This is a genomic window from Actinokineospora lacus, from assembly GCF_053813445.1.
In genome coordinates, this window is sequence record NZ_JBQERA010000007.1 from 114,098 (window position 1) to 169,120 (window position 55,023).

The 55,023-nt window shown below is 72.9% G+C and carries 56 protein-coding genes and 1 pseudogene (2 of these 57 only partly in view); 37 read left to right on the top strand and 20 right to left on the bottom strand.

What is annotated here, in order from left to right; all coding sequences use genetic code 11:
• Positions 1-6 carry the end of a murein biosynthesis integral membrane protein MurJ gene (murJ, locus tag ACTG9Q_RS18960; protein WP_455574143.1) on the top strand. The gene continues 1,491 nt to the left of window position 1, outside the view, so only the last 6 of its 1,497 coding nucleotides appear in the window; its start codon lies beyond the left edge, outside the window; it ends in the stop codon at positions 4-6.
• Between the two features lie 141 nt (positions 7-147).
• The gene (locus ACTG9Q_RS18965) at positions 148-576 is read left to right on the top strand and encodes an uL11 family ribosomal protein (protein WP_455574144.1); all 429 of its coding nucleotides are present in this window, start codon (positions 148-150) and stop codon (positions 574-576) included.
• 100 nt (positions 577-676) lie between these two features.
• Here the strand turns inward: ACTG9Q_RS18965 and ACTG9Q_RS18970 are convergent, their stop codons facing one another.
• Positions 677-1,468 carry an MOSC domain-containing protein gene (locus ACTG9Q_RS18970; RefSeq protein ID WP_455574145.1) on the bottom strand — a complete coding sequence of 264 codons (792 nt, stop codon included), beginning with the start codon at positions 1,466-1,468 and terminating at the stop codon, positions 677-679.
• 18 nt (positions 1,469-1,486) lie between these two features.
• Between ACTG9Q_RS18970 and ACTG9Q_RS18975 the strand changes: the two genes are divergently transcribed.
• On the top strand, positions 1,487-2,287 hold the full coding sequence (locus ACTG9Q_RS18975; protein ID WP_455574146.1) for a class I SAM-dependent methyltransferase: 801 nt from the start codon (positions 1,487-1,489) through the stop codon (positions 2,285-2,287).
• Positions 2,288-2,331: 44 nt separating this feature from the next.
• Here the strand turns inward: ACTG9Q_RS18975 and ACTG9Q_RS18980 are convergent, their stop codons facing one another.
• Entirely contained in the window at positions 2,332-2,775 is a 444-nt protein-coding gene (locus ACTG9Q_RS18980) for a PaaI family thioesterase (protein ID WP_455574147.1), read from the bottom strand.
• A complete protein-coding gene (idi, locus tag ACTG9Q_RS18985; RefSeq protein WP_455574148.1) occupies positions 2,772-3,356 on the bottom strand; it encodes an isopentenyl-diphosphate Delta-isomerase in 585 nt (194 codons plus the stop codon). Before idi ends, ACTG9Q_RS18980 begins: the two co-directional genes overlap by 4 nt.
• 402 nt (positions 3,357-3,758) lie before the next feature.
• Between idi and ACTG9Q_RS18990 the strand changes: the two genes are divergently transcribed.
• The 9 genes from ACTG9Q_RS18990 (at position 3,759) to ACTG9Q_RS19030 (ending at position 12,759) form a co-directional block, all read left to right on the top strand.
• Positions 3,759-5,096 carry a glutamine synthetase family protein gene (locus ACTG9Q_RS18990; RefSeq protein WP_455574149.1) on the top strand — a complete coding sequence of 446 codons (1,338 nt, stop codon included), beginning with the start codon at positions 3,759-3,761 and terminating at the stop codon, positions 5,094-5,096.
• Positions 5,077-5,808, top strand: coding sequence for a gamma-glutamyl-gamma-aminobutyrate hydrolase family protein (locus tag ACTG9Q_RS18995; protein ID WP_455574150.1), 732 nt, complete (start codon positions 5,077-5,079; stop codon positions 5,806-5,808). Before ACTG9Q_RS18990 ends, ACTG9Q_RS18995 begins: the two co-directional genes overlap by 20 nt.
• A complete protein-coding gene (locus ACTG9Q_RS19000) occupies positions 5,805-7,166 on the top strand; it encodes an aldehyde dehydrogenase family protein (RefSeq protein ID WP_455574151.1) in 1,362 nt (453 codons plus the stop codon). Before ACTG9Q_RS18995 ends, ACTG9Q_RS19000 begins: the two co-directional genes overlap by 4 nt.
• Positions 7,167-7,934 carry a 3-oxoacyl-ACP reductase gene (locus ACTG9Q_RS19005; RefSeq protein ID WP_455574152.1) on the top strand — a complete coding sequence of 256 codons (768 nt, stop codon included), beginning with the start codon at positions 7,167-7,169 and terminating at the stop codon, positions 7,932-7,934. It abuts the gene before it with no gap.
• A complete protein-coding gene (locus ACTG9Q_RS19010; RefSeq protein ID WP_455574153.1) occupies positions 7,918-8,640 on the top strand; it encodes a FadR/GntR family transcriptional regulator in 723 nt (240 codons plus the stop codon). Before ACTG9Q_RS19005 ends, ACTG9Q_RS19010 begins: the two co-directional genes overlap by 17 nt.
• Before the next feature lie 82 nt (positions 8,641-8,722).
• Positions 8,723-10,423 (top strand): class E sortase, encoded by a 1,701-nt coding sequence (locus tag ACTG9Q_RS19015; protein WP_455574154.1) that lies wholly within the window; start codon positions 8,723-8,725, stop codon positions 10,421-10,423.
• 19 nt (positions 10,424-10,442) lie between these two features.
• Positions 10,443-11,126 carry an SDR family NAD(P)-dependent oxidoreductase gene (locus ACTG9Q_RS19020; protein ID WP_455574155.1) on the top strand — a complete coding sequence of 228 codons (684 nt, stop codon included), beginning with the start codon at positions 10,443-10,445 and terminating at the stop codon, positions 11,124-11,126.
• A gap of 151 nt (positions 11,127-11,277) precedes the next feature.
• Positions 11,278-11,994 carry a class I SAM-dependent methyltransferase gene (locus ACTG9Q_RS19025; protein ID WP_455574156.1) on the top strand — a complete coding sequence of 239 codons (717 nt, stop codon included), beginning with the start codon at positions 11,278-11,280 and terminating at the stop codon, positions 11,992-11,994.
• Positions 11,995-12,093: 99 nt separating this feature from the next.
• Positions 12,094-12,759: a 4'-phosphopantetheinyl transferase family protein gene (locus ACTG9Q_RS19030; RefSeq protein WP_455574157.1), complete on the top strand. Its 666-nt coding sequence runs from the start codon at positions 12,094-12,096 to the stop codon at positions 12,757-12,759.
• Positions 12,760-12,784: 25 nt separating this feature from the next.
• On the opposite strand, the gene ACTG9Q_RS19035 is transcribed toward ACTG9Q_RS19030, so the two are convergent.
• The 5 genes from ACTG9Q_RS19035 to ACTG9Q_RS19055 form a co-directional block, all read right to left on the bottom strand.
• Positions 12,785-13,315, bottom strand: a complete 531-nt coding sequence (locus ACTG9Q_RS19035) for a methylated-DNA--[protein]-cysteine S-methyltransferase (protein WP_455574158.1) — start codon at positions 13,313-13,315, stop codon at positions 12,785-12,787.
• Positions 13,316-13,319: 4 nt separating this feature from the next.
• Positions 13,320-13,913 (bottom strand): bifunctional 4-hydroxy-2-oxoglutarate aldolase/2-dehydro-3-deoxy-phosphogluconate aldolase, encoded by a 594-nt coding sequence (gene eda / locus ACTG9Q_RS19040; protein WP_455574159.1) that lies wholly within the window; start codon positions 13,911-13,913, stop codon positions 13,320-13,322.
• Positions 13,910-15,790 carry a phosphogluconate dehydratase gene (gene edd / locus ACTG9Q_RS19045; RefSeq protein WP_455574160.1) on the bottom strand — a complete coding sequence of 627 codons (1,881 nt, stop codon included), beginning with the start codon at positions 15,788-15,790 and terminating at the stop codon, positions 13,910-13,912. Before edd ends, eda begins: the two co-directional genes overlap by 4 nt.
• 175 nt (positions 15,791-15,965) lie before the next feature.
• Positions 15,966-17,267 carry a DUF6923 family protein gene (locus ACTG9Q_RS19050; protein WP_455574161.1) on the bottom strand — a complete coding sequence of 434 codons (1,302 nt, stop codon included), beginning with the start codon at positions 17,265-17,267 and terminating at the stop codon, positions 15,966-15,968.
• Positions 17,264-18,028: a bestrophin-like domain gene (locus tag ACTG9Q_RS19055; RefSeq protein ID WP_455574162.1), complete on the bottom strand. Its 765-nt coding sequence runs from the start codon at positions 18,026-18,028 to the stop codon at positions 17,264-17,266. Before ACTG9Q_RS19055 ends, ACTG9Q_RS19050 begins: the two co-directional genes overlap by 4 nt.
• 183 nt (positions 18,029-18,211) lie before the next feature.
• On the opposite strand from ACTG9Q_RS19055, the gene ACTG9Q_RS19060 reads away from it, so the two are divergent.
• The 11 genes from ACTG9Q_RS19060 to ACTG9Q_RS19110 all read left to right on the top strand — a co-directional run bounded on the left by ACTG9Q_RS19060 (position 18,212) and on the right by ACTG9Q_RS19110 (position 26,461).
• On the top strand, positions 18,212-19,261 hold the full coding sequence (locus tag ACTG9Q_RS19060; protein WP_455574163.1) for a hypothetical protein: 1,050 nt from the start codon (positions 18,212-18,214) through the stop codon (positions 19,259-19,261).
• 165 nt (positions 19,262-19,426) lie between these two features.
• A complete protein-coding gene (locus tag ACTG9Q_RS19065; protein ID WP_455574164.1) occupies positions 19,427-19,921 on the top strand; it encodes a winged helix-turn-helix domain-containing protein in 495 nt (164 codons plus the stop codon).
• Between the two features lie 77 nt (positions 19,922-19,998).
• On the top strand, positions 19,999-20,454 hold the full coding sequence (locus ACTG9Q_RS19070) for a rhodanese-like domain-containing protein (RefSeq protein WP_455574165.1): 456 nt from the start codon (positions 19,999-20,001) through the stop codon (positions 20,452-20,454).
• A 100-nt stretch (positions 20,455-20,554) separates the two neighbouring features.
• Complete coding sequence (locus ACTG9Q_RS19075; protein ID WP_455574166.1) at positions 20,555-21,436, top strand: SIS domain-containing protein; 882 nt, start codon at positions 20,555-20,557, stop codon at positions 21,434-21,436.
• Position 21,437: 1 nt separating this feature from the next.
• Positions 21,438-22,283, top strand: a complete 846-nt coding sequence (locus ACTG9Q_RS19080; RefSeq protein WP_455574167.1) for a class II fructose-bisphosphate aldolase — start codon at positions 21,438-21,440, stop codon at positions 22,281-22,283.
• Entirely contained in the window at positions 22,280-23,176 is an 897-nt protein-coding gene (locus ACTG9Q_RS19085; RefSeq protein WP_455574168.1) for a 1-phosphofructokinase family hexose kinase, read from the top strand. Before ACTG9Q_RS19080 ends, ACTG9Q_RS19085 begins: the two co-directional genes overlap by 4 nt.
• A gap of 157 nt (positions 23,177-23,333) precedes the next feature.
• Complete coding sequence (locus ACTG9Q_RS19090; RefSeq protein WP_455574169.1) at positions 23,334-23,666, top strand: YidH family protein; 333 nt, start codon at positions 23,334-23,336, stop codon at positions 23,664-23,666.
• Positions 23,663-23,941, top strand: a complete 279-nt coding sequence (locus ACTG9Q_RS19095; RefSeq protein WP_455574170.1) for a DUF202 domain-containing protein — start codon at positions 23,663-23,665, stop codon at positions 23,939-23,941. Before ACTG9Q_RS19090 ends, ACTG9Q_RS19095 begins: the two co-directional genes overlap by 4 nt.
• A gap of 387 nt (positions 23,942-24,328) precedes the next feature.
• Positions 24,329-24,784, top strand: coding sequence for a helix-turn-helix domain-containing protein (locus ACTG9Q_RS19100; RefSeq protein WP_455574171.1), 456 nt, complete (start codon positions 24,329-24,331; stop codon positions 24,782-24,784).
• A 117-nt stretch (positions 24,785-24,901) separates the two neighbouring features.
• On the top strand, positions 24,902-26,035 hold the full coding sequence (locus tag ACTG9Q_RS19105) for a Gfo/Idh/MocA family protein (RefSeq protein ID WP_455574172.1): 1,134 nt from the start codon (positions 24,902-24,904) through the stop codon (positions 26,033-26,035).
• Positions 26,036-26,110: 75 nt separating this feature from the next.
• A complete protein-coding gene (locus ACTG9Q_RS19110; protein ID WP_455574173.1) occupies positions 26,111-26,461 on the top strand; it encodes an STAS domain-containing protein in 351 nt (116 codons plus the stop codon).
• A 33-nt stretch (positions 26,462-26,494) separates the two neighbouring features.
• Here the strand turns inward: ACTG9Q_RS19110 and ACTG9Q_RS19115 are convergent, their stop codons facing one another.
• The 4 genes from ACTG9Q_RS19115 to ACTG9Q_RS19130 all read right to left on the bottom strand — a co-directional run bounded on the left by ACTG9Q_RS19115 (position 26,495) and on the right by ACTG9Q_RS19130 (position 31,625).
• On the bottom strand, positions 26,495-28,114 hold the full coding sequence (locus ACTG9Q_RS19115; protein WP_455574174.1) for an ABC-F family ATP-binding cassette domain-containing protein: 1,620 nt from the start codon (positions 28,112-28,114) through the stop codon (positions 26,495-26,497).
• 129 nt (positions 28,115-28,243) lie between these two features.
• Entirely contained in the window at positions 28,244-30,613 is a 2,370-nt protein-coding gene (locus ACTG9Q_RS19120; protein WP_455574175.1) for a Tex family protein, read from the bottom strand.
• A 90-nt stretch (positions 30,614-30,703) separates the two neighbouring features.
• On the bottom strand, positions 30,704-30,907 hold the full coding sequence (locus ACTG9Q_RS19125; protein ID WP_455574176.1) for a cold-shock protein: 204 nt from the start codon (positions 30,905-30,907) through the stop codon (positions 30,704-30,706).
• A gap of 145 nt (positions 30,908-31,052) precedes the next feature.
• Positions 31,053-31,625: a TetR/AcrR family transcriptional regulator gene (locus tag ACTG9Q_RS19130; protein ID WP_455574177.1), complete on the bottom strand. Its 573-nt coding sequence runs from the start codon at positions 31,623-31,625 to the stop codon at positions 31,053-31,055.
• 60 nt (positions 31,626-31,685) lie between these two features.
• Between ACTG9Q_RS19130 and ACTG9Q_RS19135 the strand changes: the two genes are divergently transcribed.
• The 6 genes from ACTG9Q_RS19135 to ACTG9Q_RS19160 all read left to right on the top strand — a co-directional run bounded on the left by ACTG9Q_RS19135 (position 31,686) and on the right by ACTG9Q_RS19160 (position 39,873).
• On the top strand, positions 31,686-32,855 hold the full coding sequence (locus ACTG9Q_RS19135; RefSeq protein ID WP_455574178.1) for an FAD-dependent monooxygenase: 1,170 nt from the start codon (positions 31,686-31,688) through the stop codon (positions 32,853-32,855).
• A 1,165-nt stretch (positions 32,856-34,020) separates the two neighbouring features.
• On the top strand, positions 34,021-34,665 hold the full coding sequence (locus tag ACTG9Q_RS19140; protein WP_455574421.1) for a M50 family metallopeptidase: 645 nt from the start codon (positions 34,021-34,023) through the stop codon (positions 34,663-34,665).
• A gap of 83 nt (positions 34,666-34,748) precedes the next feature.
• A complete protein-coding gene (locus ACTG9Q_RS19145) occupies positions 34,749-35,990 on the top strand; it encodes an aldehyde dehydrogenase family protein (protein WP_455574179.1) in 1,242 nt (413 codons plus the stop codon).
• A gap of 151 nt (positions 35,991-36,141) precedes the next feature.
• Positions 36,142-37,914, top strand: coding sequence for an aa3-type cytochrome oxidase subunit I (gene ctaD, locus ACTG9Q_RS19150; protein WP_455574180.1), 1,773 nt, complete (start codon positions 36,142-36,144; stop codon positions 37,912-37,914).
• Between the two features lie 19 nt (positions 37,915-37,933).
• The gene (serB, locus tag ACTG9Q_RS19155) at positions 37,934-39,160 is read left to right on the top strand and encodes a phosphoserine phosphatase SerB (protein WP_455574181.1); all 1,227 of its coding nucleotides are present in this window, start codon (positions 37,934-37,936) and stop codon (positions 39,158-39,160) included.
• A complete protein-coding gene (locus tag ACTG9Q_RS19160) occupies positions 39,157-39,873 on the top strand; it encodes a peptidyl-tRNA hydrolase (RefSeq protein ID WP_455574182.1) in 717 nt (238 codons plus the stop codon). The genes serB and ACTG9Q_RS19160 overlap by 4 nt, the downstream gene beginning before the upstream one ends.
• A gap of 62 nt (positions 39,874-39,935) precedes the next feature.
• On the opposite strand, the gene ACTG9Q_RS19165 is transcribed toward ACTG9Q_RS19160, so the two are convergent.
• From ACTG9Q_RS19165 to ACTG9Q_RS19190, 6 genes are all read right to left on the bottom strand, one after another.
• Entirely contained in the window at positions 39,936-41,156 is a 1,221-nt protein-coding gene (locus tag ACTG9Q_RS19165) for an MFS transporter (RefSeq protein WP_455574183.1), read from the bottom strand.
• Positions 41,157-41,226: 70 nt separating this feature from the next.
• Positions 41,227-42,696: a peptide ligase PGM1-related protein gene (locus ACTG9Q_RS19170; RefSeq protein ID WP_455574184.1), complete on the bottom strand. Its 1,470-nt coding sequence runs from the start codon at positions 42,694-42,696 to the stop codon at positions 41,227-41,229.
• A 96-nt stretch (positions 42,697-42,792) separates the two neighbouring features.
• The gene (locus tag ACTG9Q_RS19175) at positions 42,793-43,563 is read right to left on the bottom strand and encodes an iron-containing redox enzyme family protein (RefSeq protein WP_455574185.1); all 771 of its coding nucleotides are present in this window, start codon (positions 43,561-43,563) and stop codon (positions 42,793-42,795) included.
• Positions 43,560-44,501 carry a peptidase gene (locus ACTG9Q_RS19180; protein ID WP_455574186.1) on the bottom strand — a complete coding sequence of 314 codons (942 nt, stop codon included), beginning with the start codon at positions 44,499-44,501 and terminating at the stop codon, positions 43,560-43,562. Before ACTG9Q_RS19180 ends, ACTG9Q_RS19175 begins: the two co-directional genes overlap by 4 nt.
• A gap of 24 nt (positions 44,502-44,525) precedes the next feature.
• Positions 44,526-45,248 (bottom strand): hypothetical protein, encoded by a 723-nt coding sequence (locus ACTG9Q_RS19185; protein ID WP_455574187.1) that lies wholly within the window; start codon positions 45,246-45,248, stop codon positions 44,526-44,528.
• Positions 45,249-45,377: 129 nt separating this feature from the next.
• Entirely contained in the window at positions 45,378-47,417 is a 2,040-nt protein-coding gene (locus ACTG9Q_RS19190) for an ATP-dependent DNA helicase (RefSeq protein WP_455574188.1), read from the bottom strand.
• 427 nt (positions 47,418-47,844) lie between these two features.
• Between ACTG9Q_RS19190 and wecB the strand changes: the two are divergent.
• Positions 47,845-48,954, top strand: a pseudogene (gene wecB / locus ACTG9Q_RS19195) (non-hydrolyzing UDP-N-acetylglucosamine 2-epimerase); the annotation flags it as partial.
• A gap of 38 nt (positions 48,955-48,992) precedes the next feature.
• On the opposite strand, the gene ACTG9Q_RS19200 reads toward wecB, so the two are convergent.
• Positions 48,993-49,577, bottom strand: a complete 585-nt coding sequence (locus ACTG9Q_RS19200) for a nicotinamidase (RefSeq protein WP_455574189.1) — start codon at positions 49,575-49,577, stop codon at positions 48,993-48,995.
• Positions 49,577-50,866 (bottom strand): nicotinate phosphoribosyltransferase, encoded by a 1,290-nt coding sequence (locus ACTG9Q_RS19205; RefSeq protein ID WP_455574190.1) that lies wholly within the window; start codon positions 50,864-50,866, stop codon positions 49,577-49,579. The genes ACTG9Q_RS19200 and ACTG9Q_RS19205 overlap by 1 nt, the downstream gene beginning before the upstream one ends.
• A gap of 82 nt (positions 50,867-50,948) precedes the next feature.
• On the opposite strand from ACTG9Q_RS19205, the gene clpS reads away from it, so the two are divergent.
• From clpS to ACTG9Q_RS19240, 7 genes are all read left to right on the top strand, one after another.
• Complete coding sequence (gene clpS / locus ACTG9Q_RS19210) at positions 50,949-51,248, top strand: ATP-dependent Clp protease adapter ClpS (protein ID WP_455574191.1); 300 nt, start codon at positions 50,949-50,951, stop codon at positions 51,246-51,248.
• Positions 51,245-51,802: a DUF2017 domain-containing protein gene (locus ACTG9Q_RS19215; protein WP_455574192.1), complete on the top strand. Its 558-nt coding sequence runs from the start codon at positions 51,245-51,247 to the stop codon at positions 51,800-51,802. Before clpS ends, ACTG9Q_RS19215 begins: the two co-directional genes overlap by 4 nt.
• On the top strand, positions 51,799-52,737 hold the full coding sequence (locus ACTG9Q_RS19220) for a P1 family peptidase (RefSeq protein ID WP_455574193.1): 939 nt from the start codon (positions 51,799-51,801) through the stop codon (positions 52,735-52,737). The genes ACTG9Q_RS19215 and ACTG9Q_RS19220 overlap by 4 nt, the downstream gene beginning before the upstream one ends.
• Before the next feature lie 45 nt (positions 52,738-52,782).
• Positions 52,783-53,253, top strand: coding sequence for a Mov34/MPN/PAD-1 family protein (locus ACTG9Q_RS19225; RefSeq protein ID WP_455574194.1), 471 nt, complete (start codon positions 52,783-52,785; stop codon positions 53,251-53,253).
• A 69-nt stretch (positions 53,254-53,322) separates the two neighbouring features.
• On the top strand, positions 53,323-53,595 hold the full coding sequence (locus ACTG9Q_RS19230) for a MoaD/ThiS family protein (RefSeq protein ID WP_455574195.1): 273 nt from the start codon (positions 53,323-53,325) through the stop codon (positions 53,593-53,595).
• A 24-nt stretch (positions 53,596-53,619) separates the two neighbouring features.
• Positions 53,620-54,570 (top strand): PLP-dependent cysteine synthase family protein, encoded by a 951-nt coding sequence (locus ACTG9Q_RS19235; protein WP_455574196.1) that lies wholly within the window; start codon positions 53,620-53,622, stop codon positions 54,568-54,570.
• A 10-nt stretch (positions 54,571-54,580) separates the two neighbouring features.
• Positions 54,581-55,023 carry the 5' portion of an SRPBCC family protein gene (locus tag ACTG9Q_RS19240; RefSeq protein WP_455574197.1) on the top strand. Its footprint extends 22 nt past the window's final position, so the window shows 443 of its 465 coding nt (coding positions 1-443); its start codon is at positions 54,581-54,583; its stop codon lies beyond the right edge, outside the window.

Genomic DNA, 55,023 nt, shown 5'->3' on the forward strand with positions numbered 1-55,023 from the left:
AGGTAGCGGCTGGGGGAGTGGACGGGGCCGTGATCGGCGGGTCTGGCAGGCTCGGCCGGGTGCTCATGGGGCTCCGCCGCGGGCTTCGCCCCAGCGGCGTAGTACCCTTTGGCGGTTAGGTCCGTCGTAGAGAGAAGATAGCGGGAAATGCCACCGAAGCAGAAGAAGACGTTCGAGGCGACGCTCGAACTCGAAGCGGGCAACGCCGCCATGGTCGACCTGGGCAAGATGCTCGGCCCGACCGGCGCCAACACGCGCGCGATCAAGCTGGAGTACGACGAGGCCACCGCCGCCCAGCGCGGCGACATCGTGCCGGTCGTGGTGACCGTCTTCGAGGACCGCAGCCACAAGCTGCGGCTGAAGACCCCGCCCACCTCCTTCCTGATCCGCAAGGCACTCGGCGCCAAGTCCGGCTCGGCCACCCCCGGCCACAAGTCCGGCGGCACGCTGAGCGGCGCGCAGGCGCGCGAGATCGCCGAGCGCAAGATGCCCGACCTGAACGCCACCACCATCGAGGCCGCACTGAAGGTCGTCGCAGGCACCGCCCGCAGCATGGGCGTCACTGTCACCGACTGACCCGGTCTTCGACGGACTCCGCAGGCGCCCCTGGCACCACGCCAGGGGCGCCTGCGTCATGTCCAGGCGCCTGCCCTGCGGTCATGTCCGGATGCCTGTGTCATGTCCAGGTGACGGTGTCGCCGACGGAGACCTTGCCGGGGCGCGTCACGGACAGCTTGACGCCGAAGGTGATCCCGCCGTCCGGGTGGCGGCGGTACGTGGCCAGGGTGCGCAACGGCTCCTTGCCCGCCTTCTCCCCGCGCTCCTGGTCGACGACCGTGACGGCGCAGCGGATCGCCGCTTTGCAGTAGGCCAGCGCGGTGGTGCCGACCTCGGCCGCGCGCAGCCGGTCCTCCCCGTTCGGCTCGCCGCCGATGGCGTCCACGACGACGTTCGGGCGGAACCGCGACATGGGCAGCGCGACGTCGAGGCGCGCGTTGAGGTCGGCCAGCGACGCCTCGGCCAGCAGGTGCACGGCGGCGCTGTCGGCCCAGCCGGACGTGCCCGGGGTCGCGCCCGCCACCACCCTGGCGTGCTCCGGCGGCACCCGGACCAGCCTGCTCGGCGCGCCCAGCACCGCCGAGAGCCACTTCGCCGCCGCCGCGCCCTGGTCGATCCCGAGGAACGGCATCGCGAACAGCCGCACGCCCCGCCGGGCGGAGGTGGTGTCCACCGCGACGCTGACCGGCTCCACGCCGTCCGCGCGCAGGACCAGGGTGTCCTCGTGCACCTCGGGGCGGATCACCGCCAGGCGCGGGTCGCGGCGCTGGCTGCGGAACAGGCCCTCGGGGGTGGTGACCATGAAGGCGCGGTCGTGGCGCAGCCCGGCCGGGGTCACCTCGCTGTCGGAGAGCGCCACGCCCGCGCAGCCCTTGATCGGATAGGTGAACAGCCCCAGCACGGTCCCCATGCCGCTAGCGTAAGTGGGGTGACCGACGCGGTGGCCTTGCGGGCCAGGATGTACGGCGAGGACGACCTCAGCTCCCTGCCGGTGTTCGCGGGCGGGTTCATCAACTTCGGCTACTGGCGGGACATCCCGCTCGACCCGCCCATCGGCACGCGGCAGCGCGTCGACAGCCAGCTCGCCCTCTACCGGCTGGTCTACGCCGACCTCGCGGGCCTGCGCGTGCTGGAGGTGGGGCCGGGCACCGGCGTCGGCCCGGCCTGGGCGTTCGCCGAGTGCGCGCCCGCGGAACTGCATGGGGTCGACCTGCACCCCGAGCAGGTGCGGCGGGCCGCCGAGCGCAACGCCGACGCGGTCGCGGCGGCGGGCGGGCGGTTCACCTTCCGCCAGGGCGCGGCCGACGCCCTGCCGTTCCCCGACCGGTCCGTCGACGCCGTGGTGTCCCTGGAGGCGGCGCAGCACTTCGACGACCTCGCCGGGTTCGCCAGGCAGGCGCACCGGGTGCTGGCGCCGGGCGGGCGCCTGACCGTGACCACGTTCTTCGCCCCCGATCCCGCCACCCGCGGCGCGCTGCCGCGGTTGCTGGAGACCTTCGCCGACGGCGTCGACCGCGAGCACGACCTGCCCGGCTTCCGCGCCGACCTCGCCGCCGCGGACTTCACCGACGTCGCCGCCGAGTCCATCGGCGAGCACGTCTGGCCGGGGCTCGACGCCTGGATCGCCCAGCTCGGCGTCCCGGAGACCGAGTGGCCGCGCCGCTGGCTCCCGGCGTGGCGCGACGGGCTGGTCGACTACTACGTGATCACCGCGCTGGCCCGCGGCTGACACTGCCCGCGAATCGTCCACACTGGACCAGACAGCGGGTCCCGTCAGGTGTGGACGCGCAGTTGGTAGGTGCCCTCGGTGGTGGCCACGACCGTGCCGTCGTTGTCGGCGAGCGTCGTGGTGAGCACGAACTCCGCCTTGCCGTGCTCGTCGGCGGCGGCCTTGATCTCGGCGATCCGGGCCGCGCTCAGCGTCGCCTCGGCGAGCACGTCGGTCCGCGCGGGCTTGCGGAAGTCGATCCGGACGCTCTTGACCACCGGGTAGTACCGGGTGAGGTCGAAGGAGGGCAGGCAGATCCCGCCGCCGAGCACCTCGGCGACGGTGAACAGCACCCCGGCGTACATCGTGTCGAGGTGGTTCCCGTTGCCCGCCAGGGGAACCCAGCACACGATCCGGCCGGGCTCCAGCTCCACCGCGCGCACCCCCATCCGGTGCGCCTGCGGGACGAGGTGCTCCAGGACGGCGTTGAAGGTGTCCTCGTGGCTCACCGGCTCAGGGCCGCGGGCAGCGCGGACTCATCGCCCAGCGGCCACGCCAGCGGGTCGGGGCCGAGCGTGGCGAGTTCCCTGACCTGCAGCTCGCACCACGGCGAGACCGCCCGCGCGCCCGACAGCACCGCCTGGGCGAAGGGCGGCCAGTCGACCCACTCGACGGCGTCGACCTCCTCCGGGTTCGGCGCGGTCACCCCCTCGGTGACCACCCGGTACACCGGGCACATCTCGTTCTCCACGACGCCGTTGCCCATCGTGGCGCGGTAGCGGAAGCGCGGCAGCACCAGCTCGATGCGGGTGGTCCCGATCAGGCCGAGCTCGTCGGCCAGCCTGCGCGCCACGGCGGTGGCGGGCGGCTCGCCGGGGGCGGGGTGCCCGCAGCAGGAGTTCGTCCACACCGCGGGCCAGGTCTTCTTGTGCGCGGCCCGCTGCGTCAGCAGGAACTGCCCGTCGCGGTTGAAGACGTAACTGGAGAACGCCAGGTGCAGCGGCGTGTTCTCGTGGTGCACCTCGGCCTTGGGCGCGGTCCCGACGGCGGCCCCGGACTCGTCGAGCAACACGACTTCCTCGCTGATCACCAGCCCACCCTGCCGGACGGGTGCCCGCCGGGCAAGCGGCGTCGCACGATCGAGGGGGGCGGTGGCTGCCGAGGAGGCGGCCACCGCCGGTGAACCCCCGCGCGGGTCCGGTGCAGGGCACCCCGGGCCCTCGCCCTCGGTCAGGCCCGCCGGGTGGGTGGACCGCGCGAATGGTCGTCAGTATTTGTTAACGGCCGTGAACTTGACAAGACCGTCTGTCGGCGCGGTTTTGAACAGTTTGTTCCCACTTGGGTATCCGGCCTGGTCCCGCCCCGCAATGGACCCATGCCGCCCCATTCGAGCGCGGAAGTCGCGGTTGCCGTAACGGTGTGGTCACTGACACGATGCTCGGACGCGGTCTTCCAATGGGCTCATCGTGATCCTTTGGGGAGGGGTACACGTATGCGCGACGTTGGGGCGCCGTTGTCGGTGGATCGGCTCAGGGAGCTGGTGGCCGCGGGCGGGGTCGACACCGTCCTGGTGGCGCTCACCGACATGCAGGGCCGTCTGCAGGGCAAGCGCTGCGGGGCGCGGTACTTCCTGGAGGAGGTCCTGGCCCACGGCACCGAGGCGTGCGACTACCTGCTGGCCGTCGACGTCGAGATGAACACCGTCGCGGGCTACCGGACCTCCTCGTGGGACCGCGGCTACGGCGACTTCCTGCTCCAGCCCGACCTCGCCACGCTGCGGCTGCTGCCCTGGCACGAGGGCACCGCGATGGTCCAGGCCGACGTGCTCAACCTCGACGGCACCCCGGTCGCGCCGTCGCCGCGCCAGGTGCTCAAGCGCCAGCTCGACCGGCTCGCCGAGCACGGGCTGGCCGCCTACGTGGGCACCGAGCTGGAGTTCATCCTGTTCGACGACACCTACGAGGACGCCCACCGCGGCGGCTACCAGGACCTCACGCCCGCCAACCAGTACAACGTCGACTACTCCCTGCTCGGCACCGGCCGCGTCGAACCGGTCCTGCGCGACATCCGCAACGCGATGACCGGGGCGGGCCTGTACGTCGAGTCGGCCAAGGGGGAGTGCAACCCCGGCCAGCACGAGATCGTCTTCCGCTACGCCGGGGCGCTGGCGAGCTGCGACAACCACGCCGTCTACAAGACCGGCGCCAAGGAGATCGCGGCCAAGCACGGGCGCAGCCTGACCTTCATGGCCAAGTACAACGAGCGCGAGGGCAACTCCTGCCACATCCACATGAGCCTGCGCTCGAACGGGGAGACCCTCGGCGAGGAGGACTTCCGGGGCTTCCTCGCGGGCCAGCTGGCCTGCCTGCGCGAGTTCACCGCGCTCTACGCCCCGAACATCAATTCCTACAAGCGTTTCGCACCGGGCTCCTTCGCCCCGACCGCGGTCGCCTGGGGCGTGGACAACCGCACGTGCGCGCTGCGGGTGGTCGGCCACGGGGAGGCCCGGCGGGTGGAGAACCGGGTGCCCGGCGGCGACGTCAACCCCTACCTCGCGGTGGCCGCCATGGTCGCCGCGGGCCTGCACGGCATCGAGAACGGCCTTGAGCCGGAGGCGGAGTTCACCGGCAACGCCTACGCCTCGGACAAACCCCGGGTGCCCGCCACCCTGCGCGATGCGGCGCTGGTCCTCGACGACAGCGCCATCGCGCGCGCGGCCTTCGGCGACGACGTCGTCGAGCACTACCTCAACGCCGCGCGGGTCGAGCAGGCCGCCTTCGACGCCGCGGTGACGGACTGGGAGCTGGCGCGTGGCTTCGAACGGCTCTAGACGCCCGCCGGTCATCGGCGTCACCACCTACCTGGAGCACTCGACGTTCGGGATCTGGGAGACCGAGGCGGCGGTGCTGCACCGCGAGTACGTGGAGTCCGTGCGCGCCGCGGGCGGCAACGCCGTGCTGCTGCCGCCGATCGGCGACTGGCGCCCCGGGACCCTCGACTGGCTCGACGGCCTGGTGCTCTCCGGCGGCGCGGACATCGACCCCCGCCGCTACGGCCAGGCCCCGCACCCCACCACCGGCACGCCCCAGCCCCTGCGCGACGCCGCCGAGTTCGCCCTGACCGAGGCCGCGCTGGAGATGGGCCTGCCGCTGCTGGCGGTGTGCCGGGGGATGCAGGTGCTCAACGTCGTGCTCGGCGGCACCCTGCACCAGCACACCCCCGAGCGCGTCGGCACCAACGACCACCAGCCCGAGGTGGCGATGTTCGGCAAGACCGAGGTCGCCACCGAGCCCGGCAGCAGGCTCGCGTCGATCCTGGGCGCGCGGGTCCAGGTCGCCTGCCACCACCACCAGTCCATCGACCGCGTCGGCCGGGGCATCGAGCTCAGCGCGCACGCCGCCGACGGCACGGTCGAGGGCCTGGAGATCCCGAGCGCGGGCTTCGTCGTGGGCGTGCAGTCGCACCCCGAGCAGAACGCCGACGACGTCCGCCTGTTCGCGGCCCTGGTGGACGCCGCCGATCGCCGGAGGGCAGCCCGTTGACCAGCCACGCCGTGCGCGACCCGGCAACCGAGGAGGTCATCGAGACCGTCGAGCTGGCCTCGGTCGACCAGGCCGACGCCGCCATCGCCGCCGCGCACGCCGCGCTGCCCGCCTGGCGCGCGGTGGCCCCCGGCGACCGGGCCCGGCTGCTGCGCCGCTTCGCCGAGGCCGTCGACGCCGACCTGGAGCACCTGGCCGCGCTGGAGGTGCGCAACGCCGGGCACACCATCGGCAACGCCCGCTGGGAGGCGGGCAACGTCCGCGACGTGCTGCACTACTACGCCGGCGGCCCGGAACGCCTTGTCGGACAGCAGATCCCGGTCGCGGGCGGGGTCGCGGTCACCTTCCACGAGCCGCTGGGCGTGGTCGGGGTCATCGCGCCGTGGAACTTCCCCATGCCGATCGCGGCCTGGGGGTTCGCCCCCGCGCTGGCCGCGGGCAACACCGTCGTGCTCAAGCCCGCCGAGGCCACCCCGCTGACCGCGCTGCGGCTGGCCGGGCTGGCCAGGCAGGCGGGCATCCCGCCCGCGGTCTTCCAGGTCGTCCCCGGCGCCGGACCCGTTGTGGGGCAGCGGTTCGTGACGAACCCGCTGGTGCGCAAGGTGGTGTTCACCGGGTCCACCGAGGTGGGCAGGCTCATCATGGCGGGCTGCGCCGACCAGGTGAAGCGGGTGACCCTGGAGCTGGGCGGCAACAGCGCCAACGTGGTCTTCGCCGACGCCGACCTGGAGCGCGCCGCGGCCACCGCGCCGATGGCGGTCTTCGACAACGCCGGGCAGGACTGCTGCGCGCGCTCGCGCATCCTCGTGCAGCGCTCGGCCTACGACCGGTTCATGGAGCTGCTGGAGCCCGCGGTGAAGGCCGTCGCGGTGGGCGACCCCGCCGACCCCGGCACCGACATGGGCCCGCTGATCACCGCCGCGCACCGCGACCGCGTCGCGTCCTATGTGGACGGCGCTCCGATCGCTTTCCAGGGCCAGACCGTGCGGGGGCCGGGCTACTGGTTCCCGCCGACCGTGCTCGCCCCCATCTCGGGCGAGCACCGCGCGGTCACCGACGAGGTGTTCGGCCCGGTGGTGGCCGTGCTGCCCTTCGACGACGAGGACGACGCCGTCGCCCAGGCCAACGACACCGAGTACGGGCTCTCCGGCTCGATCTGGACCCGCGACGTCGGCCGGGCGCTGCGGGTCGCGCGCGGCGTCGAGGCGGGCAACCTCTCGGTCAACTCGCACTCGTCGGTGCGCTACTGGACGCCCTTCGGCGGGTTCAAGCAGTCCGGGCTCGGCCGCGAGCTGGGGCCGGACGCGCTGGCGGGCTTCACCGACGTCAAGACCGTGTTCCTGAGTGCGGAGGGCTGAATGGGCAAGCGGCTGGATGGGCGGGTCGCGGTCGTCACCGGCGGGGCGAGCGGCATCGGGCTGGCCTCGGTGCGGCGGCTGGCCGAGGAGGGCGCGCGCGTCGTCATCGGCGATGTGGACACCGACGGCGGCGAGGCGGCGGCGGCCGAGGTCGACGGGCTGTTCGTGCGCTGCGACGTCACCGACGAGACCGAGGTGGCCGCGCTGTTCGACACCGCCGTGGACACCTACGGCAGCCTGGACGTGGCGTTCAACAACGCGGGCATCTCCCCGCCGGACGACGACTCGATCCTCACCACCGGGCCCGACGCCTGGCACCGCGTGCAGCAGGTCAACCTGACCTCGGTGTACCTGTGCTGCAAGCACGCCATCGGCCACATGCGCACCCAGGGCCGCGGCTCGGTGATCAACACCGCGTCGTTCGTCGCGGTGATGGGCGCGGCCACCTCGCAGATCTCCTACACCGCCTCCAAGGGCGGCGTGCTGGCCATGAGCCGCGAGCTGGGCGTGCAGTTCGCCCGCGAGGGCATCAGGGTCAACGCCCTGTGCCCAGGACCGGTGAACACCCCGCTGTTGCGGGAACTGTTCGCCGCCGACCCGGAGCGGGCCGCGCGGCGGCTGGTGCACGTGCCCATGGGCCGCTTCGCCGAACCGGAGGAGATCGCCGCCGCGGTGGCGTTCCTGGCCTCGGACGACTCCTCCTTCATCACCGCGTCGTCGTTCCTGGTCGACGGCGGGATCTCCGGCGCGTATGTCACTCCGCTCTGACCCCGATCCGCTCGCCGACGCGCTGCTGCGCCCGGTCAGAGCGGGAAACGCCTTCGAGGAGACCCTGGCGCGGCTGCTGCAGGCCATCCGGCTCGGCCTCGCCGCGCCGGGGGAGCGGCTGCCCCCGGAACGCGACCTGGCCGCCCGGCTGGGCGTGAGTCGCGTCACCCTGCGCGAGGCCCTGCACGCCCTGCAGGAGGCGGGGTACGTGGAGAGCAGGCGCGGCCGCTACGGCGGCACGTTCGTCCGCTCGCTGCGCCCCGCCCACCCCGTCCCGCCCACCCCCGGGCTGGCCGCGGACCTGGAGGACGTGATCACGCTGCGGCACGTGCTGGAGACCGGCGCCGCCGAGGCCGCGGCCGCCCGCGCGCTGGACCCCACCACCCGGCGCCACCTGCGCGCGCGGCTGGCCGAGTGCACCGGCTCCATGGTGGTCGACTACCGCCGCCGCGACGCCCGCCTGCACCTGGCCGTCGCCGCCGCGGCCGCCGCCCCCACCCTGACCGCCGCCGTGGCCGACCTGCGCGCCCGACTGGATGCCCTGCTCGACGCCATCCCGCCGATCGCGGCCAACATCGAGCACTCCGACCACCAGCACCGCGCGGTGGTCGACGCCATCCTCGACGGCGACCCGCAGGCGGCCCGCGCGGCCATGGCCGAACACCTCTCGGGAACGGCTACACTGCTGCGCGGCTTCCTCGCCTGAGGCGGGACTAACACCACCCGTACGCCCGCTTGCCTTATCGTCTTGGCGGGGGTCAGCACGCGGCGAAGGGGGGTGAGGCGAGGTGGAGCAGCCACCGACGCGCCTCCCCGGCCCACCCGACCCCCACCGCCCCACCCCACCGCGCACGGCCCCCCGCGGCACCCCGATGCCCCCACCCCACACCCCGCGCAACGGCACCCCGGTCCACCCCGACCCCCCAGCCCGCAACGGCACCCCGGTCTATCCCGACCCCCCAGCCCGCAACGGCACCCCGGTCTATCCCGACCCCCCAGCCCGCAACGGCGCTCCGGTCCACCCCGAGCCGCCTCGACACGGCGCTCCGGTCACTTCCGAGCGGCAGGCGCGCCACGGCGCCGCGGCGCCCCCCGAGCAGTCCTCGCGCCACAGGGCGCCGGTGCGGCCGGAGGAACCGGCGCGCAACGGCGCCCCGGCCCACCACGAGCGGCCTCCGCGCCGTGCGGCGCCGGTCCACCCTCCGCGCAACGGCACCCCGCCGCCCCCCGAGCAGCCTTCGCGCCATGGCGCCGAGGGGCCGCCCGGGGCCTCACGTCATGGTGTCGTGGACGGGGCTGACCAGCCCACGGTGCGGACCGCCGCGGTGTCGGCCGAGGGGTCCTCGCGCCACGGGAACGCGGTCCAGCCCGTGCGCCCGTCCCCCGACGGGGTGCCGGGCAGGCCCGCGCGCGCCCCCGGGCCGCCCGTGCGCGATGGCGGGCCCGGTCGCCCTGGGGTTCCGCCGCATCCGGCGGACGCGCCGACCACGGTGCTGCGGCCGGTCCGGCCCGACGACGAGCCGACCGAGTACATCCCGGTCGTGCGCGGCTCGCTGCGGCCGGGCGCGCCCGTCGAGGGGCCCACCGAGTTCGTCGACATGCCGGTCGAGCACTACCCGCCCGAGGACGACGAGCCCGGCGGCAAGGACAGTGACGACAGCACCGACAACACCGACACCGACGACAGCGCCGAGCGGCCGAAGCCCAAGTCGAGCGCAGGTGCGCTGGTCATTCGCGGCTTCGGTGAGCTGATGGTCACCATGGGCCTGGTGATCCTGCTGTTCGTCGTCTACGAGGTGTGGGTCACCGACCTGGTGTCGGCGCAGAAGCAGGCCGACGTCACCGCCGACCTCGACCGCCAGTGGGAGGCCCCGGCCGAGGACCCCGAGCGCGTGCAGCGCTTCGAGTTCGCCGACGGCGAGGGCATCGCCAAGCTCTACATCCCGGTCCTGGGCCCCGACTACAGCTTCACCATCGTGGAGGGCACCTCCGAGAAGAACCTGGAGGTCGGCCCCGGCCACTACAAGAAGTCCGCCCCGCCGGGGCAGCCCGGCAACTTCGCCGTCGCGGGCCACCGGGTCGGCAAGGGCGCGCCGTTCAACGACCTCGACCTGCTCAACCCCTGCGACGCCATCGTCGTGGAGACCCAGACCGACTGGTACGTCTACCGGATGCTGCCCACCGAGCGGCTCCCCGTCGACCCGGCCGACGAGCGCTGCGCGGGGGTCTCGGCCCTCGACGGCGAGTACGCCGCCGCGGTGGGGCGCCGCATCGTGACCCCCGCCCAGAACGAGGTCGTCGCGCCCGTGCCGGGCAACGAGGCCGCCACCGTGGCCAAGGACCAGCTCAAGAGCCTGCTCACGCTGACCACCTGCCACCCCAAGTTCTCCAACCGCCAGCGCATGATCGTGCACGCGGTCCTGGTCCGCGGGCAGCCCAAGGCCGCCGACCCGGCCGCCGTCCCCGCCGAGCTGTCCGAGGGGGTTTAGCGCCTGCCAGGATGGGGTCATGGCGACTGCGTTGGTGACCGGCGGGACAGGTGGGCTCGGCGGCGCGGTGAGCGCGGCGCTGCTGGCGGCGGGCTGGCGGGTGGTGGTGCCCTGGATCGTCAAGGACGAGCTGGCGCGGGTGCCCAAGCACGAGCGGCTGGTGCTGCACCGGGCCGACCTGTTCAGCGAGCCCGAGGTGAGCGCCTGCGTGGCGCTGGCCGCCGCCGACCCGGGCGCCCCGCTGCGGGCGGTGGTCAACCTCGTCGGCGGGTTCGCGATGGGCGGGCGGCTGCACGAGACGCCGGTCGCGGAGTTCGAGCGGCTGCTGCGGCTCAACCTGCGCCCGACGTACCTGGTCAGCCAGGCCGCGCTGCCGCACCTGATCGCCGGGGGCGGCGGGTCGATCGTGTGCGTGTCCGCCAGGGCCGCGGTGCGGCCGTTCTCGGGCGCCTCGGCGTACATCACCGCGAAGACGGCCGTGCTGGGCCTGGTGGACGCGCTGGCCGCGGAGTACGGCGGCGACGGCGTGCGGGCCAACGCGATCCTGCCCGGCGTGATCGACACCCCGGCCAACCGCGCCGCCATGCCCGGCTCCGACCGGGCGGGCTGGGTGTCCCCGGAGCGCATCGCCGAGACCGTGCTGTTCCTCTGCGGCGAGGGGGCGTCGGCGGTGAGCGGGGCCCACGTGCCCGTGGCGGGCTGAACCGCCGTCCATAGTGGACACCCTGGGTGATCACGGCTCACGCACGGTTGCGGAGAGTGTTAGTAGGGTCACTCTGGAGAGTGAAAACTTGCATCATCGGATCATGTGGCCGTAGACCGAAAGCGTTTCTGGGCTGTTCGGTGGAGGACATGTGAACCATCAGGTGAACGAGAACTGGGAAAGCTACTGGCGCGAGCTGCCCCGAGAACACGGGCTGCCCGTGTGGGACAGCGCGGCGGCGGTCACCGCGACCGCGCAGCTGCCGCTGTTCCGGCCGCACTTCGACCCCGCCCTGCCGGTGGTCGACATCGGCTGCGGCAACGGCACCCAAACCGCGGCGCTGGCCGAGCACTTCCCCAGGGTGATCGGCGTGGACTTCGCCGAGTCGGCGATCGAACACGCGCGGGACCTGCGGGCGGGCACCGCCGCCACCTTCCGCCGCTTCGACCTGACCGACGCCGACGCCGCCCGCGCGCTGCGCGAGGAACTCGGCGACGTCAACGTCTACATGCGCGGCGTGCTGCACCAGATGCCCGATGAGGACCGCCCGGCCGCGGCGGCGTCGCTGTCGGTGCTGCTGGGCGCCACCGGGCACGTCTTCAACGTCGAACTCGCGCCCTCGGCGTCGGCGGGGATGAAGGCCGCGCTCGGGCAGAGCCCGGACGCGGTGCCCAAGCTTCAGCGGGTGTTCAAGTACGGGCTGACCCCGGCGGCCTGGTCGGAGGGCAAGCTGCAATCCCTGCTGGACGGCGCGGGCCTGGAGATCGTCACCACCGGTGACGCCGACCTGCACGGGACCGACGAGCTGCCGGACGGGACGCCGCTACACCTGCCGATGGTCTACATCGTCGGGCGCAACCGGCGCTAAATCCGACGGGTCCGGTCGAATGGGTGTGTCGATCGGACCCGGTCCGGCATCATCGTCGATGACCCGCCAACGCTAGGGGTACGAGAACGTGGGGCCGACGTGATCGAGAGCATCCTGCCCGCCGCCGTCGTCGCGGTCGAGGCGTACGACGACCCGCCGGACGCCGTGCTGCTCCCGGAGGAGGAGCCCGTGGTGGCCAAGGCGGTCGACAAGCGCCGCCGCGAGTTCACCACGGTCCGCCACTGCGCGCGCCAGGCCCTGGTGCGCCTGGGCAGGCCCGCGACGGCGATCCTGCCGGGGGACAAGGGCGCGCCGCGCTGGCCGGAGGGCATCGTCGGCAGCATGACCCACTGCGCCGGGTACCGGGCCGCCGTGCTGGCCAACGACGTCGACCTGCACAGCGTCGGCATCGACGCCGAGCCGCACGTGCCGCTGCCGGAGGGCGTGCTGCAGGCGGTGTCGCTGCCCGAGGAGCGCGCTCAGCTGTCGATGCTCAGCGAGTCCCACCCGGACGTGCACTGGGACAAACTGTTGTTCGCTGCCAAGGAGAGCGTCTACAAGGCGTGGTTCCCCCTGGCCCGCAAGTGGCTCGGCTTCTCCGACGCGCGGGTGGAGTTCGACCCGGCCGGGACGTTCCGGGCCGAGCTGCTCGTGGCCGGGCCGGTGGTCGACGGGGTGGAGATCACCGGGTTCAGCGGGCGCTGGGTCGTCGGCAACGGCCTGGGCATCACGGCGATCGCCGTGCTGAACAAGGCGGACAGCTAGAACAGGGCTTCCAGAACGGGGGCCTCTAGAACAGGGCCTCTTGGCCGTAGGGGTCGGCCGCGCCCTCGACGGCGAGCATCCGCAGCTTGGTGGCCGTCCCGCCGGGGGCGGAGAAGCCGACCATGCGGCCGTCGGCGCCCATCACCCGGTGGCAGGGCACGATGATCGGGTACGGGTTGCGGCCCAGCGCCCGCCCCACGGCCTGCGCCGACCCCGGCGCGCCGACGCGCTGGGCGATCGCGCCGTAGGTGGTCACCTCCCCGGGCGGGATGGCGCGGGTGGCGGCGTAGACGGCGAGGTTGAACTCGGTGACGCCGGTCGGGTCCAGGTCGATGTCGGCGAGGTCGTCCTTGACGCCGCTCAGCAGCCCCTGGACGCGACTGATCGCGGCGAGCACCGCTCCGGTCGGCTCGGCCGGGCCGGGGGCGTGCCTGCGCAGGCGGGCGACAGTCGCCGCGGGATCGGGGTCGGGCAGCTGCACCGCGGTGATGCCGCGCGGACCCCAGGCGATGCCGCACTCGCCGAGGTCGGTGTCGAAAAGGGCGTAGGCGATCACGCGATCAGCGTAGGCCCGCCGCCTCCTTGGCGAAGGTCTCGACCTGGGTGAGGCTGCCCGCGGTGAGCCAGCTGCCGCCGACGCAGCCCACGGTCGGCAGGGCCAGGTACGACGCGGCGGTCGCCGCGGTGATCCCACCGGTGGGGCAGAAGCGCAGGTCCGGCAGCGGGCCCGCGATGGACTTCAGGTACGGCACGCCGCCCGCGGCCTCGGCGGGGAAGAACTTCAGCTCGGTGAACCCGCGCTCGGCCAGCCGCATCGCCTCCGAGACCGTCGCCGCCCCCGGCAGCACCGGCAGCCCGGTCGCGACGGCGGCGTCCAGGACGCGGTCGGTCGTGCCGGGGGTGACCAGGAACCGTGCCCCCGCCGCGCCCGCGCGCGCCGCCAGTTCCGGCGTGGTCACCGTGCCCGCGCCCACGACGATCCCCGGGACCTCGGCGGCGATGCGCTCGATGGCGTCCAGCGCCGCGGGCGTGCGCAGGGTGACCTCGATGATCCCGATGCCGCCGCGCACCAGGGCCTGCGCCACCGGGACGGCCTGCGCGGCGTCGTCGATGACGACGACCGGGACGACCGGGGCGATGTCCAGCAGGCTCATGCCGAGAACTCCAGCTCGTCGAGGTCGGCGTCGGCGAAGGTGGGGCCGAAGACGGTGGCGCCGTGGTCGGCGGGGCCGACGGCGTGGCGGAAGGCGGCGAACAACTCGCGGCCGGTGCCGGTCCACTCGTCGTCCTCGCGGGGGGCGTCGACCGGGTGGCGGGCGGCCAGGATGTCGGACTCCACCAGCAGCGACAGGGTGCCGCGCTCGGCGTCGAGGCGCACGAGGTCGCCGTCGCGGATGAGGCAGATCGGGCCGCCCGCCGCCGCCTCCGGGGTGAGGTGGATGGCGGCGGGGATCTTGCCGGACGCGCCGGACATGCGGCCGTCGGTGACCAGGGCGACCCGGTGCCCGCGGGCCATCAGCGAGCTCATCGCCGGGGTCAGGGCGTGCAGCTCGGGCATGCCGTTGGCGCGCGGGCCCTGCTGGCGCAGCACGATCACCACGTCGCCGTCCAGCTCGCCCGCCTTGAACGCCGCGCCGACCTGGTTCTGGTCGGTGAAGACCCGGGCGGGGGCCTCGACCACCCGGTGCTCCGGCGCCACCGCCGAGACCTTGACCACCGCCCGGCCGAGGTTGCCCGCGAGCATCCGCAGGCCGCCGTCGGCGGAGAACGGGTCGCCCGCCGGGCGCAGCACGTCGAGGTCGCCGGAGGTGCTCAGGCCGGGGCGCCAGCGCAGGACGCCGTCGTCGAGCACCGGCTCCTGGCGGTAGCGGTCCAGGCCCGGACCGGCCACAGTGGACACGTCGCCGTGCATCAGGCCCGCGTCGAGCAGCTCGCCGATGAGGAACTGCACCCCGCCCGCGGCGACGAAGTGGTTGATGTCGGCGGAGCCGTTGGGGTACACCCGCGCCATCAGCGGCACGACCGCCGAGAGGTCGGAGAAGTCGTCCCACGTCAGCCGGATGCCCGCGGCGGCGGCGATCGCCACCAGGTGCAGGGTGTGGTTGGTCGACCCGCCGGTGGCCAGCAGCGCGATGACGCCGTTGACGACCGCGCGCTCGTCGACGATCCGCGACAGCGGCGTGTACTCGCCGCTCTGCATGGAGATCTCCACCGCCCGCCTGCCCGCGGCCTCGGTGAGCGCCTTGCGCAGCGGGGTGCCCGGCGGGATGAAGCTGGCGCCGGGCAGGTGCAGGCCCATCACCTCGACCACGAGCTGGTTGGAGTTCGCGGTGCCGTAGAAGGTGCAGGTGCCCGGCGAGTGGTAGGACGCCGACTCCGCGGCCAGCAGGTCGTCGCGGGTGGCCTTGCCCTCGGCGAACGCCTGGCGCACCCTGGCCTTCTCGTTGTTGGGCAGCCCGGAGGCCATCGGCCCGGCGGGCACCAGGATCGCGGGCAGGTGCCCGAAGGCCAGCGCGCCGATCAGCAGCCCGGGGACGATCTTGTCGCACACGCCGAGCAGCAGCGTCGCGTCGAACATGTCGTGGGAGAGCGCGATGCCGGTGGCCATGGCGATGACCTCGCGGCTGAACAGCGACAGCTCCATGCCCGCCCGGCCCTGGGTGATGCCGTCGCACATCGCGGGCACCCCGCCCGCGAACTGCGCGACCCCGCCCGCCTCGCGCACGGCGGCCTTGATCCAGCCCGGGTACTCCTGGAACGGCTGGTGCGCCGAGAGCATGTCGTTGTACGCCGAGACGATCGCGACCCCGGGCTTCGTCACGCCCCGCACGGCGAGCCGGTCGGGCCCGTCGCAGGCGGCGAAGCCGTGGGCGAGGTTGCTGCAGCCGAGCCCGGCCCGGGTGGGGGTGCTGGTGGAGGCCGCTCGCGCCATCCGCCCCAGGTAGGCGGCTCGTCCGGCGGCGCTGCGCGCGACGATCCGAGCGGTGACCTCGGCGACGACCGGGTGCAGGGGGTTCGGCATGTCCGTCATCTCCGCAAGTGCGACGGTGGGCAGATCCGGGAGACGACAGCGCTGGCGGTCCACCGGCCGGTGCGACACAGACCGTACCGACGTGTTACGGACGATGTCAAAATCGATTCAGCAGGCCACCCTCCGTACGCGCTGTGTCCCGAATGGATGATGCCCGTACGCCCTGACGGCGCCCTTACCTGTGCCTGCGCGCACCTGACGCCGCCGCGCTCGCGCCGAGGATCAGCACCAGTGCGGTGAGGCCCCAGCGGCGCTTCTCCTCCGTGGCGTTGTCCGGGGTGGCGGACGAGGACGGCGGGCGCTTGCTCTGGCGCACCAGCTGCGGCGTGGGCACGGGGTTCGGCTGCTGGACCGGTGGCGGCGGCGGAAGCGCTGGCGGCCCCGGCGGCACGGCAGGTGGCACGACAGGCGGCACGACAGGCGGCACAGTGGGCGGCACGACAGGCGGCACGGCGGGCGGCACGGCGGGCGGCACGACCGGCGGCACGACGGCAGGGGGCTCCGGCGGCTCGGGAGCCGGTGGGGGCGGCGTCGGCGGCGCGGGGGGCGGTGGCGGCACCGTGGTGGACGGCGGGGGCGGCGGTGGGGTCGTGGTCGGTGGCGGCGGCACGGGCAGGCAGCCGGTCATGTCGGTGTGGTTGGCCACCGGCCACGCGGCGATCTCGACCGGCACCGCGCCCGGGGCCAGCGCCACCCGGATCAGCCTGCTGCGCGACGGGGTGCCGTGGTCGTGCCAGGGGTGGTGGTGGGTGCGGTTGCTCGCGGCGTACAGCGCGCCGTCCGGGCCGAAGGCGACCGAGCCGTAGGTCCGCCCGCCGGGCAGCTTCGGCACGTTCGCGTGCCCGACCCGCCCCGTCCGCGGATCGATGCGCGTGACCCTGCCCTGGAACGGCACCAGCGTGTTGACCCCGTAGAGCAGGCCGTCGGCGGGGCGGTAGTCGAAGTCGTCGACCGTGTGCGCCAGCTCGGAGGGCCACAGGCGCACCGAGCGCACGACGGTCAGGAACTTCGCGCTGGCCGGGTTGACGTCCACGCCGTGCAGTTCCCGGCCTTCCCGCACGTACAGCAGGTCGCCCGCCACCGCCCCCGCCGACGCGCCGGACAGGTCCTCCCGCCCGCGCACCGGGCCCAGGTCGGTCAGCGTCCCGTTCGCCGCCAGCCGCACCACCCGCGCCCGGTCGTGGTGCGCGCCCGGGGAACCCCGCCCGGCCAGCCCGTACGCCACGCCCTGGCCCCGGTGGTACCCGATCGCGTCCACCCGGCGGTCCAGCGTCCGCAGCCGCGTCATGCCGCCCGTGCCGAGGTCCACCCGGTACACAGTGGACACCCCGTGGCCGAGCGCGGAGACCCGCAGCACCGGGCAGCCCGGGGGCGGCGCGGACGCCGCGGTCCCCGAGCCGTCGCCGAGCACCAGCACCCCGCCCGCCACCAGACCGATCGCGGCGAGGCCCGCGGCCAGCAGGCGGGAGGCGGTCACTGGAGCCGGGCTATCGCGGATTCGAACGCATCCGGCGCCAGCGCGGCGCCCCCGCCGTAGGGGTTCTGCAGCTGGTAGGTGGCGAACAGCAACAGGGCCATCGTCCCGGCGAGCACCGAGACGATGATGATGTGCGCTATCCGCCGCGGCCCGCCGAACATCAGCGGCAGCGCGATGGTCATGAGGCTGCCCGTGCCCAGCGCGAACCACATCACGGCCTTGATGCTCTCGCTGCCCGCGGCGTCCAGCCGGGCCTGCCGGGCCTCGTAGACCTCCCACAGCTTGCTCGCCGCCAGGGTCTTCTGGTCGTTCTGCCACAGGTCGGTCACCGTCGCGCGGTTGACCGTGGTGCGCATCTGCTCCAGCTCGGTCCAGCCCTCGTCGCCGACCTCGGTGTCGGTGGCCTGCAGCCTCGGCCACTCCTGGTCGACGACCCGGGTCGCGTAGGACACCGCGAGGTCGTGGATCTCGCTGCGGACGGGCTCGCCGAGCGCGTCAGCGGCGTAGTAGGTCGCGACGAGGCCGTCGGCCTCCCGGAACGCCTCGTCCTCGGCGTCCTTGACGGCGTCGAACAGCGAGATCAGCACGAACGCGATGAGCACCGCGTGCAGGCCGCCGACGATGGTGAACACCTGTCCGGCGGCCTCGTTGTTCTCCACGACGCCTTGGGCGGCGCCCGCGCGGCGCACGACGAAGGCGGCGAGACCCGCGAACACCGCCGCCCCGAGCACGCAGAGGAATCCGGCCAGATAGATGTTCATGCTCGCCTTTCAATGAATTGGGTCGGGGCAACAATGGGCCAGAACCAAGGGTCGTGGCACAGTTCGGCAGATCGAAGACACGTCTGGAGCAGAAAGACGACCCAGGTGAGTGAAGGTGATCACCGCCTGTGGCGGGAGCAGGCTGCCTGCCCCGGCTCGCGGGCACGCTCCTAGACTGCGCCCGTGGAATACCAGCTCACCGCGGACCTCGCGCCCGCCTCCGGGACGCCCGAACTCGACCCGCTGCAGCGCCACGGGGTCGCCGCCCTGCTCGACGAGCGCCTCGACCTGCTCGCGGGCATCGAGGGCCCGGACGGGGTCGAGGTCGAGCCGCTGGACCACCGGGTGGCCGTGCACCCCGGCGGCGCGGTGGTGACGTGGCTGGTGGACGCCCCCGCCCTGACCTTCGCCGAGGAGGCCGCCCGGCACGTGCTCTCGGAGATGCTGGAGCAGACCGAGCTGCTGCCCGGCTGGACGGTGGGCCGCTGCGAGGTCATCGCCACCGACGACGACCTCCAGGCCGCCCTGGGCGAGCCCGCCGACGACGATGACGACGACCTCGACCCCGGCGAGCTGACCGAGGAGGAGGTCGAGGCCCTGCGCGCGGAGCTGCTGCGCTCCGGCGCGGCCCTGGCCGCCTTCACCCCCGCGGCGTTCGGCCACGTCGCCGACGACCCGGACTGCCCGATCTCGGCCGAGGCCGCCGCGCTGGTGGCGGGCGCCCTGGTGCAGGGCATGGAGATCCTGACCGACGAGCTGTTCGCCGACGTGCAGGAGCTGGAGGACGCCGAGGCCGCCGCCAGCGAGGTCGAGGCGCTGAGCGTGCTCAACCAGCTGCCCCAGCGCTACGCCGACCACTACGGCGCGCTGTTCGCCAAGCAGTTCCTCGTGGTGACCGCGATCCTGGGCCACCGGCTGACCCAGCCGGGCTGGACGCCGCCGCTGTGCACCGCCGAGGCGCTGGCGCTGCACGTGCTCAAGTCCGAGGCCGGTGTGCAGCTGCACCTGGCCAACCTGCTCGACGAGCTGCCGATGAAGGAGATCTTCGCCGCGCTGGACCGGCACGCCTTCACCGACCTGGACCACGAGCGGCTCTACGAGCTGCCCAGCGAGGCGGGAGAGGACGACATCGACCTGCTCGGCACCCCGGGGCTGGACTTCGACGAGTGGTTCCTGCCCCGCTCGCCGGGCGTGCTGCACCCGTACCTGACCGTCGAACAGCCGTTGGAGTGAGGACGGTCCCAGTTACCGGGATGGCGTTGACGTGACGGGGTTCCAGTGGTCGAGTAGATACCGTGCGTCCCGATGTGGTGACTCTAGGCGATGTCGGCCTGCCCGAGTGTCGACCGAGCCGTGCTCCCACCACCACCGTCCGCACACGACTTCCGGGAAACTGACATGGCAGCGCCGCTCGTCATCGAGCAGAGTCCTCGCCGGGTCGCCCTGACCCTGCACATCACCGCCGACCCCGACCAGGTCGCCGATCTCCTGCACGCGCTGCGCGCCCTCGGCGCGGTCGCCGGGGAGCCCGACCGCGCCGAGGGGCCCGACGGTTCCGGGGGGCCCGAGCGCCTGGTGTCGCTGCCCCAGCCGCGCTCGGCGCCGCTGCGGCTGGACGCCGCGGCCCGGCGGGCGTTCTGGCTGGGCAGCGAGATCGGCCTCACCCGCCTGGAGTTCGACCTCCTGCACCACCTGGCCTCGGCCCCGCACGAGGTGCACCGGCGCCGCACGCTGATGCGCGAGGTCTGGCACACCGCCTACATCGGGGAGCGCACGGTCGACGTCCACGTGCGCAGGCTGCGCGGCAAGCTGGCGGCGGGGGAGGAGCTGATCCGCACCGTGCGCGGGGTCGGCTACCAGCTCACCGACCCGCGGCTGGTCGAACTCCGCTGAGCGCTGGCGGGATTTAGCCCAGAGGGGGCAGGACTGCCACTGTCGTGGTCCGGCGCCCCGCGGCGAGTATTCGCGGCATGACATCAGTGAACCGCGTCGCGCCCGCCCCGCCCGCGGCCGCCGCCGCCCACTTCGCCGCCCGCCTGGCCTTCGAGACCGACGTCAGCGACGTGCACGCCGACATCGAGGCCGGGGCGGCCGAGCTGGTCGTGGTGGACTCCCGGTCGCGGGAGAGCTGGGACGCCGGGCACGTGCCGAACGCGGTGCACGTGCCCACCGCCGAGATCGCCGCCCGCGCCGCGGCCGAGATCCCGCTGTCGGCGACGGTCGTCACCTACTGCTGGGGTCCGGGCTGCAACGGCTCCACGCGCGCGGCCCTGGAGTTCGCCCTGCTCGGGTACCGGGTCAAGGAGATGATCGGCGGCTTCGAGTACTGGGCCAGGGAAGGGCTGCCGGTCGAGCGCGCGGACGGCGTCACCCGCGGTGAAGCGGACCCGCTGGTCGCGCCGCCGAGCCTGGTCTGCGGCTGCTGATCCACCATCGAGTGGTCCAGACAAGTGTGCTCTTGCCAGATAGTGTGCACGACTGCATGATGATGCTCGTAAACGAGCACTATCAAGCAGGGGAGCGCGGATGTCCGAGTCCTTCGTCGCGGCCGAGATCGCCAGCCAGCCGGAGTGCTGGCGGCGGGCCGCCGACATCGGGTCCGGGGGCCTCGGTGTCGTCCCCGGGGAGAGCGTGGCCGTGGTCGGCTGCGGCACGTCGTGGTTCATGGCCATGTCCTACGCCGCGCTGCGCGAAGGCTCGGGACAGGGCCGCACCGACGCCTTCGCCGCGTCCGAGACCCCCGTGGGCCGCGACTACGACCGGGTGGTGGCGATCTCCCGCTCCGGCACCACCACCGAGGTCGTCGACGTGCTGCGGGCCTTCGCGGGCCGGGTGCCCACGGTCGTGGTCACCGGGGTGGCGGGCTCGCCGGTCACCGGGCCCGCCGACGCCGCCGTGGTGCTCGACTTCGCCGACGAGCGCTCGGTGGTGCAGACCCGCTTCGCCACCTCCACCCTCGCCCTGCTGCGCGCCTCCCTCGGCGAGGACCTGACCGCCGCGGTCGCCGACGCCGAGACCGTGCTCGCCCAGCCCGTCGACGAGCTGGCCTCGGCCACCCAGGTCACCTTCCTCGGCCGCGGCTGGACCGTCGGGCTGGCCCAGGAGGCGGGGCTCAAGCTGCGCGAGGCCGCGGGGGCGTGGACCGAGGCGTACCCGGCGATGGAGTACCGGCACGGGCCCATCAGCATCGCCGAACCCGGCCGTCTCACCTGGATGTTCGGGCCCGCGCCGGACGGGCTGGCCGCCGAGGTGGCCGCCACCGGCGCCCGGTTCGTCGCCTGCGACCGCGACCCCATGGCGGAGCTGGTGCTCGCCCAGCGCGTCGGGGTGGCCATGGCCGCCCGGCGCGGGCTGGACCCGGACCGCCCGCGCGGCCTGCGCCGCTCGGTGATCCTGGCGACGGCCTGACATGCCGCTCGTGCCCACCGCCGAGATCGTCGCCGCCGCGTACGCGGGCGGGCACGGGGTCGGCGCGTTCAACGTCATCGAGATCGAGCACGCCTACGCCCTGGCCGCGGGCGCCGCGGCCGCGGGCAGCCCGGTGGTCCTGCAGATCAGCGAGAACTGCGTGCGCTACCACGGCTCGCTGGAGCCGATCGCCGCCGCGACCCTGGCCGTGGCGCGCGCGGCCCCGGTGCCGGTGGCGGTGCACCTGGACCACGTCGAGTCCGCCGCGCTGGTGGCCGAGGGCCTGTCGCTGGGTGTCGGCTCGGTCATGTTCGACGCCTCCCGGCTGCCGTACGCGGCGAACGTCGAGGCGACCAGGGACGTGGTGCGGATGTGCCGGGCGGCGGACGCCTTCGTGGAGGCCGAGCTGGGCGAGGTCGGCGGCAAGGACGGCGTGCACGCCCCCGGCGCGCGCACCGACCCGGCGGAGGCGGCGGCGTTCGTGGCCGCCACCGGCGTCGACGCGCTGGCCGTCGCGGTGGGCAGCTCCCACGCCATGACCACCCGCGACGCCGTGCTCGACCTGGCGCTGATCGCGGCGCTGCGGGCCGCGGTGCCGGTGCCGCTGGTCCTGCACGGCTCCTCCGGCGTGCCCGACCCGGTGCTGGGCGCGGCGGTGCGGGCAGGCATGACGAAGGTCAACATCGCCACCCACCTCAACGCGGTCTTCACCGCCGAGGTGCGGGCCGCGCTGGCCGACGCCTCCCTTGTGGACACCCGCAAGTACCTCGGCCCGGCCCGCGACGCGGTGGCCGCCGAGGTGCGGCGGCTGCTCGGGGTGCTCAACGCGCAGGTGCTGACCCGATGATCCTGACCTGCACCCCGAACCCCGCCCTCGACGTCAGCTACCACGTCGACCAGCTGCTGCCCGGCACGACGCACCGCATCCGCTCGGTGCTGGAACGCGCGGGCGGCAAGGGTTTCAACGTGAGTCGGGTGCTGCACCAGCGCGGTGTCGCCACCCTGGCGGTCGGGCCGGTCGGCGGCATCCTCGGCGACTCGCTGCGCGCCGACCTCGTCGAGTCCGGGCTCCCGCACGAGCTGCTGCCGGTGGCGGCGGCGACCCGGATGACGGTGGCGGTCGTGGCGCGCGAGGCCACCATGTTCAACGAGCCGGGCGGACCGCTGTCCGAAATGGACTGGACGCGGCTGCGCGACCTGGTCGCCGCCCACCTGCCCTCCGCGGGTGCGCTCGTGTGCTCGGGCAGCCTCCCGCCGGGAGCGCCCGAGGACAGCTACGGCGCGTTCGTCGCGCTGGCCAGGGAGCGCGGTGTGCCGGTGGTGGTGGACGTCGGCGGCCCCGCGCTGTGCGCCGCCGCCCGCGCCGGGGCCGATGTCCTCAAACCCAACCTCGACGAGCTGCGCGCCGCCATGGCGACGAGCGACCCCCTCGCGGGCGGGCGGGACCTGCTCGCGCTCGGGGCGGGCGCGGTGGTGGTGTCCCTCGGCGCGGACGGCATGGTCGCGGTCACCCCGGACGGCGCGTGGCGCGCGGTGGCGCCGCCGATCACCGGCAACCCGACGGGCGCCGGTGACGCCGCGGTGGCCGCGCTGGCCGACGGGATGGCGCGCGGGCTGGCGTGGCCGGAGCGCCTGCGGGCGGCCGCCGCGTGGTCGGCCGCGGCGGTGGCCGCGCCCCTGGCGGGCAGCGTGGACGAGGACGTGCTCGCCTCGATCGACGTCACCGTGCACGCGTTGTAGGCGCCGCCCCGCCGCGCCGCCCTCCCAGGGCTGCTCTCGCTGGGCCGTTCTTACTGGGCCGTTCTCGCTGGGCCGTTCTCCCGGGCTGCTCTCACTGGGCCTCTCACGGCGCCGGATTCGCTGCGCCTGCCAGGGTCGCGGCACCTACGATCTGGCGATGACCGACGGGCAGGAGCCGGACTACCGGTTCACCCTCGCCAACGAGCGCACCTTCCTGGCCTGGGTCCGCACCTCCCTCGCCCTCGTCGCCGCGGGCGTCGCCGTGGCCGAGTACCTGCCGGGGCTCGGACCGCCCGCGGTGCGCACCGGCATCGGCGTCACGCTGGTCCTGCTCGGCGCCGCGCTGGCCGCGCTGAGCCACCGGCGGTGGCGTCGGGTCCGCCAGGCCATGCGGCACGGGCGGCCGCTGCCCGGGGTGCCGGAGCTGCCGCTGCTGGCCTACGGGGTGGCGCTGGTCGCGGTCGTCGTGCTGGCGCTGGTGCTGGTGTGAGCGGGTTGCAGGCGGAGCGGACCCGGCTGGCGTGGGGGCGCACGGCGCTGGCGTGCGCCGGGGTCGGCGCGCTGCTGCTGCACGGGGCGCGCGGCCCCGTCGGGTTCGCCGCGGCCGGGGCGGTGCTGGCGTGCGCGTGCGGGTTCGCCGCGTGCGGCGTGTCGCGGTACCGGTCCGGGGTGGACGGTCGGCTGTGGGGGCTGGCGGTGGTCTGCGCGGTGCTGCCCGGACCGGCCGCCGCGGTGGCGCTGCTGGGTGACCTGCTGGGCGGGTGACCTGCTGGGCCGGTGGTCTGCTGGCGGATGACCTGCTGGGCTGGTGAAGCGCCCCGGAACCGGTACGGCACGGACCGGCCCGGGGCGCGCACTGCGGCACGGACCCCGCCCCGCCGAGGAGGGTTGCGGCGGGCCTCGATGCGAGGTGCGAAAGATGCGGTGCCCAGGCAGTATCGGCTGCTCACGCCGACACGTCCAGGTCTACCGGCCGGTAATCGGACGGTGGACGGGGTTCTACCGACCGTGTGCGGTCCTCACTCGATAGTGGAACAGTTCGCCTGTCGCGGCTCCGTCGGACGACAAAGTGCGTAGCGTGTCCTCCAGTCAGAAAATCGCAGGTCAGACTGCTGTCGGGGACGGCGTCGCCAAGCAAGCCGGGCAGGGGACATGGACGGTGCCGCGTACCAGCGCGCGCTAGGTCGGGAACTGCGGAGGCTGCGCCTGCGCCGCAAGTGGACCCGGGCCCAACTCGTGCAGCGCCTGCCCGGCGGGCTGTCCGCGCAGGCCCTCGCCTCCTACGAGACCGGGACCCGCTCCTGCACCGTCGTGCGGTTCGTGGAGCTGTGCGGGGTGCTCAACGCGTCCCCGCACGACCTGCTCGAACGGGTGCACCGGCGGGTCGTCCACGAGGAGTACCCGTCCGCCCTGCGGATCGACCTGCACCGGCTGGCCATCGACGAGCGCCCGGAGCTGTCCCCGGCGCGGCGCTGGGCCGCGGCCGAGGTCGGCAGGCACGCCACCCCCGTCCGGGAGCTGGACTACCCGGCGCTGGAGTCCCTGGGCACCGTGTGCGGCCTGCCGGTGCTCGACCTGATCCGGATGCTGCGCGCCGATCCCGAATAGCCCAGCCCAAACAGCCCAGTCCAACAGCCCAGCCAAAACGGATCGGCCCAAACGGATCGGCCCAACGGATCGGCCAAACGAATCGGCCGGAGTGGATCGGCGAATAGATTGGGACGCGTGCGTCTCGGTGTGATCGGCTACGGCCTGCGTGCGTCCCTGCTGCGGCACTGCCCGCCGGGCAGCGTCACCGCGGTCTTCGACCCCCGGCCCGCGCGCCGGGACCTGGCCGCCGCCGAACTGGGCGCGGCCGGGTGCGCCTCCGTCGACGAGCTGCTGGCGCGGGACCTGGACGCGGTGTTCGTGCTCTCCCCGGACCACCTGCACGCCGAGCACGCCATCGCCGTGCTGGGGTCCGGGCGCGCGGCGTACGTGGAGAAGCCGCTGGCCCTGACCGCCGCCGACTGCGACCGGGTCCTGGCCACCGCGCGCGGGTCCGGGCTCTACGTCGGGCACAACATGCGGCACATGCCCGTCGTCCTCGCGATGCGCTCGCTCATCACCGCAGGCGCGATCGGCGAGGTGAAGGCCGTGTGGTGCCGCCACTTCGTCGGCCACGGCGGCGACTTCTACTTCAAGGACTGGCACGCCGAACGGGCCAAGAGCACCGGGCTGCTGGTGCAGAAGGGCGCCCACGACATCGACATCATCCACTGGCTGGCAGGCGGCTACACCCGCCGCGTGAGCGCGATGGGCGCGCTGACGGTGTACGGCGGCATCACCGACCGCGGCGGCACCGGCTACCTGCCCGCCCACGACGTGGACGAGTACCTGACCCACTGGCCCCCGCGCGCCCAGACCGGCCTGAACCCCGTCATCGACGTGGAAGACCTGTCCATGGCGACGATGGCCTTGGACAACGGGGTGTTCGCGACCTACCAGCAGTGCCACTACACCCCGGACTACTGGCGCAACTACACCGTCATCGGCACCGAGGGCAGGCTGGAGAACATCGGCGACGGCCCGGGCGCCGAGGTCCGGGTGTGGGACCGCCGCCACCGCGGTCACGCCGCCCCCGACCGGGTGGTGCCCATTGGTGAGTCCGCGGGCGGCCACGGCGGGGCCGACCCGGCGATCGTGGCGGAGTTCCTGGCCCACGTCCGCACCGGCGCGCCCACCCTGACCTCGCCGCTGGCCGCGCGCGAGGCCGTCGCCACCGCGGTCGCGGCGACGGACTCGGTGCGCACGGGCGGTGAGCCACGGGACGTTCCGGCACCCGATGTAGTGATCTCGGACTGGTTTCCGGTGGATTAGCTCGATCGTGGGTCGTCGGCGGGTCGGACGGCCGGTAACGTCCCAGGCGAACCTGAAGCCCCGGGGGGGTGGCCCGTGGAACTGCGTGTGGAGGAGTCGCCCGCGCTCGGCGTGGTGCAGGTCGCCGTCGGCGGGGAGATCGACCTCGTCGCGGCAGGCGTCCTGGAGCGGTTCCTGCTGGGGGCGGTCGCCGATCGCCGCGCGGCCGAGCCCGGGCTGGTCGTGGACCTCTCCGACACCGAGTTCATCGGCTGCGCCGGGGTCAACGCCCTGCTGTCGACCCAGCAGCGGATGCACCGGATGGGCGGCTGGCTGCTGCTGGCCGACGTCTCGCGGGCGGTGTCGCGGGTGCTCGAGGTGACCGGCATGAACACCGCGCTGCCGGTGGGCAGCGTGGACGACCTGGAGTTCGCCGAGGACGGCTGACCGCCCGCAGCGCCCCAGGCCGACCAGCTGGTCCTATCGAACCCGCTTGACCCGTGCCTCGTTCCACACCGGTTCGTCGACCTCGACGACGTCGCCGTCGGAGCGGAACAGCAGGAACCGGTCGAACCCGCGGGCGAACCACCGGTCGTGGGTCACGGCGACGACCGTGCCGGTGAACTGCTCCAGCGCGCCCTGCAGCGCCTCCGCGGAGTTCAGGTCCAGGTTGTCGGTCGGCTCGTCGAGCAGCAGCAGGGTGGCGCCGGACAGCTCCAGCAGCAGCACCTGGAAGCGCGCCTGCTGACCGCCGGAGAGCGTCTCGAACCGCTGGTCGCCCTGCTTGCCGAGGCCGTAGCGGCTCAGCAGGCCCATCGCCGCGCCGCGGTCGCGGCCCTGGCGCCCGTCCTCGCCGTGCCAGAGGATGTCGACCAGCGTGCGGCCGATCCACTCCGGGTGCTGGTGGGTCTGGGCGAACAGGCCCGGCACCACCCGCGCGCCGAGGCGGCACACGCCCGTGTGCGCGACGTCGCCGCCGCCGAGCAGCCGCAGGAAGTGGCTCTTGCCCGAGCCGTTGGAGCCGAGGACGGCCACCCGGTCCTCGAAGTAGACCTCCACGTCGAACGGCTTCATCAGCCCGGTCAGCTCAAGGTCCTCGCAGGTGATCGCGCGCACGCCGGTGCGCCCGCCGCGCAGCCGGGGGGTCACCTTCTCGTCGGTCGGCAGCTCCGGCGGCGGCCCGGCCTCCTCGAACCGCTCCAGCTTCGCCCGCGTGACCCGGTACTTCGCCGCCATCACCTCACTGATCCTGGCCTGGATCTGCAGGGTGCGGACGAGCTCCTTGAGGTGGTCGTGCTCCTCGTTCCAGCGGCGGTGCAGTTCGGCGAGGCGCTCGATGCGGGCCGCGCGGGCGGCGTGCCACGTGCCGAACGAGCCGGTGTGCGTCCACGCCGAGTGCGCCTCCACGGTGACCACACCGGTCGCGGCGACGTTGAGCAGCTCCCGGTCGTGACTGACCAGCAGCACCGCCTTGGCGGTCTCGCGGAGCCGTTCCTCCAGCCACCGCTTGCCCGGGACGTCGAGGTAGTTGTCCGGCTCGTCCAGCAACAGCACCTGCTCCGGGCCGCGCAGCAGCGCCTCCAGGACCAGCCGCTTCTGCTCGCCGCCGGACAGGGTGCGGACCTCCCGGAACCGGGCCCGGTCGAACGGCACGCCCAGCGCCGCGACCGTCACGGTGTCCCACAGCACCTCGGCGTCGTAGCCGCCGACCTCGCCCCACGCGGTGATCGCGTCGGCGTAGCGCATCTGGGTCGGCTCGTCATCGGTCTCCATGAGCCGCAGCTCGACCGCGTCCAGCGCCTGCGCGGCGGCCCGCAGCGGCGCGGGTGACGCGGCGAGCAGCAGGTCGCGGACGGTGCTCTCGTCCCGGACCGAACCGACGAACTGCGGCATCACGCCGAGGCCGCCCTGCACGCGCACGCTGCCCGCGCCGGGCGTCAGCTCCTTCGACAAGATCCGCAGCAGCGTGGTCTTGCCGACGCCGTTCGCGCCGACCAGGGCGACCACGCTGGTGGCGCCGACCTTGAACGACACGTCGCGGAACAGTTCCCGCCCGTCGGGCAGGCGGAAGGCGAGGCCGTTCGCATCGAGGAATCCCACCCGCGCATGGTCGGCCATGACGGGGGCTCGGCGCCAGCGGGTTGACGGCGCCCGTCCCCCGCGCACGGCCCGATCAGCGACAGACCGGCTGGTGACACCACGGGGATCATGGCGCCACCAGCCGGGCGACTACTTGTCGAAGCCCGCTCGCCGGAGGGCGTCGGCCAGGGAGCCGGTGGCGGGGGGCGGTTCGCGCCGGGCTGGCTTGCCCTGGCCGCCGCGGTTCTGCTGGCCGCGACCCTGCTGCCCCCGGCCCTGCCCCTGCCCCTGGCCCCGGCCTGGCTGGCGCTCCGGTTGCTGACCCGTCCCGCCGCCGGTGGGCAGCTCGTCGTCCAGGCGCAGGGTCAGGGAGATGCGCTTGCGGGGGATGTCGATGTCCAGCACCTTCACCCGCACCACGTCCCCGGACTTCACCACGTCCCGCGGGTCCTTCACGAACGTCTTCGACAGCGCCGAGACGTGCACCAGCCCGTCCTGGTGCACCCCGATGTCCACGAACGCCCCGAACGCGGCGACGTTGGTGACCACGCCCTCCAGGGTCATCCCCGGGCGCAGGTCGCTCAGCTTCTCCACGCCGTCGGCGAAGGTCGCGGTCGTGAAGGCCGGACGCGGGTCGCGGCCGGGCTTCTCCAGCTCCGCCAGGATGTCGGTGACCGTGGGCAGGCCGAAGGTGTCGTCGACGAACGCGTCCGGGCGCAGGGACCGCAGCGTGGCCGTGTTGCCGATCAGGCCGGAGAGGTCGCCGCCGCCCGCGCTCAGGATGCGCCGGACCACCGGGTAGGACTCCGGGTGCACGCTGGAGGCGTCCAGCGGGTCGTCGCCGCCGCGGATGCGCAGGAAGCCCGCGCACAGCTCGAACGCCTTCGCGCCGAGGCGGGGCACGGCCTTGAGCCCGGAGCGCGAGCGGAACGGGCCGTTGGTGTCGCGGTGGGTGACGATGTTCTCCGCCAGCGTCGCCCCGATGCCCGAGACCCGGGTCAGCAGCGGCACCGACGCGGTGTTGACGTCCACGCCGACGCCATTGACGCAGTCCTCGACCACCGCGTCCAGCGAGCGCGACAGCTTCACCTCGGAGATGTCGTGCTGGTACTGGCCCACCCCGATCGACTTGGGGTCGATCTTCACCAGCTCGGCCAGCGGGTCCTGCAGCCGCCGGGCGATGGACACCGCCCCGCGCAGCGACACGTCCAGGCCGGGCAGCTCCTGGGTGGCGTACGCCGACGCCGAGTACACCGACGCCCCGGACTCCGAGACCATCACCTTCGTCAGCTTCAGCTCCGGGAACCGCTTGAGCAGGTCGGCGGCGAGCTTGTCGGTCTCCCGCGACGCGGTGCCGTTGCCGATGGCCACCAGCTCCACCCGGTGCTTGGCGGCCAGCGCGCCCAGCACGGCCAGCGACTCGTCCCAGCGCTGCTGGGGCACGTGCGGGTAGATGGTCGCGGTGTCGACGACCTTGCCGGTCGCGTCGACCACCGCCACCTTCACCCCGGTGCGGAAGCCCGGGTCCAAACCCAGGGTGGCGCGGGTGCCCGCGGGCGCGGCCAGCAGCAGGTCGCGCAGGTTCGCCGCGAACACGCGCACCGCCTCGTCCTCGGCCTGCTGGCGCAGCCGCCCGCGCAGGTCGATGCCCAGGTGCACCAGGATGCGCGTGCGCCAGGCCCAGCGGACGGTGTCCGAGAGCCACTTGTCGCCCGCCCGCTCGCGGTTGGCCACGCCGAACCGCTGGGCGATGCGGACCTCGTAGTCGCTGCGCGCCAGGGGATCGGCACCCGGGTCGGGGTCCAGGGTGAGGTCCAGGACCTCCTCCTTCTCCCCCCGGTACAGCGCGAGCACCCGGTGCGAGGGCAGCTTGGCCAGCGGCTCGGCGAAGTCGAAGTAGTCGGCGAACTTGGCTCCGTCGGTCTCCTTGCCCTCGCGCACCTTCGATGACAGCACGCCCCGGGTCCACATGCGCTCGCGCAGCTCGCCGATCAGGTCGGCGTCCTCGCCGAAGCGCTCGACCAGGATGGCCCGCGCGCCCTCCAGCGCGGCCGCGGCGTCGGCCACGCCCTCGCCGACGTAGGCCGCGGCGCTCTCGCGCGGGTCGAGGGTCGGGTCGGCCAGCAGCGCGTCGGCCAGCGGCTCGAGGCCCGCCTCCCGCGCGATCTGGGCCTTGGTGCGCCGCTTGGGCTTGTACGGCAGGTAGATGTCTTCCAGGCGGGCCTTGGAGTCGGCGGCCATGATCTGCGCGGTGAGGGCGTCGTCGAGCTTGCCCTGCTCCCGGATGGACTCCAGGATCGCGCTCCGGCGCTCCTCCAGCTCGCGCAGGTACCGCAGGCGCTCCTCCAGGGTGCGCAGCTGCTCGTCGTCCAGCGCGCCGGTGACCTCCTTGCGGTACCGGGCGATGAACGGCACCGTCGCGCCCCCGTCGAGGAGGTCGACCGCGGCGGTGACCTGTCGCTCCCGGACGCCGAGCTGCTCGGCGATGCGCTCGGTGATGCTCTGCGCTTGCACTGTCATATCGCTTGCATTCTCCAGAATGCGATCAGGCCCCACACGGCACGTGGGGCCTGATCGGAGGTCTCGGTGGAACGGTTGTCTTGTGGTGCGTCAGATAATGGTCACGCCGGTCGCCTGCGGGCCCTTGCTGCCCTGGCCGATCTCGTAGCGCACCTTCTGGTTCTCCTCCAGGGTTCGGAAGCCGTTGGCCTGGATCTCCGAATAGTGCACGAAGACGTCGGCGCTGCCGTCCTCCGGCGAGATGAACCCGTAGCCCTTCTCCGAGTTGAACCACTTGACGGTGCCCTGGGCCATGCCTGTCTCCTAGCTGTCCTGCTTTGGCCGCCCGGCGGCGACCGCTAAATGTGTCGGCGGCCGCACGCCTGCGCCTCCTGGCGAACACGGCGACCACGGCCAGTCAACCACAGGGTTGGTGCTATGGCGAGGATGCAGCGCCGGTTCATGACCTGGACGGGTGGCTCAACATCCCGATCACGGTCTCGGTGACCGATTCGCGGATTTCCGGGGTCGTCAGCGCCCGCCCGCCCGCGCCCGCGAGCCGGTCGTAGACGAGGCCGTCGAGGTAGGCGACGAGCGTGCGGCCCTGGCGGTCGGGATCGCGGGCGCCCGCGGCCGCCAGCAGCGCGCTCGCCAGCTCCCGGTACCGCTCCCCGACGGCCGTCAGCGCCGCGCGCAGCTCCGGGCGTCGGGTGGCCTCAAGGGACAGCTCGTAGCGGGCCAGCATTCGGTCGCGGTGGGTGGTCGTGGCGGCCTCGACCCGGTCGGCGACGACGCCCGCCAGCGTGTCGACGTCCATCCGGGGGAGGGCGGCGGGGACCAGGTCGATCAGGTCCAGCTCGGCCATCCGGGCGACCGCGGCTTCCAGGAGTGCCTGCCGGGTGCGGAAGTAGTACGAGCACGACCCCTCGGGCAGCCCGGCGGCCCGGTCCACGGCGCGGTGCGTGAGACCGCGCAACCCCTCGCGCGCCAGCGTGGCGATCGCGGCGTCGGTCACCTCGTCGCGGCGTGTCATGGGGCCTCCCTTCTCTACGAGTGTAGAGTGGCTCTACGGATGTAGAGGGAAGGGAGCGCCATGCGGACGGCGGCGATCGTGGGCGGCGGCATCGGCGGCCTGGCCACCGCGGCGGGCCTGGTGCGGCGGGGGTGGGACGTGCGGGTGTACGAGCAGTCCCCGGAGTTCACCGAGGTGGGCGCAGGCATCTCGTTGTGGGCCAACGCGTTGTCCGCCCTGGACGCCCTCGGCGTCGGCGAACAGGTGCGGGCAGCGGGCGCGCACCCTGGCCGCGGGGGCTTCCGCGACGGGCGCGGCCGGTGGCTCTCGCGCGGGACCGGGGACGAGGACCTGGTAATGATCCACCGCGCCGACCTCCTCGCCATCCTCCACAACGCCGTCCCCCCGGAGTGCCTGATCGCGGGCAGACGAATCGACACACCCCGCATCGTCGACGGCCTGCCGGTGGCCGACACCACCCCGGTAGACCTGCTGATCGGCGCGGACGGCCTCCACAGCCAGGTGCGAAAGACGTTCTGGCCCGATGCCGAAGCCCCCCGCCACTCCGGCTACACCGCCTGGCGCATGGTCCTCCCCGCCACCGCCATACCGCCCTTCGACGGCAGTGAAACCTGGTCCACCGGCCTGATCTTCGGCGCCTTCCCTTTGGGCCCAAATCACCTCTACTGCTACGCCGCAGCCCCAAAAACCATCCCCAACAAGTCAGCCAACCCGCGCAACCCAAGCGACTTGGCTTCCCCACGCAATCCGAGCGACGCGGCCGACCCACGCAGCCCGAGCGACCTGGCCGACCTACGCACACTGTTCGCCGACTGGCCAGACCCCATCCCCGCCATCCTGGCCAACGTCCCCCCAACCGCGATCCTGCGCCACGACCTCCACTACCTACCGAACCTCCCGTCCTTTGTAACCGGCCCAGTAGCCCTAATCGGCGACGCGGCACACGCGATGACCCCCAACCTGGGCCAGGGAGCCTGCCAAGCCCTGGAAGACGCCGCCACCCTCACCGCCCTCGTCTCCACCCACGACCTCCCCCAAGCCCTCCACCACTACGACACCCAACGCCGCCCCCGCGCCCAATCCATAGCCCGCCACTCCCGCCAGATCGCCGCCATAGCCCACCTCCGCTGGCCCCCCGCCACCCAACTCCGCAACCTGGCCCTCCGCGCAACCCCCCAAAGCACCCTCCGCAAACAACTCCACACCATCGCAGGCTGGCGCGCCCCCTGAACCACCGTCCCCAAGTCCTCTGGCCACCACCAAAACAGGCCGTACCAAAAGAACCCTTGCCCATACCGCCGCCAACCTCACCGCCCACCGCCTACCGGCACCAGCTACCGCCACCGCCTACCGGCACCAGCTACCGCCACCGCCTACCGGCACCAGCTACCGCCACCGCCTACCGGCACCAGCTGCCGCCACCGCCCACCAGGCATCGGCCCACCCCCACCACCCACCGGGCACCACTCACCGGGTACCGGGCACCGGTCGACCCCCACCGCCAATGCCCACCGGGCACCTGGCACCGGTCTGCCCCCCACCGCCAGCCGCACCGCTTCGCCGCAAGCGCTCGCGAATGGGCGGGATTCTCGGGCTTTTGGGCGAATCGGGGTGAGGCGACCGAGAGGGCGGGGCGTGTCGGGATCGAGAGCACTTGAAGGGCAAGCGCCTCGCAAGCCCTCGCGACCCGAAGCCTCGTGACCCCATGACCTGGAGACCTGCGATCTTTCGAACCGGAGCCCCGCGCCTCTCCGAACCGGAGCCCTGCGACCTGTGACCCGGAGCCCCGCGACCTCTGACCCCGGAGCCCGCGACCTCTGACCGGAGCCCCGTACCCCCTGCGCCTCCCGCGCCTTCAGGTTCACCGCCTTCAGGTTCACCCAGGTTCACCGCACGCGACGGCGGCCACCGCTCGCGTTCCCGGGATGGGCGGTGCTCGGCTCTCGGGGTGGCCGGCAATCGCGCTCCCAGGGCGGGCGTGCGCTCCGGCTGGGTGCTCGGCCCGGCTGGGTGCTCGGCCGTGGGCGGGCCGGTGCGGCCGGGGCTGGGCGGGACGCACGGTCACGCGGCCGGGCTGGGCGGGGGCGCACGGTCACTTGGGGCTGGGTGGCCTCGCACTCGGCGGTGGGGCTGGTCCTCATGGTTCTCGCGCGCGCCCGCACCTGCCCCTCTGGCCGACCTCCAGGCACCCGCGTCCTCTCGCCGCGCGCGCCACGACATACACGCAACGAAAAGGATCTTGGGATCGTGCCCGGTTCAGCCGTCGGCCAAAGTGTCTTAACAACGGCTGCTTAGGGGCAACGGGGGGCTGTCCTAGACAATCTGCGGTGTGATCATAGCTCAGGGTGACTTCTGGCAGGAGATCTTTGGCGGGCAGTGGCAGCCGCCCGCGGCGATGGTCCTCATCACCGCGGCGGTGGCGTTCCTGGTTGTCGTGTGGGACGCGCTCTGGCGGTTGGCTCGGAATGTCGTGACGATTGTGCATGAGGCGGGGCATGCGATTGTCGCGCTTTTGGCCGGGCGCAGGCTTTCCTCGATCCGGCTGCACTCCGACACCTCCGGGGTCACCGTCTCGCGGGGGCGGACCGAGGGGCCGGGCATGGTCTGCACCGCGTTGGCGGGCTACGTCGCGCCGTCCATTCTGGGGTTGGCGTTCGCGGCGTTGTTGGGGGCTGATCGGGTCAGTGCGGTGTTGATCACCTGTGCCGTGCTGCTCTTCGGGGTTCTCATCATGATCCGCAACGTCTACGGCATCCTTTCGGTGGTGGTCACCGGGGCGGTCCTGTTCGCGGTTTCGTGGTTCGCCACCGCGGAGGTCAAGGCCGCCTTCGCCTACCTGATCACGTGGTTCCTCCTGCTCGGCGGCGTCCGGCCGGTCTTCGAGCTGCAGCGCAAGCGGCGGCGGGGGCAGGCGCGGCAGTCCGACGCCGACCAGCTGCACCGGCTCACCGGGGCGCCGGGGTTCTTCTGGGTCGGGGTCTTCGCCCTGGTCAACCTCAGCGCGCTCGGGGTCGCCGTGGTGTGGCTGCTGCTCCCCTGACCGCCCGCCCACCCCGACCGACGGCCAGGCTGGGCCCACGGGCACAATTGTGCCCCTGACCAGCCCAGACGAGAGGACGGACCGTGACAGCCGCCGAGATTGCCGAGATCGTCAAGGGCTGCGCTGCCAGGGCCAAGGCCGCCGCCCCGGCGCTGGCCGCCGCCTCCGACGAGGCGGTCGACGCGGCGATCGGCGAGATGGCCGCCCGGCTGTCCTCGTCCGCCGCCGCGGTCCTCAAGGCCAACGCCGAGGACGTCGCCGCCGCCGAGGCCGACGGCATGAGCGGCGGCCTGCTCGACCGGCTGCGCATCACCGAGGAGCGCCTCGACGGGATGGCCGAGCAGCTGCGCCTGCTCGCCGCGGTCCCGCACCCCGCCCCCAGCCGCACGGTCCGCACCCTCGACGGCGGGTACGACCTCATCGAGCTCCGCAAGCCGGTCGGCGTCATCGGCGCCAACTACGAGGCCCGCCCGAACGTCACCATCGACGTGGCCTCCCAGCTGGTCAAGTCGCGCAACGCGGGCGTGCTGCGCACCGGCGGCGCTGCGCTGCGCTCGGCCAAGGCGCTGCTGGACCGCGTCATCGCGCCCGGCCTGTCCGACGTGGGCATCGATGAGGACGTCATCCAGCTCGTCCCCACTCCCGACCGGGCCGCGGCGGGCGCGCTGGTGGAGCTGCCCGACCTCGTGCCCCTGGTGATCGTGCGCGGCAGCGGCGAGACCACCCGCGAGCTGGACCGCCGCGCCGCCCGGCACGGGGTGCGCACGCTCGCGCACGCCGACGGCGGCGGCGTCCTCTACTACGACGCCAAGGCCGACCAGGACCGCGCCGCCGACCTCATCACCGCCAGCCTCGACCGCCTCGGCGTCTGCAACCGCCTCAACCTGCTGCTGGTGCACCGCGACGTCTACGAGGCCGCCCTGCCGGGCATCCAGGCCGCCCTCGGCAAGGCGGGCGTGCGGGCCGCCCTGCCCCCGCACGAGCACCCCATCGGCTACGAGTGGGCCCTCGACGGCGCCCGCGAGGCCACCGTCACCGTCGCCCCGGTCGACGACCTCGCCCACGCCCTGCGCGTCGCCAACGAGGAGACCTCCGGCCTGGCCGCGGGCATCGCCACCGAGGACGAGAGGGCCGCGGCGGCGTTCTTCGCCGGGTACACCGGCACCGGCGTGTTCTGGAACGCCCCCACCCGCCTGCTCGACGGGTTCAAGCTGCTCGGCGTGCCCGAGACCGGTATCAACCTCGACCGCGTCCCCGGTCCCCGCGGGCCGGTCACGTTTACCGATCTCGTCCTGCGGCAATACGCGGTGCGCCCGACCCGGTAGGTGTGACCTGGGCAACCGCGTGATCGGAGCCACTCGGAGCCGGTCAAGCCCAGCCGCGCTGCGCGGGGACCCGAGGGCTACGATCCTCCCCGGGTACTGTGCCAGTGCCGTACCCGCGAGTAGTCCCACCAAGGCAATGCAGGAGGCAGGAGTGACTGCAGTAGCCCCCAAGCCGATCGCCACGCGGCCGTACCCGGCCAGCGCGAAGGCCAAGGGTTCGTACCTGCTGCGGTTGTTCCGCACGACGGACCACAAGCAAATCGGCATCATGTACCTGGTCACGTCGTTCGCCTTCTTCATGGTGGGCGGCGCGATGGCCATGCTGATCCGCAGCGAGCTGGGCGTGCCGGGACTGCAGTTCCTGTCCCAGGAGCAGTACAACCAGCTGTTCACCATGCACGGCACGGTGATGCTGCTGCTGTACGCGACCCCGATCCTGTTCGGGTTCGCCAACTTCGTCCTGCCGCTGCAGATCGGCTCGCCGGACGTGGCGTTCCCGCGGCTCAACGCCTTCTCGTACTGGCTGTACCTGTTCGGCGGCCTGATCGTCATGGCGGGCTTCCTGACCCCCGGCGGCGCCGCGGACTTCGGCTGGTTCGCCTATACCCCGCTCTCGGACAAGATCCACTCGCCCGGCGTGGGCGCCGACCTGTGGATCACCGGCCTGGCCGTCGGCGGTCTCGGCACCATCCTCGGCGCGGTCAACATGCTGACCACGGTCGTCTGCCTGCGCGCGCCCGGCATGACCATGTTCCGGATGCCGATCTTCACCTGGAACATCCTGATCACCAGCATCCTCGTGCTGCTGGCGTTCCCGATCCTGACCGCCGCCCTGTTCGGCCTGCTGGCCGACCGCCAGCTCGGCGCGCACGTGTTCGACCCGGCCAACGGCGGCGTGATCCTCTGGCAGCACCTGTTCTGGTTCTTCGGCCACCCCGAGGTCTACATCGTCGCGCTGCCGTTCTTCGGCATCGTCTCGGAAATCATCCCGGTGTTCAGCCGCAAGCCGCTGTTCGGCTACCGCGGCCTGATCTACGCGACCCTGGCCATCGCGGCCCTGTCGGTGACCGTGTGGGCGCACCACATGTACGCCACCGGCGCGGTGCTGCTGCCGTTCTTCGCGTTCATGACGTTCCTCATCGCGGTGCCGACCGGCGTGAAGTTCTTCAACTGGATCGGCACGATGTGGAAGGGGCAGCTCACCTTCGAGACCCCGATGCTGTTCAGCATCGGCTTCCTGGTGACGTTCCTCTTCGGCGGCCTGACCGGCGTGCTGCTGGCCGCGCCCGCCATCGACTTCCACGTCTCGGACACGTACTTCGTCGTCGCGCACTTCCACTACGTGCTCTACGGCACGATCGTGTTCGCCACGTTCGCGGGCATCTACTTCTGGTTCCCGAAGATCACCGGCCGGTTCCTCGACGAGCCGCTGGGCAAGCTGCACTTCTGGACCACGTTCATCGGCTTCCACGGCACGTTCCTGGTCCAGCACTGGCTGGGCAACGAGGGCTTCCCGCGCCGCTACGCCGACTACCTGGCCACCGACGGGTTCATGACGCTCAACCTGATCTCCACCATCGGGGCCTACATCCTCGGCGCGTCGACGCTGCCGTTCATCTGGAACGTCTTCAAGAGCTACCGCTACGGCGAGATCACCACCGCCGACGACCCGTGGGGCTACGGCAACTCCCTGGAGTGGGCCACCAGCTCGCCGCCGCCGCGGCACAATTTCACCGAGCTGCCGCGCATCCGCTCGGAGCGCCCGGCGTTCGACCTGCACTACCCGCACGTGACCGAGCAGTCCCGCCACGACAAGTACGTGGGTGTCGGCTCGAGCAAGCACCGTGCGGCGCCGTCGGAGGTCATCGCGGAGAAGATGAACCCCGACGAGATCTCCAAGGGCGACCCCACCCTGCCGAACTAACCCGACGGAGTCCTCCCCAGTGGCCGGTCCCCAGCGCACCCCCGTCCTGATCACGGTCACCGGCCCCGACAAGCCGGGGGTGTCCTCGGTGCTCTTCGCCGTGCTCACCCGGCACGGGGTCGAGATCCTCGACGTCGAGCAGGTGGTCATCCGCGGCCAGCTCGTCCTCGGGGTGCTCGTCGCCGCCGAGCACGACGCCGAGGGGCTGCAGGACACCGTCGAGCAGGCGATGGCCTCGGTGGCGATGCACGTCGACGTCGAGATCGGCGTCGACCCCGGCTCCCCGGCCAGGATCGGCTCCTCGCACGTGGTGATCGTGATGGGCCACCCGGTGACCGCGCGGGCGTTCACCGAGGTGGCCCGGCGCCTGGCGGCGCTGGGTACCAACATCGACGCCATCCGCCGGGTCGCCGACTACCCGGTCACCGGCCTGGAGCTGCGCGTCTCGGTCGCCGAGGACACCGACACCGGGGACGCCGCGCTGCGCTCGGCCTTGGTCGAGGTCGCCACCCGGGTCGGCCTGGACATCGCCGTCGAGCGGGACCTGCTGTCCCGGCGGGCGAAGCGGCTCATCGTCTTCGACGTGGACTCCACGCTCATCCAGGGCGAGGTCATCGAGATGCTGGCCGCGAAGGCGGGCTGCGAGGCCGAGGTCCGCGAGGTCACCGAGGCCGCGATGCGCGGTGAGCTGGACTTCGCCGAGTCCCTGCGCCGCCGCGTCGCGACGCTGGCCGGTCTGCCGGAGTCGGTGCTGGAGGAGGTCGCGGGCGCCTTGGAGCTGACCGCGGGCGCCCGGACGACGATCAGGACGCTCAAGCGCCTCGGCTTCCGCTGCGGCGTGGTCTCCGGCGGCTTCACCACGATCATCGAGCGCTTGGTGGACGACCTCGGGCTGGACTTCGCCGCGGCCAACGAGCTGGAGATCGTCGACGGGGTGCTCACCGGGCGGGTCGTCGGCGAGATCGTCGACCGGCCGGGCAAGGCGGTCGCCCTGCGGCGCTTCGCCGCGCAGTTCGGGGTGCCGCTGGAGCAGTGCGTCGCGGTGGGCGACGGGGCCAACGACATCGACATGCTGTCCACCGCGGGGCTGGGCGTGGCGTTCAACGCCAAGCCCGCGCTGCGGGAGATCGCCGACACCGCGCTGTCGCACCCGTACCTGGACGCGGTGCTGTTCGTGCTGGGCGTCACGCGGGCCGAGATCGAGGCGGCCGACATCGCGGACGGCATCACCCATTCCCGGCTGTGAGCGCCCTGGCCGGGCTGTTCGGCCGGGCCGCTCCCGCTGAGGACCCGGAGTCGGTGCGGGCCATGCCGGTCGTGCTGCGGATCGAGCGCGAGGCGCCCGCGCGGACCCCGTTGCTGGAGGCCGCCGCTGCGGCGGCCGTCGCGGTGTGCCTGGACGAGCGTGCGCTCCCGGGCGGGGAGTGGCACGCCGAGGTGTCCGACTGGGTCGACGGGCGCATCCGGAAGGTGTCGCGGCGGGCGCGGGGCGCGCACTGGGACGCCGTGCTTGAGCTGCCCGGGGTGACGGTGACCGTCGGCGGGGCGTCGGCGCGGGCGCTGCTGCCGTGGCGGGTGGCCGAGACGCCCCGCGTGGTGTCCCGGCTGCAGATCTCGGGGACGGAGCTGCCGCGCGACGAGCCGGGCCAGCCGGGGGAGGGGGTGCCGGTGCTGTGGCTGAACCCCGGGGTGGCGATGACCGTCGGCAAGCTCGCCGCGCAGGTCGGCCACGGCTCGATGCTGCTGGCCGCGATGGCGGAGGTGTCGGGAGTGGACCTGTCCACGTGGGACCGCCACTGTGCCGTGCGGACCGCGGGCCGCGAGCAGTGGCGGGACCTGGTCTCCCACGACTCACCGGAGGCCGCGTGGAAGACCAGGCGGGTGGTGGCCGTGCGCGACGCCGGGTTCACCGAGGTCGAACCCGGCACGATGACCGTCGTCGCCCAGTGGCCTGACTAGGGCGGGAACACGCCCCTGGAACTATCAGCCTGGAACTACGAGGCTGGAACCACGAGTCTGAACTATGAGGCCAGGGCCCGGGTCTCCGGCGCGGGATGCGGGCTGGGCAGGGGCAAGGGCGCGGTGACCTCGGTGCGGCTGGGCCTGCGGCGGACGACGACCAGCAGGGCGGCCGCGGACAGCATGGCCACACCGGTGGCCGTCCACGCCGTGGCCAGGCTGAAGGTCTGCGCGCACCACCCGAGGAACGGCGGCATGGTCGCGCTGCCGACGTACACCCCGATCTGCGTCACCGAGGTGGCGGAGGTGACCCGGTCCGGGAACCGGTCGGCCACGGCCAGGTTGAACACCCCCGACCACGCCCACCCCGCGGCGAACCCCAGCAGCAGCCCGACCAGGAACGCCACCGACCCGCCGATGGCGAACATTCCCAGGCCCAAGGCCCCCAGCGCGATCATCCCCGCCGCCGTCATCAGCAGGTCCGGCCGCCAGCGGTCCGCGGCCAGCCCCACCAGCAGCCGGGACGCGAACCCCGCCGCCGACCCCAGCGACAGCATCAGCCCCGCCCCCGCCGGGCTGAACCCGGAGTCCACCGCGGTCACCACGACGTAGGCGGCCATGGCGTTGGCCGCCCCCGCCCCGAGCGCGGCGGCCGCGGCCAGCAGGAACAGGTCCGTCGACGCGATCCGGGACGTGGCCGCGCGCGTGGCGCGGAAGGGCACCCGCGGCGCGGCGACGGCGGTGACCACGGCCAACACCGCGCACAGGACGAACCCCCACCGCCAGCCGACGGTCAGCGCCACCGCGGGCACGGTCAGGCCCGCCAGCAGCGTCCCCGCGGGGACCGCCGCCTGCTTCGCGCCGAAGGCGAAGGCCCGCCTGCGGTGCGGGATCAGCACGACCAGGACCTCGGCGGTCGCGGGCTGCGCCAGCGAGTTGGCCATCCCGGCGACGCCGACCCCCACCAGCAGCCAGCCGATCGACGGCGCCGCGGCCATCCCCAGCGCACAGGCCCCTGTGGACAGCGCGGCGAGGCGTAACGCCGCCGTCGGTCCGATGCGTTCGGTCAGTCTCGACAGCGGGTGTGAGGTCAGCGCGGCGATGGCGAAGAACAGCGCCGTCGCCGCGCCGACCATGGCCACGGTCAGGTCCAGTTCCTGCCCGATCTGGACGGCCATCGCGCTGACCAGGTATGTCGGCAGTCCGCCCACTGTGACCGCCGCGCCGGTCGCGAACAGCGTCCGCGCCACGGATGTGCGGTTCTCCCCCGAGAACTCCCCCATGCCGCGATTGAATCACGGCTCACCGACGGTGGGCGCGGGGTTTGGTGGGCGATGAACACCACACCGGTGATTACCGGTTGCCAAGTATCTGCGCGAGCGCGCGCAGCTCCTCCATCATTCGCGAGGACTCCTCTTGGTCGCGTCCGATGCAGACCGCGCCGAATTTCCCGTACGTCGGCAGGGCGCTGAGCATGTGCAGGACGACCCCGGTCCGGTTGACCGGGTCGTAGTGCAGCGGGGACGAGCGGACCGCATCGATCAGCAGGCTGGGGCGCAGGCCGACCAGGCTGGGATCGGCGATCGCGTCGGAGGCCTCGTAGACGCGCGGGGAACCGTCGACGGTCAATTCGCCATTGGCGTCGGGAACGGTGTCCAACAACGCGGTGGCCATGGTGAAACCGTGTTTGGTGCCGGTGGCGCGCAGGTTCAGTTCACAGCCGAGCACCCGCCACCGCGCGCCCTCGCGCACCGCGAGGAAGTCCACGCCGTAATCGCCGCGGCGGACGCCCTGTTCGACCAGGTGCGCGCCGATCGCCAAACCGTGCCGCAGCACGGTGTCGCGGTAGGCGGTGTCCGCGGGGAAGCAGCTGCCGACGTAGGTCAGGCCCGCCCCGCCGAGCACCTGGTCGTGGGTGGACACTGCGGTCACCGTGCCGTCCTCGGCGATGCGGCCCTGGAAGCTGGGGCTGCGCACCTCATCGCCCTCGACCCAGCGCTCGGCGATGACGCCGGACGCGGTGATCATCTCAGCGTAGTGGGGCCAGGTCAGCTTGCCGTCCACCAGGTCGGCGCCGGGCAGGGCCGCGGCCACCGCGGCCTCGACGCCCGCGCGGTCCGCCGGGAAGTCGGTCTCGCGCAGGTCCAGCAGGGCGTTGCCCATGCCCGCGCCGAACTCGGTGCTGCTGAGCTTGATGACGATTTTGCGGTGGCCGCCCTCCACCAGGTCGGCGACGGTCTCGACCAGCTCGGCCACGGAACGGGACTCCTCGGTCCCGGTGACCACCGGCACCCGCGCGCCGAGGAAGATCCGCCGCCCGGATGCCTTGGTGCCCAACGGGATCGCCGATGCGTCGGCCTGATCCCACGGCACGCCAAGGGAGGTGGCCAGTTCCTCGAGGTTGACCGAGGGCTCGAAGCAGGTCAGCCGCACGTCCGCGCCCGCGGTCCGCTCCCGCGCGACGAACTCGTAGATCCGCTTGCGCAGCACGCCCGCCGCGGCGTTGGAGGCGTCGAGCAGCTTGGTGCTGAGCCAGCGCGCCGAGTCGTCGTCCAGGCTGCCCACCTCGACCCGGTCGCGCAGGGCCTTGAGCTGACCCTCCTGCTCCTCGGGCAGCAGGGCGAGGAAGTAGTCGACCTGGGCCTCGACGTCGGCCATCGCGGGCGCGGTGACGTAGAGCAGCGAACCGCCGCCGCGGCGGACCACCGAGACGATCGCGGCGCCCACCGGGCGCTCGGGGAACAGCGTCGAGCCGCTGAGGCGCTCCAACAGCTCGGGGCTGCACTCGCGGCTCTGGATGGACACGACGGCGGGATGGGACATGGGGTTCCTTAGGGGGCCATAGCCACGGTCCCCCGGACCGGCCGGGGGACCGTGCACGCAGTCGTCGCGGCGATACGCAACGCTACCAACGATCGGCTACGGCCGGGCCAGCACCTCCACCAGCTGCCCGTCGTCGACCCCGCCCTTGACCGTGCGCTGGTACAGCTCCAGGTAGAAGGCGCAGAACAACTTGTACACGTTCGTGATGTGCTCCACGATGCGCCGCTTGTCGTCCTCGGTCTCCACGAACGTCATCAGCACGTTCCACACGAAGTCGGTGTGGTCGTCCTCGAGGTCGTGGTCGACGTGGGCCTGCTGGCCCTTGGCGATCCCGGCGCCGAGCACGTCCTCGACGTTCTCGATCCACTGGGGCTGCGTCATCAGCGAGACGTTCTCGATGAAGTACGAACTCGCCAGCGACGCCAGCGGCCTGCCCTCGTGCTCGAGGCCGTAGTAGAAGTAGCCCTGCAGCAGCTTGGTGGTGAACAGCGGCTCGGTGGAGTAGATCTCCTCCTTGCTCACGCCCACGCGCTCCAGGTCCTTGGCGAACATGGAGTCGTGCAGCATCTCGTCCTCGGTGTAGGCGCACCACTTCTTGGCCAGCACCGGGTTGTGCTTGGTGAAGTAGTGGATCGTCAGCACGTCGATCCAGCGCTTCATCCGCAGCCGCAGGATGATCTCGACGATGTGTCGCTTGTAGTAGTCCATGTTGATGTCTTTGGCGCGGTACAGGTGGTCGGCGCCCTCCACCTCCCGGTAGAACCGCTCGACCATGTCGCGCAGCAGGGTGTCGACCTCCTGCTTGAACTCCGCGTGCTTCTCCTTGACGACGGTGTTGGTCACCGCGCTGCCCACCCTTTCGCTCACCGGGCTGCCGGAAGCCCGTAGTGCCTGCTCTTGGTCGTGATCGCCGTGCGCTTGGGGAGGTACTGGTCGAGCACCTCGATGCCGCGCGCGACCCGGTCCACGCGCTCGCGGCTGATCGCGTCGCCGAGCCGGTCGTAGGGGTGGCCCTGCACGCTGGCGCCCATCTTCAGCATCACCGGGGCGCCGACCTGCACGATCTCGGCCAGCTCGTAGAACCGGATGAACCCGCCCTTGGCCTTGTAGACGTCGGTCGGCACGTCCATCGGCAGCCCGGGGTTGAGCCTGCGGATCTGGTGGATCATCGGCACGCCGAGGTCGTGGGCCAGGGTGATGCTGTCCGCGCCGTTCTCGGCGAAGATCGTGGCCAGGAACGGGTTGGTGGCCATGCAGTGGCTGGAGGTCTTGAACACCATCTCCGCCGGGAGCACGCCCTCGCGGCGCATCTCGTCGAGCACCCGCAGCACGCCGATGTCGTAGACGGTGATGCCGCGGCAGCCCAGCTCGGCCAGCCGCAGCGCCTCCTCGACGCAGGCGCGGAACGCGTCGCTGTTGTTGATCTGCCTGCCCATCTCCAGGCCGAAGTCCGAGCGGTAGAAGCTGCCCTTGACGTCGTACTCCGGGCGCGGGCCGATGCTGACCACGAGCCCGTACCCGGCTTCCCGGCACAGCGCGAGCATGTCGCCCAGTTCCGCGTCGGAGAGCAGGAACGACCCGCGCGTCTCGTTGAACCGGGTGACGTAGAGCCCGTGGTCGCCGATCAGCTTCACCAGCCGCTGCAGCTCGGCGAGGCTGTTGACCACCGGGATCTCCACGCCGTACTGGCCGCCGCCGTCGAACTCCCCGGCGGAGTGCTCGAGCTCGGCGCTGTCGCTGAAGGGGTAGGACTTGCCTGCCAACCACTCCAGGCCGGGACCGCCGGTGATCGCGACGCTGCCCATGTGACCTCCACTGTTTCTCGTGCGTCAGTCCGTCCGGATGGGCTGGGGGATGCGCAGGGCGCTCATGAGCGCGCCCTTCGCCTCGGGCGTCGGCGCGCGCACCACGCACAGCAGCCGGTCGCGCTCGCCGACCTCGCGGGCGAAGAACCCGTCGACGGCGGCGTCGCCGGACAGCGGGGCGTCGCGCCAGAACGTGCTGCTGATCTGCCCGCCGCCGCCGTGCACGACGCCGGTCTCGGCGCGGAACTCACAGCCCGGGGACAGCCTGCGGGCCAGCCGGGCGGGGATCTCGGTGTCGACGGGTGAGTCCAGCGCCGGGGAGAAGCCGATGTCGCCGCCGAGGGCGAACCGGCGCATCAGCAGGTATGCCTTGGGGGTGTAGGTCTTCATGGCCACCAGGTCGGGGAAGTCGCCCAGCGCGCGGACGACGCCGCCGAACAGGGCCGACACCAGGCGCAGCGCCACCCCGGCGCCGTGCAGGCGCTCACCGACGAGCAGCGTCTCGATGTAGGTGAAGTCCAGGCCATCCGCGCTCAGCCCGCTGGCCGCCATCAGCCCGACGCACGCCCCGCGCACCTCGGCGACGGCGAGGTGGTCGCTCTCGGCCAGGATGGCCGGTTTGGCGCTGAGGTAGTGGTCCACCTCGTGCCGGGGCATGGCCGCGGCGAGTTCGGCGCGCAGGCGGGCGCGCCGCGCGGTGTCGAGTGAATTGCCATTCCCCAGATAGTGAATTTCCACAGTGCGCACGCGACCACCCATGAGAGTGTTTGCGGAATGCGTCCATTAATGGATCAGCTCGTGGCTCCCCTTCGACCGACGCTAACATGTCGATCTTGGTGGTCACAGCGCTGTCACCCAGATTGCGCAGCGTGTGGCTCAGTCCTGGTCAGCCAGCCGGGTGAGCGCCCCGCGCACGACATTCGTGTCCGTGGTCGTCCAGAATGGTGGAAGTGAATTGCGGAGGAAGCCGCCGTAGCGGGCGGTGGAAAGCCGCGGGTCCAGGACCGCGATGACGCCGCGGTCACTGGTCGAGCGCAGCAGCCTGCCCGCGCCCTGGGCCAGCAGCAGCGCGGCGTGCGTGGCGGCGACGGTGAGGAACCCGTTGCCGCCGCGGGCCTCGACCGAGCGCTGCCGGGCGGAGGCCAGCGGGTCGTCGGGGCGGGGGAAGGGGATGCGGTCGATGACCACCAGCGACAGCGACGGCCCCGGCACGTCCACCCCCTGCCACAGCGACAGCGTGCCGAACAGGCTCGTCGGCGGGTTCTCGGCGAACTTCTTGACCAACAGCGACGTGGAGTCCTCGCCCTGGCACAGGATCTCGGTGCCGACGCGCTCGCGCAGCGCCGCGGTGGCCTGCTTGGCCGCGCGCATGGACGAGAACAGCCCCAGCGTGCGGCCCTTGGCGGCCTCGATGAGCGCGGCCAGCTCGTCCAGCACGGCCTCGGGCAGGCCGTCGCGCCCGGGCGGGGGCAGGTGCTTCGCCAGGTAGAGGATGCCGCTGCGGGCGTGGTCGAACGGCGAGCCGACGTCCAGGCCGCTCCAGCGGATGTCGGTCTTGTCGGCGGGCGCCTCCTTCTCGGTGGCGGCGCCGTCGGCCGCCTTGCCCTGGCGCTGCTCGGGCGGCAGGCCCCACTGCCGGGCCAGCGCGTCGAAGGTGCCGCCGAGGGTGAGGGTGGCGCTGGTGAGCACGGTGGTGGTCTCGCCGAAGAGCCGCTCCCGCAGCAGCCCGGCCACGCTCAGCGGCGCGATCCGGATGACCGGCGGCCGCGGCGGCCCGGACCCGGGGGACTCGGCGCTGACCCACACGACGTCGTGGCGGTCGGCCTCGGCGGGCTCGAACGCCTCCAGCATCCGCACCGCGGTGTCGTGCACTTCCTCGATCATCGACAGGGCCAGCTTGCGGGCGGTCGCGGTCTCGACGTCGTCCTTGCGCTCGGGCCCCAGCGCGGTGACGCAGGCGTGCGCGGCGTCGCGGATGACCGACAGCGTGGTGCGCAGCGGGTCGGGCAGGGCGTCGAGGCGGGTGGCGGACACGTCCTCGAGCAGCATGCCGAGGCCCTCGCCCGCCTCGGCGAGCCGGTCGGCCACGCCCTCCTCCACCAGCCTGCCGACGCGGCGCGCGGCGATGGACACCACGGCGGCGGACAGCTCGCCGGTGGCCACCGAGGTCACCCGGTCGACCAGCTCGTGCGCCTCGTCCACCACGACCACGGTGTGCTCGGGCAGCACCTGGTAGCCCTGCAGGGCGTCGATGGCCAGCAGCGCGTGGTTGGTCACCACGATGTCGGCCTTGCCCGCCTCGGCCTTGGCCCGCTCGGCGAAGCAGTCGGTGCCGATGGGGCAGCGGCTCGCGCCGAGGCACTCCCGCGCCGTCACCGACGCCTGCCGCCACGCCTGCTCGGAGACGCCGGGCACCAGCTCGTCGCGGTCGCCGGTCTCGGTGTCGGAGGCCCACTCGCGCAGCCGGGTCACCTCGCGGCCGAGCCGGGACACCGCGAACGGGTCGAACAGCGCCTGGTCCTCGGGCTCGTCGGGCGCGCCGCCGTCGAGCCGGTGCAGGCACAGGTAGTTGCGCCTGCCCTTGAGGATGGCGAAGGTCGGGGTGCGCTTGAGCGCCTTGCCCAGCGCCTTGGCCAGGCGCGGCAGGTCGCGGTCGACCAGCTGGCGCTGCAGCGCGATGGTCGCCGTCGAGATGACGACCGTGCTGCCCTTCTCCACCGCGTGCCGGATCGCCGGGACCAGGTAGGCCAGCGACTTGCCGGTGCCGGTGCCCGCCTGCACGGCGAGGTGGTCGCCGGTGCGGATGGACCTGGCCACCGCCTCGGCCATCTCCACCTGGCCCGGCCGCTCCGCGCCGCCCACCGCGCCCACGGCGGTCTCCAGCAGGGCGCGGACGGGCGGGAGGGGAGCGGGCATGGCAGTAGACGGTACCCGGGCGGTGGACCCGGTCATGGCCGCCATGGTCGTCGGTGTCCGGGCCCGGCGGTCCCGGCGTTCACCGGCCCGGTTTCGCGCCGCGCGATCGGGTGGTGGAGAAGATTTGACCGACCGGGCGGAAAGGTCGTGACTGATTCCTTTGACGCGGCCTGCCGATTAACCCGTCACTGGATCGGGTGAGGGTCCGCCGGATATTCATTAACACTGATCATGAGATTTTTCTGATTCGACACGGTCGGGCCGGGGTGGACCACACCTTCGGGTTGGAATTCGCCTCGGCCGTCGAATTCGACTCGTCGGTGGAGATACACAGGTGCGAGCATCGTCGCGTCCATTTGGGACAGATTTCCTCAAGTCTCCCGGATTCGCCGCGCCGATTGTCCGTCCACTCCGTGAAAGGTCGTCCGTGTCCACAGAGATCCTGCTCTTGGTCGGTACCCGCCCCGAGGCGGTGAAGGCGGCCCCGCTCGCCATCGCCCTGGCGGCCGACCCCGGCCTGACGCCCGTGATCGTCCACAGCGGACAGCACGAGCGGATGGTCGACCAGGCCCTGGAACCGTTCGGCCTCACCCCGTCCGAGCGCCTGCCCGTCCGCCGCGCGGGCGGCGGCCAGGCCGAGCTGATGTCCGCGCTGCTGCCCGCGCTGGACTCGCTGCTGCTCCGCCGCAGGCCGGGGGCGGTCGTCGTGCAGGGCGACACCACGACGACGCTGGCGGGCGCGCTGTCGGCCTTCTGGCGCGGAGTCCCGGTCGCCCACCTGGAGGCGGGCCTGCGCACCGGCGACCTGACCGCGCCGTTCCCCGAGGAGGGCAACCGGCAGATGGTGGCCAGGGTGAGCTCCCTGCACCTGGCCCCGACCGCCGACTCCGCCCGCGCGCTGCGCGCCGAGTCCGTCCCGGTGCCGAACATCGTGGTCACCGGCAACACGGTCGTCGACGCCGTCCGGCTGATCGCCGCGGCCGACCACCCGCCCGTCGACCCCGTCTTCGCCACCCTGGAACCCGAGCTGGACGCGGGCGCGCGCCTGGTGCTGGTCACCGTGCACCGCCGCGAGTCCTGGGGCGCGCCCCTGGCCGACGTCCTGAGCGCGGTCCGGTCACTGGTGGAGCGCCACCCCGACATCCGGGTGCTGCTGCCCGCCCACCCCAACCCCGAGGTCCGCGCGCAGGTCCGCGGCGCCCTCGGCGGCGTCCCCCGGACCATGGTCACCGGCCCGCTCGCCTACCCGGACCTGGTCCGCGCCCTGCGCCGGGCCGCCCTGGTGATCACCGACTCCGGCGGCATCCAGGAGGAGGCGCCGAGCTTCGGCGTCCCGGTGCTGGTCACCCGGGACGTCACCGAGCGCATGGAGGCCGTCCGCGCGGGCTGCGCCCGGCTGGTCGGCACCGACCGGGCCCGGGTGCTGGCCGCCGCCGACCAGGCGCTGGCCGCCAACCTCCGCGTCCCGGCCGACCGCAACCCCTTCGGCGACGGCCACGCCGCCGACCGCGTCGTCACCGTCCTGCGCGGGCTGGTCGCCGGGCCTCAGGTGGCCGGGCTTCAGGTCGCCGGGGCTCAGGTGGCGGGCGCGACCTTCGGCACACCGACCAGGGTGATGCCCGCGTCGGTCATGCCGGTCATGGCGGACTCCACCGTCGCCGGGGCGACGCCCGCGGTCATCTCCAGCAGCACGCGCGTGGTGAACCCCGAGGCCGCGGCGTCGATGGCGGTGGCGCGGACGCAGTGATCGGTGGCGATGCCCACCACGTCGACCCGGCCGACGCCGCGCTCGCGCAGCCAGTCCGCCAGCGGTGTCCCCTCGGCGGTGGCGCCCTCGAAGCCGGAGTACGCCGCGGCGTGGGCGCCCTTGCGGAAGACCACCTCGATGCCGGACATGTCCAGCGCCGGGTGGAAGTCGCTGCCCTCGGTGCCTGCCACGCAGTGCGCGGGCCAGGAGTCGACGAAGTCCGGGTTCTCGGAGAAGTGCGGGCCCGGGTCGATGTGGTAGTCGCGGGTGGCGACCACGTGGTCGTAGGCGGTCTCGGCGATGTAGGCGCTGATGGCCGAGGCGACCTCGGCGCCGCCCGCGACGGCCAGCGAGCCGCCCTCGCAGAAATCGCTCTGGACGTCCACGACGATCAGCGCCGTCTTCTCGCTCATCACTGCTCCCCGGTGTGGTGGACGGTCGGGATGGCGGGCTCGCCCGCGGAGAGCTTGAGGCCCTCCCACGGCAGGCTCACCAGCCCTCGGCGTACCCGCTGCCTGCCATCTTCCAGCGTGGGCAGCCCTGGCACCGGCTGTCCACCGCGCAAAAGAGGGATCTGCGGGTGGTGGTCGTGCTCGTCGGCCTCCGGCGCGGTCCCGGAGGCCAGGTACACGACCTCCTCCAGCGCCGTCCCGGTCGCCTTGCGGCGGCGCAGGGCCAGCTTCCGCCCGCCGAGGGACTCCTTGTGCGAGCTGCGCTTGGCCACCGGCCTGCCGTCGACCTCGACCAGCTTGTAGACCATCCCCGCCGTCGGCGCGCCCGAGCCGGTCACCAGCGAGGTGCCGACCCCGTAGGCGTCCACCGGCTCGGCGCGCAGGGCGGCGATGGCGTACTCGTCGAGGTCGCCGGAGACGACGATGCGGGTCTGGCGGGCACCGAGGCGGTCCAGCTGCTCGCGGGCCTGGCGCGCCAGGACGCCGACGTCGCCGGAGTCGATGCGGACCGCGCCGAGCCCGGTGCCCGCGACCTCGACGGCGGTGTCGATGCCCGCGGTGATGTCGTAGGTGTCCACCAGCAGCGTGGTGTCCACGCCCAGCGCCTCGACCTGCGCGGCGAAGGCGTCGCGCTCGCTGTCGTGCAGCAGGGTGAACGCGTGCGCGCAGGTGCCCGCCGTGGCAATCCCGTAGGCGTGGCCCGCGGCCAGGTTCGACGTCGTGGCGAAGCCCGCCAGGTACGCCGCGCGCGCGGCGGACACCGCCGCCCGCTCGTGCGTGCGCCGCCCGCCCATCTCGATGATCGGGCGGCCGTTGGCCGCGCTGACCATCCGCGCCGCGGCCGAGACGATCGCGCTGTCGTGGTTGAGGATGGAGAGCGCCAGCGTCTCCAGCACGACCGCGTCGGCGAAGGTGCCCCGCACGGTCAGCACCGGGGAGCCGGGGAAGTACAGCTCGCCCTCGGCGTAGCCGTCCATGTCGCCCTGGAAGCGGTAGGCGGCCAGCCAGTCCAGCGCCTCGGCGCCCACCACGCCATTCGAGCGCAGGTGCTCCAGCTCCTCGGGGCCGAACCGGAAGTCCCGCACCGCGTCGATCACCCGCTGGGTCCCGCCGACCACGCCGTAGCGGCGCCCGGTCGGCAGCCTCCTGGCGAACACCTCGAACACGCACGAGCGCGACGCGGTGCCGTCGGTCAGCGCCGCGGCCAGCATCGTCAGCTCGTAGTGGTCGGTCAGCAGCGCCGTGGTCATGCGGCGAGCCTACGGGTCGGGTACGCCATTCGAGGGAAGATCCCCCGGACCGAGTCGAACGGGACATGCCACCATTAGCGGTATGACCGCGCCCGTCGACATGGAGCAGACACAGAGCAGCCCCGTCGGTTCCGAAGTGGTGTCCGAGGACAGACCGTGGCAGACGGTCGTCTGGAACGACCCGGTCAACCTCATGTCGTACGTGACCTACGTCTTCCAGAAGCTGTTCGGCTACAGCCGTGACAAGGCCACCAAGCTCATGCTCGACGTCCACCACGAGGGCAAGGCCATCGTGTCGTCGGGGACGAAGGAGAAGGTCGAGAGCGACGTGGCACGACTGCACGCCGCGGGGCTGTGGGCGACGATGGAGCACGTCTCGTGAAGCCTTGGCGGCGCAAGGGCGCCACTGTCGTGGCCACCGTCGACCGGCAGGAGGCGGCGGTGCTGCGCGGGCTGGTGTCCCAGATCGACGACATGCTCAAGGCCCGCGTCGAGGACTCCCCGCAGGACGAGCTGGCCGAGCTGACCGGCATCCGCACCGGCCCCACCACCTCCCCGGACGACCCGATCCTGTCCCGGCTGCTGCCCGACTTCCACCGCCTGGACCCGGACAACCCGACCAAGGCCGACCTCGACTCCGCGGCGGCGCTGCGCTCGCTGCACGAGCCCGAGCTGCTCGACCGCAAGATCGGCGTGGCCGCGGTGGTCATGGACACCTGCCCCATGTACGGCGGGGAGGTGCGCCTGGACGACGAGCAGGCCGACGCCTGGCTGGGCGCCCTCAACGACGTGCGCATCGCCCTGGGCACCGCGCTCGACGTCAACGACGAGACCCCCGACGAGCTGCCCGACGACGACCCGCGCGCGCCCAACATGGCCGTCTACCACTGGCTGACCTGGGTGCAGGAGTCCCTGGTCCAGGCCGTCTCCGCGTGATCGAGGGCGTCCGGGTCGGCCACCACCAGCGCCTCGGGGACGGCTGGGCGACCGGCGTGACCGTCGTGCTGTTCCCCGAGGGCACCGTCGGCGGGGTGGACGCCCGCGGCGGCGCGCCCGGCACCCGCGAGACCGACCTGCTCGCGCCGGAGAACCTGGTCGAGCGGGTCGACGCGGTGTGCCTGGCCGGTGGCAGCGCGTACGGCCTCGCCGCCGCCGACGGCGTGATGGCCTGGCTGGGGGAGCGCGGCCGGGGTTTCCGGGTCGGCACGCGGCCCCACGAGGTGGTGCCGATCGTCCCGGCCGCCGTGCTGTTCGACCTGCCGCGCTCGGACTGGGGCAACCGGCCCGACGCCTCCTTCGGCCGCGCCGCGTGCGAGGCCGCCCGGGAGGGGCCCGTCGAGCAGGGCTGCGTGGGGGCGGGGACGGGCGCGCGGACCGGCTCGCTCAAGGGCGGCGTGGGCACCGCGTCGACACGCGTGGGCGAGATCACAGTGGCCGCGCTGGTGGCCGTGAACGCGCGCGGCGAGGCCGCCGACCCCGACACCGGCACGCTCTGGGCGGCCTCGGTCGCCCCCGGGGACTTCCCGCCGTCGCCAGGGCGCCCCGGCGCGCTGTCCGCGCCGAGCGCCGCCGACCTCAACACCACCATCGGCGTCATCGCCACCGACGCGGCCCTGACCAAGGCGCAGTGCCGCAGGCTGGCGATGTCCGGCCAGGACGGCCTGGCCCGCGCCCTGCGCCCGGCGCACTCGCTGTTCGACGGCGACACCCTCTTCGCCGCCGCCACCGGCGCGCACCCGGTCGCCGGCCCGCTGGACCTCGACGCCCTCTACGCCGCCGCGGCCGACGTGGTCACCCGCGCCGTCGGGCACGGGGTCCTGGCCGCCACGACCGTCGGTGACCTGCGGGCTTACCGCGACGCGTGGGCCTGAACTGGTCTCTCCCACGGACTGGGAGAGCGGCATCCGCCCAGTAGGATGGGCGTCGTGCTGCAGATCCGCCGAGACCTCGTGGACGCGATGGTGGCCCATGCCCGCCGTGACCACCCGGACGAGGCGTGCGGCGTGATCGCCGGTCCCGAGGGGTCCGACCGCCCCGAGCGCCACATCCCGATGCTCAACGCGGCCCGCTCGCCGACCTTCTACGAGTTCGACTCGGCCGACCTGCTGCGCCTCTACCGGGACATGGACGCCCGCGACGAGGTCCCGGTGGTCGTCTACCACTCGCACACGGCCACCGAGGCGTACCCCTCGCGCACCGACATCGCCTACGCCTCCGAGCCCGACGCGCACTACGTGCTGGTCTCCACCCGCGACCCCGAGCGCCACGAGCTGCGCTCGTTCCGCATCGTCGGCGGCGTGGTCACCGAGGAGCCCGTCGAGGTCGTGGAGTCCTACCGGTTCGCCCACACCGGCCCGGACGACGTGCCCGAGGACACCGCGCTCTAGTCGCGGAATACCTGCCGTCGCCCGAGCGTCATCCCTACCGAATCAGCGTCACCAACCGGAGGTTCCCCCATGGCCGTGACCGTCTCGATCCCGACCATCCTGCGCACCCACACCGGCGGCGAGAAGACCGTCTCCGCCGCGGGCGGCACCCTGGCCGAGCTCATCGACAACCTCGACGCCAACCACGGTGGCCTCAAGTCGCGGCTGGTCAAGGACGGCGTGCTGCACCGGTTCGTCAACGTCTACGTCAACGACGAGGACGTGCGCTTCGCCGGTGGCCTGGAGGCCAAGGTCGCCGACGGCGACAACGTCACGATCCTGCCCGCCGTCGCGGGTGGCTGACACTTCTTCCGCGGAGGCTTTCCCGTGGCCAGGTACGACTCGCTCCTGCACGCCCTAGGCGACACGCCGCTGGTGGGTCTGCCCCGGCTGTCCCCGTCGCCCGAGGTGCGGCTGTGGGCCAAGCTGGAGGACCGCAACCCGACCGGCTCGATCAAGGACCGGCCCGCCCTGTCCATGATCACCGCGGCCGAGCGCGAGGGCAGGCTGGTGCCCGGCTCCACCATCCTGGAGCCGACCTCGGGCAACACCGGCATCGCCCTGGCGATGGCGGCCAAGCTCAAGGGCTACGGCCTGGTGTGCGTGATGCCGGAGAACACCTCGGAGGAGCGCAAGCAGCTGCTCCAGGCGTACGGGGCGCGCATCGTCTACTCGCCCGCCGCGGGCGGCTCCAACGAGGCGGTCCGGCGGGCCAAGGAGCTCTCGGCCGAGCACCCGGACTGGGTGATGCTCTACCAGTACGGCAACCCGAACAACGCCCGCGCGCACTACGAGGGCACCGGCCCGGAGATCCTGCGCGACCTGCCCTCGGTGACGCACTTCGTGGCGGGCCTGGGCACGACCGGCACGCTGGTCGGCGTCGGCCGGTACCTGCGGGAGAACAAGCCGGAGGTGCAGATCATCGCCGCCGAGCCCAGGTACGGGGAGCTGGTCTACGGGCTGCGCAACCTCGACGAGGGGTTCGTGCCCGAGCTGTACGACCCGGACGTGCTCACCGGGCGCTACTCGGTCGGGTCCTACGACGCGCTGCGCAGGACCCGGCAGCTGCTGGAGGTGGAGGGCATCTTCGCGGGCATCTCCACCGGCGCCATCCTGCACGCGGCGCTGGCCGTCGCGGAGAAGGCCGCGGGCACCGGCGAGCAGGCCGACGTGGTCTTCATCGTCTGCGACGCCGGGTGGAAGTACCTGTCGACCGGCGCCTACGCCGGCTCGCTCGACGAGGCGTCCGAGCGCCTGGACGGACACCTCTGGGCGTAGCTTGTCCGACGTGATCGAGCTGGTCCGTTCCGCTGTCATCGCCGCCCCCGCGCCCGCGGTGTGGGAGGTCGTCGCCGCCGCCCGCCGCGCCCCCGACTGGTTCAGCTTCGCCGAGCGCACCGAGGTGCTCTCGGGTTCCGGCCTGGGGGAGCGGCGGCGCCAGCACGGCCGCTGGGGCACCCGGCGCTCGGAGATCGACCAGGAGGTCACCGCGTTCTCCCCGGACGCGCTGATCGCCTGGACGCACCTCGACGAGCGCCTGGACGGCAAACCCGCCCCCCGCTTCGCCGCCAGGTCGGAGTTCCACATCGAACTGACCGCCACCGGCGACTCCACCCGCGTCACGCTGCGGCTGCGCCAGGAACCGGTCTCCTGGCTGCGTGGCCTGGCGATGCGGCTGGGGAACCGGCACATCACCAGCCGCATGACGGAGTCCCTCGCCCGCCTGCCGGG

Excerpts from the sequence above, each read along its gene's own strand:
- ACTG9Q_RS19120 (WP_455574175.1), bottom strand. The coding sequence starts at position 30,613 with ATGACAGTGCAAGCGCAGAGCATCACCGAGCGCATCGCCGAGCAGCTC.
- ACTG9Q_RS19010 (WP_455574153.1), top strand. The coding sequence starts at position 7,918 with ATGTCACTCCGCTCTGACCCCGATCCGCTCGCCGACGCGCTGCTGCGC.
- eda (WP_455574159.1), bottom strand. The coding sequence starts at position 13,913 with ATGAGCCTGCTGGACATCGCCCCGGTCGTCCCGGTCGTCGTCATCGAC.
- ACTG9Q_RS19065 (WP_455574164.1), top strand. The coding sequence starts at position 19,427 with ATGGCAGCGCCGCTCGTCATCGAGCAGAGTCCTCGCCGGGTCGCCCTG.
- ACTG9Q_RS19170 (WP_455574184.1), bottom strand. The coding sequence starts at position 42,696 with ATGTCCCATCCCGCCGTCGTGTCCATCCAGAGCCGCGAGTGCAGCCCC.
- ACTG9Q_RS19100 (WP_455574171.1), top strand. The coding sequence starts at position 24,329 with ATGGACGGTGCCGCGTACCAGCGCGCGCTAGGTCGGGAACTGCGGAGG.
- edd (WP_455574160.1), bottom strand. The coding sequence starts at position 15,790 with ATGACGGACATGCCGAACCCCCTGCACCCGGTCGTCGCCGAGGTCACC.
- ACTG9Q_RS19200 (WP_455574189.1), bottom strand. The coding sequence starts at position 49,577 with ATGAGCGAGAAGACGGCGCTGATCGTCGTGGACGTCCAGAGCGATTTC.
- ACTG9Q_RS19075 (WP_455574166.1), top strand. The coding sequence starts at position 20,555 with ATGTCCGAGTCCTTCGTCGCGGCCGAGATCGCCAGCCAGCCGGAGTGC.
- ACTG9Q_RS19130 (WP_455574177.1), bottom strand. The coding sequence starts at position 31,625 with ATGACACGCCGCGACGAGGTGACCGACGCCGCGATCGCCACGCTGGCG.
- clpS (WP_455574191.1), top strand. The coding sequence starts at position 50,949 with ATGACCGCGCCCGTCGACATGGAGCAGACACAGAGCAGCCCCGTCGGT.
- ACTG9Q_RS19055 (WP_455574162.1), bottom strand. The coding sequence starts at position 18,028 with ATGAACATCTATCTGGCCGGATTCCTCTGCGTGCTCGGGGCGGCGGTG.
- ACTG9Q_RS18965 (WP_455574144.1), top strand. The coding sequence starts at position 148 with ATGCCACCGAAGCAGAAGAAGACGTTCGAGGCGACGCTCGAACTCGAA.
- ACTG9Q_RS19140 (WP_455574421.1), top strand. The coding sequence starts at position 34,021 with ATGGTCCTCATCACCGCGGCGGTGGCGTTCCTGGTTGTCGTGTGGGAC.
- ACTG9Q_RS19125 (WP_455574176.1), bottom strand. The coding sequence starts at position 30,907 with ATGGCCCAGGGCACCGTCAAGTGGTTCAACTCGGAGAAGGGCTACGGG.
- ACTG9Q_RS19070 (WP_455574165.1), top strand. The coding sequence starts at position 19,999 with ATGACATCAGTGAACCGCGTCGCGCCCGCCCCGCCCGCGGCCGCCGCC.
- ACTG9Q_RS19005 (WP_455574152.1), top strand. The coding sequence starts at position 7,167 with ATGGGCAAGCGGCTGGATGGGCGGGTCGCGGTCGTCACCGGCGGGGCG.
- ACTG9Q_RS18970 (WP_455574145.1), bottom strand. The coding sequence starts at position 1,468 with ATGGGGACCGTGCTGGGGCTGTTCACCTATCCGATCAAGGGCTGCGCG.
- ACTG9Q_RS19090 (WP_455574169.1), top strand. The coding sequence starts at position 23,334 with ATGACCGACGGGCAGGAGCCGGACTACCGGTTCACCCTCGCCAACGAG.
- ACTG9Q_RS19190 (WP_455574188.1), bottom strand. The coding sequence starts at position 47,417 with ATGCCCGCTCCCCTCCCGCCCGTCCGCGCCCTGCTGGAGACCGCCGTG.
- ACTG9Q_RS19085 (WP_455574168.1), top strand. The coding sequence starts at position 22,280 with ATGATCCTGACCTGCACCCCGAACCCCGCCCTCGACGTCAGCTACCAC.
- ACTG9Q_RS19165 (WP_455574183.1), bottom strand. The coding sequence starts at position 41,156 with ATGGGGGAGTTCTCGGGGGAGAACCGCACATCCGTGGCGCGGACGCTG.
- ACTG9Q_RS19080 (WP_455574167.1), top strand. The coding sequence starts at position 21,438 with ATGCCGCTCGTGCCCACCGCCGAGATCGTCGCCGCCGCGTACGCGGGC.
- ACTG9Q_RS19020 (WP_455574155.1), top strand. The coding sequence starts at position 10,443 with ATGGCGACTGCGTTGGTGACCGGCGGGACAGGTGGGCTCGGCGGCGCG.
- ACTG9Q_RS18990 (WP_455574149.1), top strand. The coding sequence starts at position 3,759 with ATGCGCGACGTTGGGGCGCCGTTGTCGGTGGATCGGCTCAGGGAGCTG.
- ACTG9Q_RS19230 (WP_455574195.1), top strand. The coding sequence starts at position 53,323 with ATGGCCGTGACCGTCTCGATCCCGACCATCCTGCGCACCCACACCGGC.
- ACTG9Q_RS19135 (WP_455574178.1), top strand. The coding sequence starts at position 31,686 with ATGCGGACGGCGGCGATCGTGGGCGGCGGCATCGGCGGCCTGGCCACC.
- ACTG9Q_RS19180 (WP_455574186.1), bottom strand. The coding sequence starts at position 44,501 with ATGGGCAGCGTCGCGATCACCGGCGGTCCCGGCCTGGAGTGGTTGGCA.
- ACTG9Q_RS19225 (WP_455574194.1), top strand. The coding sequence starts at position 52,783 with ATGGGCGTCGTGCTGCAGATCCGCCGAGACCTCGTGGACGCGATGGTG.
- ACTG9Q_RS19205 (WP_455574190.1), bottom strand. The coding sequence starts at position 50,866 with ATGACCACGGCGCTGCTGACCGACCACTACGAGCTGACGATGCTGGCC.